This is a genomic window from Pantoea sp. CFCC18179, from assembly GCF_059412405.1.
Genome location: NZ_JBNBPM010000009.1, coordinates 173,014 through 214,320, shown reverse-complemented (window position 1 = coordinate 214,320; position 41,307 = coordinate 173,014). Strand labels below are relative to the sequence as shown.

Genomic DNA, 41,307 nt, shown 5'->3' with positions numbered 1-41,307 from the left:
CACTTTTTTCAGCGTTTTCATCCGGCGGGATGAATTTCTTCACTCCCTGCTGAGCCGTCTGCGTTGCCGCTTTGCCGTCTCAGTGGTGGCGCATTATAGGGAGTTATTCGCGGCTGACAAGAGCAAATTTCAACTTTTTTGCTGTTCGCTTGAAATTTGCGCAAAAGCCCCGTTTTTACCCCTTTTTGATGCGTCCAGGTAGCTCTGCAAGGCTATTTAGTACCCAATCTGCGGCGGACTCACCTTCTGAGGTTACAGGCTTACCGCTGCGCACCAGCACTTTAGTGCCTACTCCAGCGGCTAACGCTGCCTGCATATCTTCTATTTTGTCGCCTACCATATAAGAAGCAGCCATATCGATATCCAAATGTTGCTGCGCAGAGAGCAGCATACCCGGTTGCGGTTTACGACAATCACACTGCTGGCGATAGGCTTCTACTGTTGCATCCGGTAAATGTGGGCAGAAATAGATGCCATCCAGATCGACATCACGATCGGCCAGCGACCAATCCATCCATTCCGTAAGCTGCATAAACTGGTCTTCGGTGAACATGCCACGCGCAATACCCGATTGGTTGGTCACCAGCACCAGCGCATAGCCCATCTTCTTGAGCGCCTGCAACGCTTCGATGGTGCCATCAATAAATTCGAAATTATCGATTTCATGAACATAGCCGTGATCGACATTTAAGGTGCCATCACGATCAAGAAAAATAGCCGGGACTTTGTTCGCCACGTAGAAACTCCTGCTGAAAATGTGTCGCTAAGTATCGCATGATTGCGCATAACGAGAGAATGCCAGATTGAATGACTCTCATTGATTTAGACGTCTGGATGCCTTAACATCCATCCAAATTTCGCTCAGTGCTGCTGAGCGAATCCCGATACACCACGGACAATGCAACACGATAATAAATAAACTAATGATTAAACTCGAAAATATCACCAAAGTGTTCCAGCAAGGTTCACGCACTATCCAGGCGTTATCAAACGTTAGCCTGCATGTGCCTGCTGGACAGATTTATGGCGTCATCGGTTCATCCGGTGCCGGTAAAAGTACACTGATTCGCTGCGTCAATCTGCTGGAGCGCCCTACTTCTGGCCGTGTGCTGGTTGATGGCCAAGAGTTAACCACGCTCTCCTCAGGTCAATTGACGCTGGCACGCCGCCAAATTGGCATGATTTTCCAACATTTTAACCTGATGAACTCCCGCACCGTGTCAGGCAATGTGGCGCTGCCGCTAGAGTTGGGCAATCTGTCGCGCGATCAGATAAAGAAACGCGTAACCGAGCTGCTGGAACTGGTGGGCTTATCGGATAAACACGACAGTTGGCCGGCGAACCTCTCAGGCGGACAAAAACAGCGTGTGGCGATTGCCCGTGCGCTCGCGAGCAATCCCAAAGTGTTGCTGTGTGACGAAGCCACCAGCGCATTGGATCCAGCCACAACACGCTCGATTCTGGAGTTGCTAAAAGACATTAATCGTCGCCTGGGAATCACTATTCTGTTAATCACCCATGAAATGGATGTAGTGAAGCGCATCTGTGATCAGGTTGCAGTAATCAGCAATGGTGAATTAATAGAGAAGGACAGCGTTAGCGAAGTGTTCTCGCATCCGAAGACGCCGTTGGCGCAGCAGTTCATCCAATCAACGCTGCATCTGGATATCCCGGATGATTATCAGCAACGCATGCGCGCGCAAGCCAGCGCGGACAGCGTTCCTTTATTGCGCTTGGAATTCACAGGTAAATCGGTGGATGCCCCGCTGCTGTCGGAATCGGCGCGTCGCTTTAACGTGAATAACAACATTATCAGTGCGCAGATGGATTACGCCGGTGGTGTGAAGTTCGGCATCATGCTGGCTGAAATGGATGGCAGTGAAACAGATACACAAGCCGCGATTGCCTGGCTGAAAGAAAATCATGTGAAAGTAGAGGTGCTGGGTTATGTCTGAAGCGATGATGTGGTTACTGACGCGCGGCGTCTGGGAAACGCTGATGATGACTTTTGTCTCTGGTTTCTTTGGTTTTGTCATCGGCCTGCCAGTTGGCGTGCTGCTGTATGTCACGCGTCCGGGGCAGATTCTGGCAAACAACTCGCTGTATCGCGTGCTCTCTGCGCTGGTAAATATCTTCCGCTCGATTCCCTTCATTATCCTGCTGGTATGGATGATTCCGTTCACCCGCATGATTGTTGGCACGTCAATTGGCTTGCAAGCCGCCATCGTACCGCTGACTGTCGGTGCCGCACCCTTTATTGCGCGCATGGTAGAAAATGCCTTACTGGAATTGCCAACCGGTTTGATCGAAGCCTCTCGCGCCATGGGCGCTACGCCGCTGCAAATCGTGCGTAAAGTGCTGTTGCCGGAAGCGCTGCCGGGTCTGGTGAATGCCGCTACAATTACCCTGATTACGCTGGTCGGCTACTCTGCCATGGGTGGAGCTGTCGGCGCAGGCGGTTTAGGCCAGATTGGCTATCAATACGGTTACATCGGCTATAACGCCACCGTGATGAATACCGTACTGATCCTGCTGGTTGTTCTGGTGTATTTAATCCAATTCTGTGGCGACCGCATTGTGCGTGCTGTGTCCCACAAGTAAGCAAGCAACATCAATAGTCCTCTATTAAGGAAGGGATATGTCTTTTACATTTAAAAAGATTGCCGCTGTGGGTGCGCTGGTTGGCGCGATTGCGTTGGCAGGATGCGATCAAAAAGCCAAAGATCCAAACCACATCAAAGTGGGTGTGATTGTCGGTGCTGAGCAGCAAGTTGCAGAAACCGCGGTGAAAGTGGCTAAAGAGAAATATGGTCTCGATGTTGAGCTGGTGACCTTTAACGATTACGTGCTGCCAAACGAAGCGCTGAGCAAAGGTGATATCGATGCTAACGCCTTCCAGCACAAACCGTACTTGGATCAGCAGATCAAAGATCGCGGCTACAAGCTGACCGCCGTCGCCAATACCTTCGTTTATCCGATTGCTGGCTACTCGAAGAAAATCAAATCACTGGACGAACTGCAAAACGGTTCACAGATCGCGATTCCAAATGATCCAACCAACCTGGGTCGTTCTCTGCTGCTGTTGCAGAAAGTCGGTCTGATTAAATTGAAAGATGGCGTTGGCCTGCTGCCAACCTCGCTGGATATCACCGAGAACCCGAAAAACCTGAAGATTGTTGAACTGGAAGCACCACAGCTGCCACGTTCACTCGACGATCAGCAGATTGCACTGGCGGTCATCAACACCACTTACGCGAGCCAGATTGGTCTGACACCTGCCAAAGATGGCATCTTCGTAGAAGATAAAGATTCACCTTACGTGAACCTGATTGTTACCCGCGAAGATAATAAAGACGCTGAAAACGTGAAGAAATTTGTTGAAGCTTACCAATCAGACGAAGTGTCTGAAGCGGCTAACAAAATCTTCAACGGCGGCGCAGTGAAAGGCTGGTAATTTTAACCATTCATGCCTAACAGGGCGGCTTCGGCCGCCCTTTCTTTTGCCATAAATTGCACCTGACTTGTTATTTATTGTCGTCCTTGTTTCAATAACGCCACTTTTTATGACTAGAGGATGTTGCCATGCGTTTTTTACCGCTCTGCTTGTTGGCATTGATGCTGACCGGGTGTGTGCGTGAATACCACCCGATAAGCAGTGCTCCTTCTCGCCCGCAACAGGCATCCAGTGAGCCAGAACGCAAACCCGCCCCGCGTCCCGCACCGGTGAAAATTTACACCGATGCCACCGATTTGGTGAGCAACCCGTTCCGCGATTTGGGCGAAGTTTCCGCTGAAGATTGCCAAAGCAGCAGTCAGGATTCACCACCGAATATCAATACCGCGCGTAAGCGCTTGCAGATCAAAGCCGCGGGTATGAAAGCCAACGCCGTACTGCTGCATAAGTGTGAAATTGTTAGCAGCACGCCAGGCTGTTATCGCCAGGCAATTTGCCAGGGATCTGCATTGAAAGTTTCCAATCAATGAGTGAATTTGCCTTCGCGCAAATCGGCGTAATCCGTTCGCCGTGGAAAGAGAAGTTTGCCGTCCCGCGCCAGCCAGGTCTGGTGCAGGATGGCGGCGGCGAGTTGCATCTCTTGCCGCCTTACAACCAGCCGGAAGCGGTGCGAGGGCTAGAAACGTTCAGCCATCTTTGGTTGCTGTTTGTTTTCCATCAAACCATGGAAGGCGGTTGGCGTCCGACGGTGCGTCCACCGCGCCTTGGCGGCAATGCGCGTATGGGCGTATTCGCCACTCGCTCGACCTTTCGTCCGAACCCGATCGGTATGTCACTGGTTGAGTTGAAAGGCATTCGCTGTGAGAAACAGCAGGTGATTTTGCAGCTTGGTAGCCTTGATTTGGTTGATGGCACGCCAGTGGTGGATATCAAACCCTACTTGCCTTTTGCCGAAGCGTTACCTGATGCGCGCGCGGGTTTTGCTCAAGCCGCACCTGATGCCAGCATGCCAGTGCGTTTTTCGCCGCTGGCGCAGAGCCAACTGCTTCAGCAGCAAAAAAAGTATCCCCAATTGGCACGGTTTATCACCGAAGTATTGGCACAGGATCCGCGTCCCGCCTACCGTAAAGGTGAGACATTGGATCGTGAATATGCCGCATGGCTGCTCGACTTTAATGTGCGCTGGCGCATTGATGAGGTCGGAACCGAGGTGATTGCCCTCGATCCACGCTAAAACGCGCTTTTGAGTGATTGATCTCACTGGTACACTAGCCGCCACAAAAAATTTTGTCAGTTTCCTTCCGTATAACTGGAATCGTAATCAATGCGTACTACTCAATATCTGCTCTCCACTCTGAAGGAGACACCTTCCGATGCAGAAGTGATCAGCCACCAGCTGATGCTGCGCGCCGGCATGATCCGCAAACTGGCTTCTGGTTTATACACCTGGTTGCCGACCGGTATTCGCGTGCTGCGAAAAGTTGAAAACATCGTGCGTGAAGAGATGAACAACGCCGGTGCGATTGAGATCTCCATGCCGGTGGTTCAGCCTGCCGATTTGTGGGAAGAGAGCGGTCGTTGGGAGCAGTACGGCCCAGAACTGCTGCGTGTTAAAGATCGTCACGATCGTCCTTTCGTGTTGGGCCCTACCCACGAAGAAGTCGTGACTGACCTGATCCGCAACGAGCTGAGCTCGTATAAGCAGCTGCCGTTGAATCTGTATCAGATTCAGACCAAATTCCGTGATGAAGTGCGCCCGCGTTTTGGTGTGATGCGTTCACGTGAGTTCATCATGAAAGATGCCTACTCATTCCACACCTCGCAGGAATCATTGCAGGAAACTTACGACGCGATGTATCGCGCCTACAGCCAGAGCTTCAGCCGTATGGGGCTGGATTTCCGCGCCGTACAGGCGGATACCGGTTCGATCGGTGGTAGCGCATCTCACGAATTCCAGGTGCTGGCGCAGAGCGGCGAAGATGATGTGATCTTCTCTAGCGAATCTGATTACGCGGCCAACATTGAGAAAGCCGAAGCGGTAGCGCCAGCGGGCGAGCGTCCACAAGCGACGCAGGCAATGACGCAGTTTGATACGCCGAATGCCAAAACCATCGCTGAACTGGTAGAGCAACATCAGGTAGCGATTGAGAAAACGGTGAAAACGCTGTTTGTTAAAGCCACCGCAGAGAGCGGCCACACGCTGGTTGCCTTGCTGTTGCGCGGCGATCATCAGCTGAACGAAATCAAAGCCGAGAAGCTGGATATCGTGGCCGAGCCGCTGGAAATGGCCAGCGAAGAAGAGATTCGTGCGCTGCTGGGCGCAGGTCCGGGTTCACTTGGTCCGGTCGGTTTGACCATGCCAGTAATTGCCGATCGTACCGTGGCAAAAACCAGCGATTTCTGCGCGGGCGCTAACATTGATGGCAAACACCTGAGCGGCATTAACTGGGGACGCGATCTGCCAGAACCGCGTGTGGAAGATATCCGTAACGTGGTTGAAGGCGATCCAAGCCCAGACGGCAAAGGGACATTGCAGATCAAACGCGGTATCGAAGTCGGCCACATCTTCCAGCTGGGTACCAAATACTCAGAAGCGATGAAAGCCGCGGTACAAGGCGAAGATGGTCGTAACCAGGTGATGACCATGGGTTGCTACGGCATCGGTATCACGCGCGTGGTGGCGGCAGCGATTGAGCAGAACAACGACGAACGCGGCATCATCTGGCCTGCCGCGCTGGCACCGTTCGAAGTGGCGATTTTGCCAATGAACATGCACAAATCTTTCCGTGTGCAAGAGCTGGCAGAAGAGTTGTACAACACGCTGCGCGCTAAAGGCATTGACGTGATTCTTGACGATCGTAAAGAGCGTCCAGGCGTGATGTTCGCCGATATGGAACTGATTGGTGTGCCACACACCATCGTGATTGGCGATCGTAACCTTGATAATCAAGAGATTGAGTACAAGGCGCGTACCGCCAGCGAGAAGCAGATGATTAAGCAGCATGACATCGTCGACTTCCTGGTGAAAGCCCTGAACAAGTAAGCCTAAAACGCCTCCAATTGGAGGCGTTTTTCATTACGCTTTTACTGCACCTTGCCGCGCATCGCCTTCACATTACTTCGTCGCGATTTCCCTTCCAGCCGCCGTTCTTTCGAACCGCGCGTCGGTTTGGTCGCTCGCCGTACTTTCTCTACCGTGGTTAATTCACGAATCAGATTTATCAAGCGCTGTACGGCCGCTTCGCGGTTCATTTCCTGGCTGCGATGTTCTTGTGCTTTGATGATCACCACACCTTCGGCGGTGATCAAATGATGGCTTGCCGCCAGTAATCGCTCTTTGTAAAACGGCGGCAATGACGAAGCGTGGATATCAAAACGCAAATGAATGGCAGTGGAGGTTTTATTCACATGCTGGCCGCCCGCACCTTGGGCACGGATGGCACTGAGCTCTACTTCATTATCGGCAAGTGCAACTGCACGAGACAGCACAATCATCTGTCACCTTCTGTTTGTTTCGACGTTGCTTCGCGTAATATCCTGTTCATCGACTTAACCTTTTGTGCGCATGGCCGATGCATGAGACCAGCGCTGTGTGTCACTTTTGCCGGTTTCCTTACATCATTCCCGTGATGACCGGGCTGATTTCCATGAAAATCCTGTGATATAGTCGCCTATCATCCAGAGTATCAAGCTCTGCTGAGGAGGTGTATGTGCAAAAGTATTGTGAGTTAGTTCGCCAGAAGTATGCCGAAATTGGTAGCGGCGACCTTGGGTATATGCCAGACGCCATTGGTTGTGCGTTAAAGGCTCTCAATGATATTGCCGCTGATTCTGCGCTAAACTCTTCTCTCAGGGAACAAGCAGCGTATGCCGCTGCAAACTTATTGGTGAGCGACTATGTTGACGAATGAAGCCTACAAACCCATCAACTGCGATGACTACGACAACCTCGAGCTCGCCTGCCAAAAACACTGGACGCTGTCGCTGGAATTAAAAAACGGCGATCAGCTCAAGGCGAAAGCCATGGACATGGTCTCACGTAAAAACGTTGAGTACCTTGCCGTCGATCTCTCCGGCGAGACCCGCGAAGTGCGGCTCGACCACATTGCCAGCTTCACCCATCCGGAGCTGGGCACCGTCATCGTCAGCGAAGACGAGTAAAACCTCTCTCGGGCGGGAATTACATCCCGCCCACCTCGCTTAAGGCTTCAGCGAACTGTAATACGCCGACAAATCTGCCATATCCTGATCGCTCAATCCGGCCACAAACGCTTTCATCACTTCCGCCTGACCGCCGCTGCGCTCGCCCTTTTTATAAGCTTGCAACGAATGCAGCAAATAGGGTTCGTGTTGCCCAGCCAGATTCGGATAAAGCGGTACAGCACTTTTCCCTTCCGCGCCGTGACACGCCATGCAGCTTGCCGCTTTTTGCGCGCCGGTGTTGACATCACCGTCGGCAAAAGCCGGTAGCGCCGCCGCCATGAATGCCGCCGCAATCCAATGTTTCATCATTGCTCTCCATTTTATTGTTGTGCTGACCAGATCGCCTGCCAGCCTTGCTCATCGCTGGCCGCGCCTTCGCGGGTAATAAACAGTCCCGGCGCGCAAATCAACGTCTGGTTAAAATAAATCAACGGAATACGCTCGCGTTGCCACGGCGCAACGCTTAACTCCTGCCACAGCTTCTTCATCTCACGACCACCCGCGCGGCCGAGCAGATGATAGTAACCTTGCGCCTGGAAACGAATCATCACGGTCTCATCCGGCTGTGGATGGCGCAGCTCGGCGATGCCGCCGCTGGCATGCAGCCAGCCCAGATTGTCCGGCAAGTAGAGCGGCTGCGTGCGGTCCTGCCAGGTTAGCAAGTGCTGACTCAGTGATATTTGAGGTCGCAGCCAGAACAGTTGCTGGCGATAACGTCGCAGCTCAAAGTTGCCAAAGCGCAAACACGGTTTGGCATCTTCACGGCTGTTAATCACTTCATCAGTGATGCGCTTGAGGGCTTCGCGCGCCGGCATCGCGCCGCCTTGTTGTGCAATCCAACGCCGTAACAATGCATTACGCCGCGTCTCGCTCATGGTGATCAGCGGCGGGAAATGCAGCGCGCCCTGCGCATCGGTCAGTTGCATCAACTGCTCTGCCAGCAACTCATCCAGTAATTGTTCCTGTTCGCCACACAGTGCGGCACTGCGCGCGCTGGCGGCGCTAAAATGCGGCCAGCGCTGCTGCAACAACGGCAGAATTTGCTGACGTAGAAAATTGCGATCGTAACGGCTATCCGCGTTGCTCTCGTCTTCGATCCAGCGCAATTGATGTTCAGCGGCATAGGCTTCTAATTGCTGGCGGCTTATTTCGAGTAATGGCCGCAAATGCTGATGATCGCCCACCGTACGCTGCTGCGGCATTGCGGCTAAACCGGCAGGCCCGCTACCACGTTTCAATGCCAATAACAGTGTTTCGCATTGATCGTCGAGGTGTTGCGCGGTAAGTAAGTGCTCACCGGGTTGCAGTTGCTGGAACAACGCGTGATAACGCGCCTCGCGGGCGGCCGCTTCAATGCCGCTGCTACGGCCATCAACCTGCACGTACAAAACTTCGCAGGGAATCTGCCACTGCTGGCAAATGTGCTGGCAATGTCGCGCCCAGTTGTCGGCATTGGGGCTCAAACCATGATGGACGTGTAACGCACGCACGCGCAGCTGCGGGTGCTGCTGTTGCCAGCTCACCAGTTGATGCAGCAGCACGGTGGAATCCAGCCCGCCACTGAACGCCAGCACAAGGCGGGCGTCGGGTGTTAGCAGCGAAGCAAGATGAGATAAAGACATGAGCGCGTTCCGTCGAGGCGAACCACCTCATTGCGGTTCGCGGCGGAGGCTAGTTTACGCTTGATACAGCTCCAGCGGCAAACCATCCGGATCGGGAAAGAAAGTGCAGGCTTTGCCGGTCAATGCATCGATACGAATCGGTTCGCAGGTTACGCCCTTCTCTGCCAATGCGGCAATCGACTGTTCAACATCATCAACGCAAAACGCCAAATGGCGCAAACCACAGGCTTCCGGTCCGCTGACGCGCGGCGGTGGCGAAGGGAAAGAGAACAGCTCAATGGTGTAAACGCCATTTAGGCCAAGATCGCCTTTCCATGAATCGCGCTCGGCACGGTAATATTCGCCTAACAATTCAAAGCCCAGCACATCACAGTAAAACGCCTTACTGCGCTGATAATCGGTGGCAATAATGGCAATGTGGTGGATCTGTTTTATATGCAGCATAGCGGCTCCGGTTGTTCAATCAGCCGCTTACCCTACGTGGTGCAAGCGGCGTTGAAAAGAGGCAATTATCTTAAGTTAGTGCTCGACGTCGTCGCGAAGCACGCGTACCAAATAGCGGCCATCCTCAGTCAGCGTTGCGCCATGAATATCGGTTTCGAAGCCGGGATAGTGCCGACCAATGGTGCAGAGCATCAGCAGAAAATCGAGCACCGCGCGACTCTGTTCAGTGATCATCTCGCCCGGCATCACCAATGGCACGCCAGGTGGATACGGCAGAATCATATTGGCCGAAATGCGTCCCACCAGCTCGCGAATGTCGACGGTTTCAATCTGCCCTTTGACCTGACGCTGAAACGCCTGATGCGGCGTCATCTTCATTTCCGGCAGCACATCAAAGGCTTTCAACATCAAGCGCGGCAGATCGTGTTGCAGAATCAGTTGATGAATGCCCTGCGCCAGCGTTTGAATACGCATGTTGCGGTAGAAGTCAGGATCTTCGGCATACAGATCCGGTAGCATGTTTTTCACCCGCAGATTGAGATCGTAAGCACGTTTGAACTCGGTTAATCCACGCAGCACGCTCATCGCTTTGGTTTTATCAATGCCGATACTGAACAGGAATAACAGATTGTACGGCCCGGTTTTCTCCACCACGATGCCACGTTGATCGAGGAATTTGGCCACCAGTGCCGCAGGAATCCCCTCTTCGCTCATCTTGCCGAGTTCACTCATGCCCGGCGTTAAGATGGTGACTTTGATCGGATCGAGATACATATGATCGCGATCGGCGTGGGTAAAACCGTGCCAATCTTCCTCGCCCGGCTGAATCGGCCAACACTCAGCTTCATCCACCTGTTCAGGCTGCCAGATATCAAAGAACCAGCCGTCAGATTCTTCACGTAGGCGTTGAATCTCGCGGCGGAAATGCAGCGCGCGCTCTACTGAGCGATTGATCAGCCGTCTACCCGGATTGCCACGCAGCATCGCTGCCGCTGTTTCAATCGAGGACACAATCGCATAACTCGGCGATGTGGTGGTGTGCATCATATAGGCTTCATTAAAGGTGTCGTGATCGTAATCGCCTTTAATGTGGATCAGCGAAGCCTGCGAGAACGCCGCCAGCAGTTTGTGCGTCGATTGCGTTTCGTAGATCACTTTGCCGGGAATACGATCGCCGCTCATACCACTTTTGCCGACGTAAATCGGGTGGAAATTGGTGTACGGCACCCACGCCGAATCAAAGTGGATCGACGGCACATCCAGCGTTTCTTTGATGTATTGCGTGTTATACAACAAGCCATCGTAAGTGGAGTTAGTGATCACCGCATGCACCGGCCAACTGGCGCGCGGCGTAGCGTTGACCTTGAGCTGGATGCTGTCGCGGGTAAATTCGCGCTGCGGAATGCCACCGAGGATACCTAACGCATTACGAGTTGGCTTAAGCCAAATCGGAATGATGTCACTCATCATTAATAAGTGCGTCAACGATTTGTGGCAGTTGCGATCAATTAACACGGTGCTACCGGCGGGCGCGGCGTACATGCCAACGATTTTATTTGATGTCGAGGTGCCGTTGGTGACCATGTAGCTCTGCTCGGCACCAAAGGTGCGCGCCACGTACTCCTCGGCTTCCAAATGTGGGCCAGTGTGATCAAGCAACGAACCTAATTCAGTCACCGAGATCGACACATCCGCCTTCAGCGTGTTGGAACCAAAGAAGTCATAGAACAAGCTGCCCACTGGACTTTTTTGGAACGCGCTACCGCCCATATGGCCCGGCGTACAGAAGGTATATTTGCCCTCTTTCACATAGGTGAACAACGCTTTGGTTAGCGGCGGCGTGATGTTGTCGATGTACTCATCAGTGTACTGGCGAATGTGCAGCGCAATATCATCGGCGGCGCTCAAGGCATATTCAAAGAAGTGCAACGCCATACGCATCTCGTTGATGCTGACATCCATTTGCGAATGGGTGTTGATGAAGGCATACAGCGGCAGATATTCGTTGAGTTGATTGATGTCGCTACACAGCGCCAGACTGTAATCGTCCCAGTCAAAAATTACCCCGCAGATGCGCGGGTTATGCTCAATCAACTTCAACAGGTCACTGGCATTATTGGGGTAAACGGTTTGGAAGCCTTGCTGCTTCAGCGCCGCATCCAATTCTCGAATCGGCTCATCTTTATAAAAAGCGCCGTGCGGTCCCATGATCGCAATAATATTCAATGCTCACCTCCTGTGGTGTTGTGGCACTGAATAAGGATAGCGAAAAGTTGCGGCGAATGGACCTGGAATGCTCTGCTGTTGCTCAATCGGATAAAGGTCACCATAAATGGCGCCCATACGCAGAGTCGTGCGATTTTGTAGGGTCGCCATTTATGGTGACCACTTACCATTCCCTATTTTGCAGGCATAAAAAAAGCGGACCGAAGTCCGCTTCCTTTTACGTCATGCGCTCATCACGCATAGCCGTAATTCATCAGGCGCTGATAACGACGGTTGAGCAACTCTTCAGTGCTCAGCACATCGAGATCGGCCAGATCGGCCAGCAACTGCTTCTTCAGCGACGCCGCCATATCCACTGGCTGGCGATGTGCGCCGCCCAATGGCTCTGGAATGATCGAATCAATCAGCTTCAGCTCTTTCAGACGATCGGCAGTGATGCCCATCGCTTCCGCAGCCAGCGGGGCTTTGTCTGCGCTTTTCCACAGAATCGATGCACAACCTTCCGGCGAAATCACCGAATAGGTGCTGTATTGCAGCATGTTGACTTTATCGCCCACGCCGATTGCCAGCGCACCACCGGAACCGCCTTCACCGATGACAGTACAAATCACCGGAATTTTAAGGCCCGACATTTCACGCAGGTTACGTGCAATCGCTTCAGACTGACCGCGCTCTTCTGCACCGACGCCAGGATACGCACCCGGCGTGTCGATAAAGGTGATCAGCGGCATCTTGAAGCGTTCAGCCATTTCCATCAGACGCAGCGCTTTACGATAGCCTTCTGGTGCAGGCATACCGAAGTTGCGACGGATTTTCTCTTTGGTTTCGCGACCTTTCTGATGACCAATGATCATCACTGGACGACCATCGAGACGCGCAATGCCGCCGACAATCGCTTTGTCATCGGCGTACGCACGGTCGCCGGCCAGTTCGTCGAATTCATCAAACGCGTTGCGGATATAGTCCAGTGTATAAGGACGCAGCGGATGACGCGCGAGTTGCGCCACTTGCCAGGCGCCTAAATCGGAGAAGATTTTACGGGTCAGCTCGACGCTTTTTTCGCGCAGACGCTGTACTTCTTCATCCAAATTAATATCGTGTTTCTCATCCGAACGGCCAATCGATTTTAACGAGTCGATTTTCGCTTCAAGCTCTGCGATAGGCTGTTCAAAATCCAGGTAATTAAGACTCATAATGTTCCTGTTTTAGTCAAACTCCAGTTCCACCTGCTCCGATCCTACTAACGACCGCAAATCGTTGAGTAAACGATCGCTGGGCGAAATTCGCCACGCTGCACCAAAGCGCAGCTTCGCCCGCGCATCGGCTCTCTGATAGTAGAGATGCACCGGAATGGTCCCGGAGCGATGAGGCTCCAGAGACTGGCGGAGACGGTTTAAAAGCTGGTCATCAATTTGCCTGTCCGTCAGCGAGATAGCAAGTCCGCGCGCGTATTTTTCCCGCGCTTCGTCGATGTCCATAACTTCTCGGGCGGTCATTTTAAGGCCACCGCTGAAGTCATCAAAGCTGACCTGTCCACTGACGATCAGGATACGGTCCTTCTCCAGCAACTGCTGGTATTTATCTAACGCATCGGTAAATAACATCACTTCAAGACGACCAGAACGATCGTCAATCGTACAAATACCAATTCGGTTGCCGCGTTTCGTGACCATCACGCGGGCGGCAATCACCAGCCCCGCCGCGACGGTTACTTTACCACGATCTGTCGGATGCATGTCTTTCAGGCGCATGCCGCCGACGTAACGCTCAATTTCTTTCAAATACTGATTAATCGGATGGCCGGTAAGATACAGCCCAAGCGTCTCTCGCTCGCCATCCAATTGAATTTGTTCCGGCCACGGCGTAATGCTGGCATAGGATTTCTCCACCTGTTCCGGCTCTTCCGCCAGCACACCAAACATATCCGCCTGGCCGATGGCTTCGGCTTTCGCGTGTTGATCGGCGGCTTTGAGCGCATCGCCGAGCGCACTCATCAGGGCAGCTCGATGCGGGCCGAGGCGATCAAACGCGCCGGACATGATCAACTTCTCCATCACGCGACGGTTGATCTTTTTGGTGTCGGTGCGGGCGCAAAGATCGAACAGCTCTTTGAAATAGCCACCTTCGTTACGCGCATCAATGATCGCTTCGATCGGACCTTCTCCGACGCCTTTAATCGCGCCGATGCCGTAAACGATCTCACCTTCATCGTTGACGTGGAACGGGTAGAGTCCTGAATTGATGTCTGGCGGCAATACTTTTAACCCCATGCGCCAGCACTCATCGACCAGGCCAACCACTTTTTCGGTGTTATCCATATCGGCCGTCATTACCGCCGCCATGAACTCAGCTGGATAGTGCGCTTTCAGCCACAGCGTTTGATATGAAACCAGTGCATAAGCCGCCGAGTGCGACTTGTTAAAGCCATATCCGGCGAATTTCTCTACCAGATCGAAGATTTTCATCGACAGTTCGCCGTCAACGCCCATCTTCTCCGCACCGTCCTGGAATACCGAACGCTGCTTTGCCATCTCTTCGGGTTTCTTTTTACCCATCGCACGGCGCAACATGTCCGCACCGCCCAAGGTGTAACCGGACAGCACCTGCGCAATCTGCATCACCTGTTCCTGATACAGGATGATGCCGTAGGTCGGCTCCAGCACCGGCTTCAGGGTTTCGTGCTGCCACTGAATATCCGGATAAGAAATCTCTTCACGCCCGTGCTTACGGTCGATGAAGTTATCTACCATGCCTGATTGCAGCGGCCCCGGACGGAACAGCGCAACCAATGCGATCATATCTTCGAAGCAGTCCGGCTTCAGACGTTTGATCAGATCTTTCATGCCGCGCGATTCCAGCTGGAATACCGCAGTGGTTTCCGAGCGTTGCAGCATGTCGAAACTTTTCTTGTCATCCAGCGGGATGGCAGCGATATCAATCGGCGGTAAACCCTGCTTTTCACGGCGCGGGTTAATCATCTTCAGTGCCCAATCGATAATGGTGAGCGTGCGCAGACCAAGGAAGTCAAACTTCACCAGTCCGGCGTATTCCACGTCATTTTTATCGAATTGCGTCACCGGGAATTGCCCGTTTTCGTCGCAGTACAGCGGCGCGAAATCGGTAATTTTGGTCGGCGAAATCACCACACCACCGGCATGTTTACCGGCGTTACGTGTGACACCTTCCAGCTTACGCGCCATGTCGATCAGCGCTTTAACCTCTTCATCCGCCTCATAAATTTCCGGCAGTTGCGGTTCAGCAAGGAAGGCTTTTTCCAGCGTCATACCTGGATCAGGCGGGATCAGCTTGGAGATGCGATCAACAAAGCCGTACGGATGACCGAGCACGCGCCCAACGTCACGAATAACCGCTTTCGCCGCCATGGTACCGAAGGTGATGATTTGCGATACCGCTTCACGTCCATACATGTCGGCGACGTGATCAATAACCTGATCGCGTTTCTCCATGCAGAAGTCGACGTCGAAATCGGGCATCGAAACACGTTCCGGGTTGAGGAAACGCTCGAACAGCAGGTCAAATTCCAGCGGATCGATATCAGTAATTTTTAACGCGTACGCTACCAGCGAACCGGCACCCGAACCACGGCCCGGCCCCACCGGAATACCGTTGTCTTTCGACCACTGGATAAACTCCATGACGATCAGGAAGTAGCCGGGGAAACCCATCTGGTTGATAACCGTCAGTTCGATTTCCAGACGTTCGTCGTATTCCACGCGCTTCTCGGCGCGGTCGGCAGCATCCGGGAACAGGAATTCAAGACGCTCTTCCAAACCTTCGCGCGACTTCGCCACGAGGAAGTCTTCGGTGCTCATCTCGCCCGTTGGGAACTGCGGTAAGAAGTATTCGCCAAGGCGCACCGTGACGTTACAGCGCTTAGCAATCTCTACGCTATTTTCCAGCGCTTCCGGGATGTCCGAGAACAGCTCGCACATCTCCTCTTCGCTGCGCATATATTGCTGAGGACTGTAATTGCGCGGACGTTTTGGATCGTCCAGCGTGTAGCCGTCATGAATCGCGACGCGAATTTCGTGCGCATCGAAATCTTCTTCATTGAGGAAACACACTTCGTTGGTGGCCACCACCGGCACACCTTCGGCAATCGCCAGATCCACCGCCGCGTGCAGATAGGACTCTTCATCGGCGCGGCCGGTGCGGATCAATTCTAAATAGTAGCGATTCGGGAAATGTTCCTGGTAGAAGCTTAAACACTGCGCCACCATCGCGCTGTTGCCGCGCAGCAGACTACGTCCAACATCGCCACGACGACCGCCCGACAACAGGATCAAACCTTCGCCTAACTCGATCAACCAATCGCGATCGATGATCGGACCGGCAATGCCATAACCGCGCTGATAAGCGCGTGAGATCAGTAATGTCAGATTCTGATAGCCGGTGTTATTAGCTGCTAATACCGTAAGCTGCGTCAGCTCATCGCCCATTAACTCGCTGGCAACGTGGAAATCAGCACCGACAATCGGTTTGATGCCGGCGCCATGGGCGCTGCCGTAAAAACGCACCAGTCCACACAGGTTAATGTAGTCGGTAACGGCAATCGCCGGCATGCCGAGCGCAGCCGCCTTCTTGACCAACGGCCCGGTTTTCGCCAGACCATCGACCATGGAGTAATCGCTGTGGACGCGCAGATGTATAAAACGAGGTTCAGCCATATCAGTTTCCGGTTAAAACAGCGTCAGGCTATTAAAGCGTAGTTGGCTGGCGCGCGGCCAGCACGTCGGCATCAATCAAAGCGTTACGCACCGGCGCAAAGCTGCGGCGATGATGAGGTGTGGCACCGTGCTGCGTCAGCTTTTCCATGTGCAGCGCAGTGGGATAGCCTTTGTGCTGCGCAAAGCCATATTCAGGAAACAGCACATCCAACTCGGCCATTTCACGGTCGCGCGTTACTTTAGCGATGATCGAAGCGGCGCTGATCTCTTTGACCAGGCTATCGCCCTTCACTACCGCCTGCGAAGGCATTGGCAGCGCAGGACAACGGTTACCATCAATCAGCACAAAACCTGGCATGATAGACAAACCCGCCACCGCGCGCTGCATCGCCAACATAGTGGCGTGCAAGATATTCAGTTGATCGATCTCTTCTGGCTCGGCACGACCTAAACTCCAAGCCAATGCCTTCTCTTTGATCTCGTCATACAGCGCCAGACGACGCTTCTCAGACAATTTTTTCGAGTCGGCCAGTCCGGCAATTGGATTGGCGGGATCGAGGATCACCGCAGCAGTAACCACAGCACCAACTAACGGGCCACGTCCGACTTCATCAACGCCAGCAATCAGCAGGGCGTTGGGATAGATAAATTCAGCCATTGATGACCTCCAATACCGCATCTGCCGCTTGTTCATCGGCATTCCAGCGAATCTGTTGGTGCAATTCGGTAAAGGTGTGCAGCAGCGCTTCACGTTCAGGGCCTGCATGCAATAACGGTTCAAGTGCCGCCGCCAGTGCTTCTGGCTGACAGTCGTCTTGCAGCAACTCTTTCACCAGTTCGCGTCCGGCGAGCAAATTGGGCAGCGAAACATACGGCGTTTTCACCAGGCGCTTCGCCAGCCAGAAGGTAAACGGCTTCATGCGATAACCGACCACCATCGGACATTTGGCCAGCATGCATTCCAGCGCGGCAGTGCCGGACGCCAGAATCGCCGCATCACTTGCCAGCATCGCCTGGCGGCCTTTGCCATCCAGCAGATGCATCGGCAACTCTGGTGCAACGTCAGCTTTGATCTGCTCAAACTGTTCGCGGCGTTTGGCGTTGACCAGCGGCACCACAATTTCCAGCGTTGGATAGCGCTGACGCAGCAACTGCGCGGCACGCAAGAAATCCGCGCTGAGCATTTCAACTTCGGCTCCACGACTGCCCGGTAATAAACCGAGGCATATCGCTTCGTCAGCAATGCCCAATTCGCGGCGCGCAGCCAGCTTATCGGGTTGCAGCGGCATCGCATCCGCCATGGTGTGACCGATAAAACGGCACGGCACATTGAAGCGATCGTAAAAGGCTTTTTCAAACGGCAAAAACGCCAACACCAAATGGGTGTTGCGACCGATTTTGAACACGCGTTTTTGTCGCCACGCCCAAACAGATGGACTGACGTAATGAATGGTGCGAATACCGCTGCGTTTGAGATTGCCTTCCAACGTAATGTTGAAATCCGGCGCATCAATGCCGACGAAGACATCGGGTTTGAGTTCGGTAAAACGCTGCGTGAGGTCGCGACGAATGTGCAGTAAACGCCGTAAGCGTCCCAACACTTCGACGATGCCCATCACCGCCAACTCTTCCATCTCATACCAGGCTTCACAGCCTTCGGCCTGCATTAGCGGACCTGCCACGCCAACAAAACGCGCATCAGGATGGCGTGCTTTTAACGCACGAATGAGGCCGGCACCAAGAATATCGCCGGAGGTTTCTCCGGCGACCAGGGCAATCGTAAGGGGGCGCGCTGACATGGATTAACGAATCAATCCACGCGTTGAACGTTCAAAGAAGTCGTAGAAAGGCTGCACTTCGCTGTGTTGTTTCGCCAGCTCTTCAATCTCTGGTTTCACTTCATCCAACGTCTTGCCGCTGCGATACAGCAGTTTGTATGCATTACGAATAGCATGCAGCGCTTCTTTGCTAAAGCCACGACGCTTCAAGCCTTCGATGTTGATACCGAACGGCGTTGCGTGGTTACCCTGCGCAATGACGTACGGCGGCACATCCTGAGCGACGCCTGAACAACCACCAACCATCACGTGTGCGCCAATGGTGCACCACTGATGTACCGCTGTCATGCCGCCAATAATGGCGAAATCATCAACGGTAACGTGACCGCCCAACGTGGCGTTGTTGGCGAAGATGCAGCGATTCCCAATCACACAGTCATGCGCGATATGTGCGTTGACCATCAGCAGGTTATCGCTGCCGACTTTGGTCACATTGCCGCCCTGCGTGGTGCCACGATGAATGGTGACGCTTTCGCGGATGCGGTTGCGATCGCCAATTTCAACGCGAGTCGGCTCGCCTGCATATTTCAGATCCTGATTCACTTCACCTATCGAAGCGAATTGATAGATCTGATTGTCTTTGCCGATACGCGTATGGCCGTTCACCACCACGTGTGATTTGAGCACAGTTCCTTCACCAATCTCGACATTGGCACCGATAAAGCAAAACGGGCCGATGTGAACATTGGCGCCGATTACGGCACCCTCTTCAATGACAGAACTGGGATGGATATTGGCGGTTGAATCAATCACTTATTATGCCTCCCGGCTACGGGCACACATCATGGTCGCTTCACAGACAATTTTGCCATCAACGGTCGCCACGCCTTTAAAGCGCGTCAAGCCACGACGGGTTTTCTCGAAGGTCACTTCCATGATCATCTGATCGCCCGGCACAACCGGACGCTTGAAACGGGCTTCATCGATACCAGCGAAGTAATACAGTTCGCCAGGTTCCAGTTTGCCAACGCTTTTAAACGCCAGAATACCGGTCGCTTGCGCCATCGCTTCCAGGATCAGAACGCCTGGGAAAATCGGCTTACCAGGGAAGTGTCCCTGGAAAAACGGTTCGTTTACAGAAACGTTCTTCACCGCGCGCAGATATTTATGCTCTTCAAACTCCAGCACGCGATCAACCAGCAAGAAAGGATAGCGGTGAGGCAGCAGTTCTAAAATCTCTTCAATTTTCAGAGTATGCGTTTCAGTAGTCAAAATACTCTTCCTGTCCTAAAAAATCTGATGGCAACAATAACACGGCCTGCACCGATCAAAATGATCTTCCGCAGGCCGCAAATCAGTTCGGGGGCGTTTCGCTTCATTGACTGTATCGCCAGCCGTCTCAGGTTGCCCGGAGGTGGAAGGTGATACGCTTCTTTGTTATGAAAGCGAATAGCGTGGGATGCGTTTAGTCGTCTTTGCCGACCTTACGTTCGATGGCTTTTAAGCGTTTGCTTATTTCATCGATATTCATCACCAGCGCTGCTGTTTTACGCCAGGTTTTGTTGGGTTGCAGTGGAATACCCGATGAGTATACCCCAGGCTCTGTGATTGGGCGCATTACCATGCCCATGCCCGTTACGGTCACTTTGTCACAGATTTCCATATGGCCGTTAATGACGCTGGCGCCGCCAATCATACAGTAACGTCCAATCTTCAGACTACCCGCCATGATCACACCACCAGCAACAGCGGTGTTATCACCAATCATAACGTTGTGCGCAATCTGACACTGGTTATCTATGATAACACCATTGCCGATCAGAGTGTTATCCAGCGCGCCGCGATCGATGGTAGTACAGGCACCAATTTCTACCCGATCACCAATCACCACGGTTCCCAGCTGTGGAATTTTCACCCAATTGCCACGGTCGTTAGCATATCCGAAACCATCAGCACCAATTACCGTGCCCGACTGAATCAGACAATCCTGACCAATCTGGATTTCGTGATAGACGGTGACGTTAGCCCACAAACGTGAACCACGACCAATGCGCGTCTGCTTACCAACAAAACAGCCGGCGCCAATTACGACATCGTCACCCAGCTCAACGCCGGATTCGATGACAGCATTAGCACCCACCGAAACATTCTTACCCAGCTTAGCCGTTGGATCGATCACCGCGCTGGGCGCGATATTCTGCGCGGGCTGCGGCGTGGTGTCCAGCAGTTGTGCCATGCGGGCGTAAGTCAGGTAAGGATTTTTTACCACCAGGGCGGCCGTTTTACACCACTCCAGATCCGCTTCCGTCAGCACCACGGCTGAAGCCTGGATGTTAGCGAGCTGCTCGCGGTAGCGGCTGTTTGCAAGAAAAGTGATTTGGCCAGTTGTGGCGGATTGCATAGAAGCAATGCCGGAGATGGCGATATCGCCATCTCCGTGCAATTCTGCATCCAACTGCTGGGCTAAATCAGCCAGTCGAATTGATGACATCAATTATTTAACCTGTTTAACAACGTCAGCAGTGATGTCTTTAGCATCAGAAGAAGAGTACAGCACGGCCTGAGAGTCCAGAACCAGATCGTAACCTTCGCTTTTCGCTACAGACTGAACAGCGGTCTGGATTTTAGCCAGCAGCTTGTTACGTTCTTGCATCTGGCGAGTCTGGTTGTCTTTGTCAAAAGCCTGGGCTTTCTGTTCAAAGGCAGCACGCTCAGTAGAAATCTGCTTCTCTTTCTTGGTGCGGTCGCTGGCTTTCATGGTCGACGCATTACGCTGCAGATCCTGAATTTCTTGCTGGATCTTCTGCTGCTGAGACTGGAGGTCAGAAGCGCGGCTCTGGAATTCACCTTCGAGCTGCTTAGCAACAGCGGCACGCTGCGGAGACTGCTGGAAGACCTGGCTCAGGTTCACGACGGCAACTTTATCAGCCGCTTGGGCACCCGCAGAAGCAGCTAATGCAACACCCAGAGCAGCGGCACAGAACAACTTTTTCACTATAAACTCCTTACCTCAACGTGTGTGTTTGCAGCGCGTCGCATCGTTAAGCGACACGCGTGCAAGACGGTATTTTCACTTCCCTGCTCAGAGCCTTACCAGGTTTTACCAATGTTAAACTGGAATTGCTCTGACTTGTCTCCCTCGACTTTCTTCATCGGCTGGGCGTATGAGAATACCAACGGTCCCAACGGCGACATCCACTGCAGGGCAATACCCGCAGAGACGCGAATGTTGTTTGGATCGCTGTAATCCGGTATGCCCGCCGCACGTGTTTCTGCGGTATTTTGCCATTTGGTATCCCAAACGGTACCGGCATCCATAAATACCGAAGTACGTACGGAGTTTGCATATTTCTCACTCAGGAACGGCGTAGGCGTGATCAGCTCAAGGCTGGCAATCGCCATCGCGTTACCGCCGACCGCATCGTCCGACTTACAGACGCCGTTCGGATCGGTGATATTACAGGTGGATGAGTGATCGTTCAGATACGCGGCTTTAGGACCAATGGTATTGGACTGGAAGCCACGCACGGTGCTCGAACCACCGCCGTAGAAGTTCTCATAGAACGGCATCTCTTTTCCACCGAGTCCGTCACCATATCCAACTCGGCCACGACCTAACACCACCCACGTTCCATCGCGATTCAGCGGAACGTATTGCTGGCTATCCAATGTCGCTTTGTAGAAGGCGTTATCGGAGCCTGGAATCGTCACTTTACCGTTCAGGTTGGTACGGTTACCGCGCGTTGGGAAGAAGCCGCGGTCTAAGGTGTTGTATGTCCAACCGTAGTTGAAGGTGAAGTCATCCGCAGAATAATCACCGTCATTATTGATGCTTTGTGGATGTCCTACCGAATCCAGATAACGCCACATCGCAATTTGTGGGCGCATGTTGGAAAGGTCGTTATGCACATAACCTAAACCAACGCGCAGCGTATTGTTTTCGTTGACCGGGAAGCCCAGCGTACCGTCAAGACCATAACTTTTGTTGGTATAGTCAGACAGATCCGCGTCATCCGCTTTAAAGTCGTTGTAGAACAAACGACCGCCAAGGCTCACACCATCAACCGTAAAGTACGGATCGGTCAGTGAGAATTCAGCATAGGTCTGGTAATCGTTTTTGGTGCCGCTAATGCCTACGGTGTTACCGGTGCCGAGCCAGTTTTCCTGGGTTACACCCACCTGGAAGCTAACACCACTTTCAGTACCGTAGCCAACACCAAAGTTGAAGGTACCGGTGTTACGCTCTTTCACCTTGTAGACCACGTCAACCTGGTCCGGTGCACCCGGAACGCGCTGAGTATCGACATCAACAGTTTCGAAGTAGCCGGTACGGTTCAGGCGCTCTTTACCTTGATCAACCAAGTCGCTGCCTAACCAGGCACCTTCCATCTGGCGCATTTCACGGCGCAGAACAGAATCTTTCGAGGTGTCATTACCTTCAAAGCGCACTTTACGCACGTAGTAACGGTTACCAGCATCAACGTTGATATGCAGTTTGACGGTTTTATCCGTATCGTTGATTTCTGGCTGCGTCACGACACGCGGATAAGCGTAGCCATAACGGCCCAGCAATTTCTTAATGTCATCTTCCATCTGGGTGACTTTGGTGCCGTTATACAGCTCACCTGATGGAATGCGGGTCATCTTTTCGATTTCCGCAGAATGGCCCGCCATGCTGCCATTGACGATCACGCCAGCAATCTTGTACTGATCGCCTTCGTTAACGTTGACGGTGATGTAGATGCCTTTTTTATCTGGCGTCAGGCTCACCTGAGTCGAATCAATGTTGAAGCGCGCATAACCGCGATCCAGATAGAAACTGCGCAGGGTTTCGAGATCCCCAGCCAGTTTTTGCTTCTGGTATTTACGATCACCTACCACGTTCCACCACGGCACTTCGTCACGCAGGGAGAAGCGCGAGATCAGTTCATCGGAGCTAAACGCTTTGTTACCGACGATATTGATCTGCTGAATCTGCGCGGAAACACCTTCCTGGAAGACAAATTTCAGGTCAACACGGTTGCGCGGCAGCGGTGTAGCGATCGCTTTCACGCTGGCGGTGTATTTACCGACGCTGTAATAGAAGTCTTCCAGCCCTTTCTCAATTGAAGAGAGCGTGGTGCGGTCCAGCGCTTCGCCGACGCGCACGCCAGAAGCTTCAAGGTTCTGCTTCAGCTGATCTTCTTTCACCGCTTTGTTGCCGGAGAAAGTGATGTTGGCAATGGTTGGACGCTCTTTCACCTGAACAATCAGGGTGGTGCCGTCACGCAGAACCTGTACATCTTCAAAGTTACCGGTCGCGAACAGTGAGCGAATGGTGTTTCTGACGTCATCGTCATTCACCGTATCACCAACACGTACCGGCATGCTGAGCAGAGCCGCGCCGACGGCGACTCGTTGTAGACCTTCGAAATGAATGTCCTTCACTACGAAATCGTCTGCACCGTAAACGGTGGCGCTGCTAAACAGCAGCGACGCTATGAGCAACTTTTTCATCGCCATCGTTGTTATGCGTTTTCCTAACACATCCCGCGTCTGCATGCGTTCCAGCTATTACAGACGAGAGAAATCATTGAAAAGTGCAAGCCCCATTAACAGCACTAGCAAGATTGAGCCAATGCGATAACTAAAGTCCTGAACTCGCTCGGACACCGGTCCACCTTTGATCTTTTCGATCGCCAGAAAGAGCAGATGACCACCATCTAAAACCGGCAGAGGGAACAGGTTGATGATGCCCAGATTGACGCTGATCAGCGCCAGGAACATCAAATAATAAATCACCCCGTACTCGGCTGATAACCCGGCACCTTGCGCAATCGAAATCGGCCCGCTCAGGTTATTCAGCTTTACATCCCCGGTTATCAACTTGCCCAGCATGGAAACTGTCAGCTTCATCAACTGCCAGGTTTTCACACTGGCTTCGCCGATCGCCGCAAACGGCCCATACTGCCTTACCGTTTTGTATTCATCAGGCAAAGGAATCACGCGTGGTATCACACCCGCAAAGCCTTCTGCATCATTGCCCGGTTTCGCTTCCGGCGTTAACGTCAACGCCACAGGTTCGCCGTTGCGCTCGATATCTAGCGCCATGTTTTTGCCCGGGTTATCCCGCACCTGTGCCGCAAAAGTCTGCCACTGGGTAATTGGCTGACCATCGACTTTAACGATCCTATCGCCTGCTTGCAAACCAGCATTGCTTGCCGGTGAGTTTGCCTGAACTTCAGCTAAGGTCGTTTCAATCTGCGGCCCACGTGGACGAATACCTAAAGCGACCACCGGATCCTGTTTATCGGGCTCAAATTGCCACTCGCGCAAATCTAACTGCTTTTGCTGCGTAGCCTCTTCGCCAAATTGCGACACAGTTAACGTGGCATCGCTATCACCGATTTTACCGATCAGCGCCATACGCACAGCATCCCAATCAGGCGTTTCGATACCGTCTACCGCTTTAAGTTCCATGCCGGAGGTAATTTGCGCTTCAGCGGCCACCGAACCGTTCAGAATTTCACCAACCACCGGACGCACGCCAGGCACGCCATGGATGAAAACCACCCAATAAGCGAAAACGGCAAAAATGAAATTAGCGATGGGACCGGCCGCAATGATCGATGCACGTTGCAGCACGGTTTTGTTATTGAAGGCTTGATGGCGCAGCTCAGCTGGCACGCTCTCAACGCGTTCGTCGAGCATTTTGACGTAGCCGCCAAGCGGGATCAGCGCGATAACGTACTCGGTGCCTTGACGATCGGTTCGACGCCACAGCGCCTTACCAAAGCCGATAGAAAAACGTTCGACTTTAACGCCACAGCGACGGGCCACCCAGAAATGGCCAAATTCGTGCACCGTAATCAGTACGCCAAGCGCCACGATAAAGGCGACAAAACTCCAGAGTATACTCAACATCGTCGGCTATCCTCAGAGGGTGCGGAACACCAACAGCAGCAGGCAAGCAAACACCGGCACCGCAGCAGTTAGGCTATCAATACGATCGAGAATACCACCGTGCCCCGGAATCAAGTTACCGCTGTCTTTAATCCCCGCTTCACGTTTGAACATACTTTCGGTGAGATCGCCTAGCACAGACGCTAATGTCGCAATCACCGCGCAGATGATCAACGTGCCCGGCGCAACTGAAAGAGGTGCTAACAGCGCAAACAACCACGCAATAATCGCGGAGGACAGCAAGCCACCGAAGAATCCTTCCCAGGTTTTGCCCGGCGAGACTTTTGGGGCCAGTTTATGTTTGCCAAACAAACGGCCAAACATATAAGCACCGGAATCAGCGCCCCACACCAGGAACATCACGAACAGCAGCCACCACGCGCCAGCGAAGTGATCGGTATCATAGTGATATTGACGCAGCGCCATCATGCCCCAGAAGAAAGGAATGACGGTAAGGAGGCCAAACAGCAGACGCAGTGAGCGCGATGCGCGCCACCATGCAGCGGAAGTGGGATAGAACAGCACTAAAACCAGTGCGACAATCCACCAACCCAATGCCGCCCAAAGCGAGCCTTCCATTTGGAATTGATGCAGATTGCGTTGATAAGGTTGCAGCGTAAACAGCATCGCTGATAGCAATAGGCCGCATAGCACGGCCAGCCAGATGCGCTGCTGGCGAGATTTCATACCCGCCAGTTGCCCCCATTCCCAGGCAGCAAGCATACAGATGATGATGGTGACTATCGCAAAACTGGACAGCGGTAACCAAAAGAGTGCAGCGATCACCAGCGGAATTAAAATTAACGCGGTAATCAGACGAGACTTCAGCAAAGGTTACCCCCAAATTGCTTAGGCGCCGCCTGGTGCAGTTCCGCCATAGCGTCGCTCCCGCGTAGAGAATGCATTCAGTGCACCTTCAAAAACGTGTTCATCAAAATCAGGCCAAAGAACATCGGTAAACCAAAACTCAGCATAGGCGATTTGCCACAGCAGGAAGTTGCTAATCCGATGCTCTCCCCCGGTCCTTATCACTAAATCCACTGGCGCCAGCTCTTGCATACATAAATGCGGAGCCAGACTTTCTTCGGTAATCTGATCAGGACGCAGTAAACCTTCCTGCACCTGTTCAGCCAGTTTCCTGGCACCCTGGATAATATCCCAACGGCCACCATAGTTGGCAGCAATGTTGAGAGTCAGTCCATTATTTTGCTGAGTCAATTCCTCGGCGCGGCGAATGCGTTCCTGAATACGGTTATTGAAACGACTGATATCACCGATTATGCGCAGACGAACATTGTGCTTGTGCAGGCTTTTGACTTCGCTGTCGAGCGCCCAGACAAACAATTCCATTAATGCTGTGACTTCCTGAACCGGTCGGCTCCAGTTTTCACTGCTGAACGCATACAGCGTGAGCGCTTCCAGTTTATGGCTGACCGCAAAGCTAACCGCGCGGCGTACTGATTTTACCCCGGCTTTGTGGCCTGAAATACGCAGTTTGCCCTGATTTTTTGCCCAGCGACCATTACCATCCATAATGATGGCCACGTGACGTGGCGTGCAGTACGACTCGTCATCGATTGTGTTGTGATTGTTGGACGACATAACGCGTAATAATTCCTTTCATCAGAAATGCTGTGGTTTCTGAATACATTGCGCCAGCAGCAAACTCCGGCAAACACGCCAGATGACATCGAAACAATGTCGGGCTGTGAAACGCGAGCGAGCGACTATACCATTTTCACCCAAGGCGAACAAATAGCGGGAACTATCAACCTGCTAAACAGTAGCGTGGCAACAACGCTTTCGCACGCACACGCGCTAACCGATCGATTTCCATCACCGCGTCAATGCTGTCCGGCTCCTGACAACTCAGGGACGCCAGCACTTCACTGTTGATGGCAGCGATATCGGTAAAGCGAATCTGGTGCTCAAGAAACGCGGCCACTGCCACTTCATTCGCTGCATTCAGCGTCGTCGTGGCCGCCTGGCCTGTTGCACAGGCATCAATCGCGAGTTTCAGGCAGGGATAGCGCTCGTAATCTGGCTCGGCAAACGTCAGCGACTTCATGCGAGTGAAATCGAGCGGCGTTACGCCCGCAGAGATACGTGCTGGCCATGCCATGCTGTGCGCGATTGGCGTTCGCATATCCGGTGAACCTAGTTGCGCCAAGACACTGCCATCGCAATAACGCACCATCGAATGGATAACAGACTGCGGATGCAAGATAACTTCCATCTGCGCGTCAGTCGCATTAAATAGCCAGCGGGCTTCAATGTATTCAAGACCTTTATTCATCATGGTGGCCGAATCAACGGAGATTTTTCGTCCCATTGACCAGTTCGGATGCGCACACGCCTGATCCGGCGACATCGCGGCTAAATCCGCTAGTGGCGTGTCACGAAAAGGACCACCCGATCCCGTAAGGAGAATCGACTCGATGCCGTTCCCCCGTAGATCAGCGTACCCCAACTGATGCTGTATGGAAGCGGGTAAACTCTGAAAAATGGCATTATGCTCGCTGTCGACCGGCAGCAATTGCGCCTGATGATGACGTACCGCCTCCATAAACAGACGGCCGCATGTGACAAGGGATTCTTTATTCGCCAGCAGCACGGTTTTGCCGGCGCGAATAGCCGCTAAAGTGGGCTGTAAACCTGAGGCGCCGACGATCGCCGCCATCACCTGGTCGACTTCATCCAATGCAGCCAATTCGCAAGCGGCTTGAACGCCGGAGAGCACTTCGGTATTAACGTTGAGTGCTTTCAGTCGCTCACGCAGCGCCTTAGCGGAGGCTTCATCAGACATCGCAGCATAGCGTGGTTGGAATTGCAGGCATTGTTCAGCCATCAACGCCACGTTCTGGCCTGCCACCAGCGCAGTGACCTGATAAAGTTCAGGATTCGCCGCAACCACCGCCAGCGTGCTGGTGCCAATTGAGCCGGTTGATCCCAGCAGAGTTAATCGCTTCATCATGCTATCCCTGTGAAGTCGTGGATCGTGCCCGCAACGGCGCCGGGCACAATGTAAAACGCCGCCAGAGTGCATTCATCTAGAACACGTCTCTGTACGGCGTTTTGACAGGCAATTGATGGAATTAGAAATCCATCAGTTCCTTCTCTTTGTCGGCCAATGCAGTATCAACACTCTTGATATGCGCATCAGTCATTTTCTGGATCTCATCCTGCGAGCGACGTTCGTCGTCTTCGCTGATCTCTTTGTCTTTCAACAACGCTTTGATCTTGTCGTTAGCATCACGACGGACGTTACGCACAGAGACACGGCCCTGCTCTGCTTCGCCACGCACGATCTTGATCAGATCTTTACGACGCTCTTCGGTCAGCGCTGGCAGCGGCACACGAATGTCGCTACCGGCTGAGCTTGGGTTCAGACCCAAGTCAGAAGCCATGATGGCTTTCTCAACCGCGGCGCTCAGTGAGCGATCAAACACGTTGATTTTCAGCGTACGCGAATCCTCAACGGTCACGCTAGCCAGCTGACGCAGCGGCGTAGGCGTACCGTAGTAAGGAACAACAATGCCGTCGAGCAGTGAAGGCGAAGCACGACCGGTGCGCACTTTGCTGATGTTGTTTTTGAATGCATCCACACATTTTTCCATGCGCGTGTCAGCATCTTTTTTAATGTCGTTAATCACGTTGAAACCCTTGGATTCGGTTTGACCTGGCCATCTCCGGGCGAACCGGAAGTGGTATCGATAAACATCGATCATCCTAATTGCTGCGCGATGACGGAGCACCGCGGCAAAAGAATATACCTTATTTTAACTTGCGTCGGGTATTAATGCGTAATCAGGGTGCCTTCTTTTTCACCCATCACTACGCGACGCAGTGCGCCAGGTTTGTTCATATTGAAGACGCGGATAGGCAGTTTATGGTCACGCGCCAGCGTAAAGGCCGCAAGATCCATCACTTTAAGTTCTTTATCCAGCACTTCGGCATAGCTCAGCTGGTCATACAGCGTTGCATCCGGATTTTTTACCGGATCTTCAGAGTAGACGCCGTCTACTTTGGTGGCTTTCAGAACCACGTCAGCTTCGATTTCGATGCCGCGCAGGCAGGCTGCAGAGTCAGTGGTAAAGAATGGGTTACCGGTACCGGCCGCGAAAATCACCACGCGGTTGTTGCGCAGCAGGCTTATCGCTTCCGCCCAGCTGTAGTTATCACACACGCCATTCAGCGGAATCGCTGACATCAAACGCGCATTGACATACGCACGGTGCAGCGCATCACGCATTGCCAAACCGTTCATTACCGTGGCCAGCATGCCCATATGGTCGCCGACCACACGGTTCATACCCGCTTGGGCCAGACCTGCGCCGCGGAACAGGTTACCGCCACCAATAACCACACCCACCTGGATGCCCAATTCAACCAGCTCTTTAACCTCTTGCGCCATGCGGTCAAGCACGCTCGCGTCAATACCAAAACCTTCGGCACCTTGCAGTGCTTCGCCACTCAGTTTTAGCAGGATACGTTGATATACAGGTTTTGCGTTGGTCGCCATGGTCAATTCTTCCTGGAAGATATGATGAAAAGGAGAAGTAAAATCTGGTCGATCATCCGCAAAGCGCGCTAAAAAAGCTATTGGGATGAGACTGAAAAGTGCCGTACTAAATTACAGGCAAAAAAGAACCGCCTTGAGGCGGTTCTTTCGGACCATTAAGACTGTTTGGACATTGCAGCAACTTCTGCTGCGAAGTCAGCTTCAACTTTCTCAATGCCTTCGCCCACTTCGAAGCGGATGAAGTTGATGGCTTTAGCGTTTTGCTCTTTCAACGCCTGACCAACGGTTTTGCTTGGGTCGATAACGAAAGCCTGACCGGTCAGAGAAACTTCGCCGGTGAATTTCTTCATACGGCCTTCAACCATTTTCTCAGCGATTTCTTTTGGCTTGCCAGACTGCATGGCGATGTCCAACTGAACCTGGTACTCTTTCTCAACCACGTCAGCAGAAACGTCTTCTGGGGTAACGAATTCTGGCTTGCTTGCTGCGATGTGCATAGCAACATGCTTGCTCAGCTCTTCGCTAGCACCGGCAGTTGAAACCACAACACCGATACGCGCGCCGTGCTGATAGCTGTTCAGCTCAGCACCTTCCAGGATCGCAACACGACGGATGTTGATGTTCTCACCGATTTTAGCAACCAGCGCTACGCGTTCTTCTTCGAACTGCGCTTTCAGAGCTTCCACATCAGTAACTTTGCCTGCAGCTGCAGCATCCAGAACTTTGTCAGCAAACGCCTGGAAACCGGCATCTTTTGCTACGAAGTCAGTCTGGCAGTTTACTTCCAGAATCACTGCGTAACCGTCAGCGATTTTGGTTTTGATCACGCCATCAGCAGCCACGTTGCCTGCTTTCTTAGCGGCTTTGATTGCGCCAGATTTACGCATGTTCTCAATCGCCAGCTCGATGTCGCCGTTTGATTCAGTCAGCGCTTTTTTGCAGTCCATCATGCCTGCGCCAGTACGCTCACGCAGTTCTTTTACCAATGCAGCGGTAATATCAGCCATTCCAGAATCCTCGATTCGTCTCTGTGTGTTCACACACTGTCAGAAACTTGTTGCGGAAAATTTACTCTGCCCCGCTCGCTCAGAGAGAAGCGTGACAGACTTAGATAAAATAAAGGGGCCTGAACGGCCCCCTTAACAGATAACATCTGATGTCTAAGGGCTCTTAGAAAGAGCGAACCTTATTAAGCTTCAGCAGCTTCTTCAGCCTGCTCAGCCAGGTCCTGTGAACGGCCTTCGCGCACGGTAGTGGCAACGGCAGTCAGGTACAGGCTTACAGCACGGATCGCATCGTCGTTACCTGGGATAACGAAGTCAACGCCGTCTGGATCAGAGTTGGTATCAACGATAGCAAATACTGGGATACCCAGGTTGTTTGCTTCTTTGATAGCGATGTGCTCGTGATCAGCGTCAACAACGAACAGTGCATCCGGCAGACCGCCCATGTCTTTGATACCGCCCAGGCTGTTTTCCAGCTTGGCCAGTTCGCGAGTGCGCATCAGCGCTTCTTTCTTGGTCAGTTTGTCGAAAGTACCGTCCTGAGACTGAGACTCAAGATCTTTCAGGCGTTTGATTGACTGACGAACGGTTTTCCAGTTAGTCAGCATGCCACCCAACCAGCGGTGGTTTACGAAGAACTGGTCGCAGCTCAGAGCTGACTCTTTTACCGCTTCGGCAGCAGCGCGCTTAGTACCAACGATCAGGATCTTACCTTTACGGGAAGAGATCTTTTTCAACTCAGCCAGAGCGTCGTTGAACATTGGCACAGTCTGCTCGAGGTTGATGATGTGAACCTTGTTACGTGCGCCGAAGATGAATGGCTTCATTTTCGGGTTCCAGTAACGGGTCTGGTGACCAAAGTGAACACCAGCCTTGAGCATGTCGCGCATTGAAACAGTTGCCATGATTACCTCTAAAGTTTGATTTGGGGTTGGGCCTCCATGTATCCCATACGACCGACCTCTTTCAAGGCACCCCGGCGTATGTGTCGATACATGTGTGTTTTAGTACACATAATGAGTTTTATGCGTTTCCTGCCAGCCAAACGTCGGTGACAGAGAATCGTCGGCGCGCTTTATACCACAATGCGCAGGAATACGCCAATAGTTGTTACCACCTACAGGCGCAGACAATCGCCATTTGGCAGCCCTTTTGCTGGCTGCTAACATGACTGCCACAGAACTCATTATTGTCGAAAATTTCGACGATCGCGGATTAATTTAATGGCTATTTCAATTAAAACCCCTGAAGAAATCGAAAAAATGCGCGTCGCGGGCCGTCTGGCCGCTGAAGTGCTGGAAATGATTGCACCGCATGTTGTGCCGGGCGTCACTACCGGTGAACTTGATCGTTTGTGTCACGCACATATCACCGAGAAGCAGCAGGCCATTTCAGCCTGTCTCGGCTATCACGGTTTCCCGAAATCGGTATGTATTTCAGTTAACGAAGTGGTGTGTCACGGCATTCCTAGCGACGATCGCGTGCTGAAAGATGGCGATGTGGTCAACGTCGATGTCACGGTAATCAAAGATGAATATCACGGCGACACCTCGAAGATGTTCATCGTCGGCAAACCGACCATCCAGGGCGAGCGCCTGTGCCGCGTCACCCAGGAAAGCCTGTATATCGCGCTGCGTCTGGTGAAACCAGGCATTCGTCTGCGTGAACTGGGCCGTGCGATTCAGCAGTATGTTGAAGCGCAGGATTTCTCGGTGGTGCGTGAATATTGCGGTCACGGCATCGGCAAAGGCTTCCATGAAGAGCCGCAGGTGCTGCACTATGATGCCGACGACAGCGGTGTGGTACTGCAAGCGGGCATGACCTTTACCATTGAACCGATGGTCAATGCTGGCGATTATCGCATCCGCACCATGAAGGATGGCTGGACCGTGAAAACCAAAGATCGCAGCTTGTCCGCGCAGTATGAGCATACTATTGTGGTGACTGAAAACGGCTGTGAGATTCTGACGCTGCGTGAAGACGACACCATTCCAGCGGTGCTTGAAAACGTCGCGTAGTCATCTCCCTGACAGTACCAGGCCGGCTTATAGCTGGCCTTTTTTATGTGCGTAATGAAGAGGCATGTTGATGAGTGGTAGCGTGACCGAAGCAGTACACAAAGGCCTGACCGATTCCCCCGCCAGCTGGCCCGACGAAGCCCTGACGCGCGACAAGCTCAAACAGTATCTTGAGCAATTTCAGCAAAATCTTGGCATCGCATTTGATGCTGGCACCGATATCGAATCGCTGATTGATGCGCGCACGCTGTTTATCGATCGCCTGCTACGCCGCCTGTGGCGGTTCTTTGGCTTCGATCAAATGAAAGAAATCGCGCTGGTTGCGGTAGGCGGCTACGGTCGTGGCGAACTGCATCCGCTCTCAGATATTGACGTGTTAATCCTCAGCCGCCAGCCACTGGATGACACCGCCGCGCAGCGCACCAGCGAACTGCTGACCTTGATGTGGGATTTAAAGCTCGAAGTCGGCCACAGCGTGCGCACCCTCGAAGAGTGCCTGCTCGAAGGGTTATCCGATCTCACCGTTGCCACCAACCTGATCGAATCGCGCATGCTGACCGGCGATGTCGCGCTGTTTCTTGAGTTGCAGAAGAACATCTTCAGCGATGGATTCTGGCCATCATCGCGCTTCTTTGCTGCGAAAATTGAAGAGCAGCAAGAACGCCATCAACGCTATCACGGCACCAGCTACAATCTCGAACCCGACATCAAAAGCAGCCCTGGCGGCCTGCGCGACATCCATACCTTGCAGTGGGTGGCGCGTCGCCATTTCGGTGCCACCACCATGGATGAAATGGTCGGTTTTGGCTTTATCACCGAAGCAGAACGCAATGAAATCAATGAGTGTCAGGAATTTCTGTGGCGCATTCGTTTTGCACTGCACTTAACGCTGCCGCGTTACGACAACCGCCTGCTGTTTGATCGCCAGCTCACCGTCGCACAACGCCTCAATTATCTCGGCGAAGTCAACGAGCCGGTTGAACGCATGATGAAGGATTTTTATCGCGTCACGCGTCGCATCGGCGAACTGAATCAAATGCTGCTGCAACTGTTTGATGAGGCAATTCTGGCGCTTTCAACCACAGAAAAGCCGCGCCCCATTGATGATGATTTCCAAATCCGCGGCAACTTAATCGACTTGCGCGATCCCACGCTGTTTGAACGCGAACCGCAGGCGATTCTGCGTATGTTCTACGTGATGGTGCGCAACGAAAATATCAAAGGCATTTACTCCACCACCTTGCGTCAGCTGCGCTATGCGCGCCGTCATCTGAAACAGCCGTTGTGTCAGATTCCTGAAGCGCGACAAATCTTTATGGCGATTTTGCGTCATCCGGGCGCGGTGAAACGCGCGTTGGTGCCGATGCATCGACACAGCGTGTTGTGGGCGTATACGCCGCTGTGGGGCAACATCGTCGGTCAGATGCAGTTCGATCTGTTCCACGCTTATACCGTGGATGAGCACACCATTCGTGTGTTGCAGAAGCTGGAAAGTTTTGCTGATGAAGCCACGCGCCCGATGCATCCGCTGTGCGTAGAGTTGTGGCCGCGCCTGCCGCAGCCAGAATTGTTGTTGATGGCCGCGCTGTTGCACGACATTGCCAAAGGCCGCAATGGCGATCACTCGATTCTCGGTGCACAAGATGCGTTGGATTTTGCCGAGCTGCACGGCCTTAACTCGCGCGAAACGCAACTTGTCGCCTGGCTGGTACGTCATCATCTGTTAATGTCGGTCACCGCCCAGCGCCGTGATATCCAGGATCCAACGGTCATTCAGCAGTTTGCCGAAGTGATGCAGAACGAGAATCGCCTGCGTTATTTGGTATGTCTGACGGTATCCGACATTTGCGCCACCAACGAAAGTCTGTGGAATAGTTGGAAGCAGAGCCTGCTGCGTGAGTTGTTCTTTGCTACTGAAAAACAGCTGCGTCGCGGCATGGAGAACAGCCCGGATCTGCGCGAGCGCGTGCGTCATCATCGTCTGCAAGCGCTGGCGCTGCTGCGCATGGAGAACCTCGACGAAGAGCGTTTACACCATATCTGGAGCCGTTGCCGCGCCGACTATTTCCTGCGCCACACGCCGAACCAACTGGCGTGGCACGCGCGGCATTTGATCCATCATGACCTGAATAAGCCGCTGGTGCTGGTCAGTCCGCAAGCTACACGCGGCGGCACCGAGATCTTTATCTGGAGTCCGGATCGCCCGCATCTGTTTGCTGCGGTGGCTGGCGAGTTGGATCGCCGCAATCTTAGCGTGCACGATGCGCAGATCTTCACCAGCCGCGACGGCATGGCGATGGATACCTTTATCGTGCTCGAGCCCGATGGCAGTCCGCTGGCCGCCGATCGTCATCCGATGATCATTCAGGCGCTGGAACAGGCGATTACGCAAACCGAATGGGTGCCGCCACGCACGCGTCGTCAATCGGCCCGACTTAAACATTTCAGCGTCGATACCGAAGTGAACTTCTTGCCGACACACACCGATCGCCGCAGCTATCTGGAACTGGTGGCACTCGATCAGCCGGGCTTGCTGGCGCGCGTGGGGGAAGTATTTGCAGATTTAGGCGTATCGCTCCACGGCGCGCGCATCAGTACAATCGGTGAGCGGGTTGAGGATCTTTTCATCCTTGCCGATAGCGAGCGTCGCTCGCTTGGCGTTGAAATGCGCAATGTGCTGCAACAGAGGTTGACAGAGGCCCTTAATCCAACCGATAAAGTGTGACCGCAATCGATTAATCGAATTTATTTACCGTGCCAGTGCGATGCTGGCACCCGTTTGACAGACTTAGGAAATCATCATGCAACAGTTACAGAGCGTTATCGAATCTGCCTTTGAGCGCCGCGCCGACATCACGCCAGCCAGCGTAGACAGCGTAACCCGTGAAGCGATCAACCAGGTTATCGGCCTGCTGGACAGCGGTGAACTGCGCGTTTCTGAAAAGATCAACGGTGAGTGGGTAACGCATCAGTGGCTGAAGAAAGCGGTGCTGCTGTCTTTCCGCATCAATGACAACGAAGTGATTGAAGGCGCTGAAACGCGTTTTTATGACAAAGTGCCGATGAAATTTGCCGGTTGGGATGAAGCACGTTTCAAGAGCGCGGGCTTCCGTGTGGTGCCACCTGCGGCGGTGCGCCAGGGTTCATTCATCGCACGCAACACCGTGCTGATGCCTTCTTACGTCAACATCGGTGCTTACGTTGATGAAGGTACCATGGTGGATACCTGGGCGACCGTGGGTTCATGCGCGCAGATCGGTAAAAACGTACACCTGTCTGGCGGTGTCGGCATCGGTGGCGTGCTGGAGCCGCTGCAAGCGAATCCAACCATCATCGAAGACAACTGCTTCATCGGCGCACGTTCTGAAATCGTTGAAGGCGTGATCGTTGAAGAAGGTTCAGTGATCTCCATGGGCGTTTACATCGGTCAGAGCACCAAAATCTTTGACCGCGAAACTGGCGAAGTGCATTACGGCCGCGTACCTGCGGGTTCTGTGGTGGTTTCCGGTAACCTGCCTTCTAAAGATGGCAGCTACAGCCTGTACTGCGCAGTTATCGTGAAGAAAGTTGATGCGAAAACGCTGAGCAAAACCGGTATCAACGAACTGCTGCGCACCATCGACTAAGTTTTTCCCGCCTTAAATTGCTGCCGACGGGTCTGTATTCAGACCCGTAATTATTTGTTTACACAGCCAATCAAATTACCTGTTTCGCGCCGCGAATTAACACGTGCGTTTAATTTTCAAACAGTTCATAATCCGCGCCAAGTTAACTCCGGTCGCGCACTGTTCATCCCGGTTTTTGTGTCTACAGTTGATTAAGTATGCCGTAAGCGTTCCGGTTGCAGCGTTTCTGCCGCATCCCGAATGATGATGATAGTCCTGCGCGCTCACCCACTCTTAGATGGAATATAAACGCTATGTACGACAACCTGAAAAGCTTAGGTATCAGCAACCCCGACGACATCGACCGTTACAGCCTGCGTCAGGAAGCTAACAACGACATTCTGAAAATCTACTTCCGCAAAGACAAAGGTGAATTCTTCGCCAAAAGCGTGAAATTCAAATACCCACGTCAGCGCAAAACCGTTGTCGCCGATCACACCAGCCAGGGTTACAAAGAAGTGCAGGAAATCAGCCCGAACCTGCGTTATGTGATCGATGAGCTGGATCAGATTTGCCAGCGCGACCAGGTTGAAGTGGATCTGAAACGCAAAATCCTCGCCGATCTGCGTCATCTGGAAAGCGTGGTTTCAAACAAGATCGCTGAGATCGAATCAGACCTCGATCAGCTGACACGCAACAAATAATTGTTGGTTGCACATTGAGATGAAGGCCAGCGGATGCTGGCCTTTTTTATGGCTGCTGATAAGGCAGCGAAAGCAGCCAGGTATCGCGCTGCGCCTGCATTACTGCCCCGCCACTCTTCTTATCCGACCATTGCGTTTGCTGAATCCAGTGCTGATAGTGCGGCTGCTGCAAACTGTTATCGGCAATCGAAAGCAGCGGAATTAAGCGCTGACTGACACGATCACGATTCTTCCACGGCCACGCTTTGGTGGCATCGCTATACGGTGCCATCGCGTCGAGCGCGTTCAGCAGCGGGCCATGCCACAAATCACCTAGCCCAGCTTTGCTGGCTAGTTGTGCCAGCGCGGTTAGCGCCTGCAGGTTGAAATAGCTGTAATGGAAGGATCGCGTACGCGCCAATTCAAGCGGTTGCATTCCATCGGCACCAATTTGCCTCGCCATCTTATTACGTGCTAATTGCACCATCGCTTTAACGGTTTCGCGATCGCCCAAATACCAGGCAATGCCCGCCACTTGCGTACAGTACCAGCTGCCATGATTGTTCTTCGCGGCGGCTTCCTGCAACGCTAACGGATCATGGCGCAGCCACTGCAGGTAATCGCTAAACCAACCCTGCATCGCGGTTTCATCGGCTTGCTGCCAGCCGGGCGCGTTACGCAACAAGGTTAACGCATCAACCACGCGCGTAGCGAAGTAGCGCCCATCCAGCACGCCATCATGACGACCCGTGCTGCGCCCGGGAATGCCTTGCGCAAACTTAAGATTTGGATTCATGCGGCTATCAGGAGTGATAAACCAATGGCGCATCATCGCCAGCGCTTTATCGGCATAACGTTGATCGCCGGAAAAGTACCACGCTAACGCCAACGCTTGAAAATCAGCGGTAAAACGCGCCAGACGCACGCCATCACTTTGATCATTCTTACTGGCCGGATTGACTTCGCCATCGCGGCGCTGCCACGGCAATCCCTTAGCTTTGCTGGCATCCGGCCACCAATAAGCACTTAAGCTCAGATAATCATGCTTAGAACCGCTGGGCGGCAACATACCTTTGTCGGTTACGCTGGGATTGGGATGCTTTAAGGCTTTATCAGCCTGTTGCTGTAATTGCTGCCAGGCTTCAAGGGTGGGCGCAGCGGCCTGATGTTCTGCCAACTGCTGCTTCACCCGTTGCAGATCGTTCAAGGACATAAACGCGGGATCGTTAGCAAAACTGAACGCGCTATAAAGCCATAACAACGCAAGCAGTAAGTTTTTCAATGTCATGATTAACTTTGTTCGTCCAGTTGCAGTGCCACGTATAACAGTAGTCGATCATCAAAGTTAGCCAAATCCAATCCGGTCAATTCAGAGATGCGATTAAGACGATATTCCAGCGTGTTGCGATGGATAAACAGCGCGCGCGCCGTGGCGCTGGGCTGCACATTATGGCTAAACCACGCCACCAGCGTGCGGCGCAGCAAACCGTTGTTATCCATGCTTTTAAGCTTGGCTAACGGACGCGCCAGCTCGTTGGCTTGCCAGCCACCGCGTAAGCTATCAAGCAGCACAGGCAGTACGAGATCCTGGTAGAAATAGCTACGCTGTTCCGGCATACGTTGCTTGCCGACCATCATGGTGGTGCGCGCGGTGCGATACGAACGGGCGATGCTGCCGGGACCGGTGAAGAAATTACCCAGCGCGATACGCATCCGCACTTGTCCACTCTCTTTCATGCGTTGCAACAGTTGATCGACTCGACGCCGATGATCGTCTTGATCGTAGCGACCATGCGCGTTGAGCGCCGGTTTCAGTACCACCATTTCAGTGAGCGACACGATAGCAATCAGGTTGTCACGATCCGGCGTGGTAAGCAGCGTTTGCAACTGCTGCAACTCCGACATCGCGCTATCAACGCCCAACTGACCGCTGTCCACTTCCACCACCGCCACCACCCGCGGTTGATTGAGATCGATACCGAGTCGTTGCGCCCATTCGCTCAGCGCAGGCGATAAGGTTTCACTGCGGATCAGATTGAGCACCAACTCTTCGCGCAAACGGCTGTCCTGCGCCAGCATATGCAGTAACCGCGCCTGCTCCAGCATCATTTCCGCCGTCATGCACACCAATTCGCCGTAATGGCGCAGCGCAGCCGGCAAGCCGGTCAAACCGATCACACCGACAATTTCGCCATCAATGCGCAGTGGCAAATTGATGCCAGGACGCACGCCGTGCAGATGTTTTGCCACTGCGTCATCGATATCCACCACGCGGCCCTGCGAGAGCACCAGCAGCGCGCCTTCGTGCAATTCGCCAATACGCTCGCGGTCGCCGCTGCCAATTATGCGGCCGCGCGCATCCATCACGTTGACATTGCTGTCAATAATTTTCATGGTGCGGGCAACGATATCCTGAGCCAGTCGCGCATCGAGATGATAGGTGGCCATCAATCACTCCGGAAATAAAGACGAACAGACAGAATACGCATCGAATAATGTGCTGGCATTGTGCAACTGCACATAGCCGGAGAGAGATTACGGGAATTGCGGTGGGCGTCACATTCAGTACCGGACATTTGCGCAGGCGTAAAAAAGGCGAGCCGCAGCTCGCCTTCATCAACAATCTACAATGTTACTGCATCAGCAGATACAGGCTGCTATCACCGCGCTGTACGTTCAATGCCAGCACCGATGGTTTGGTATCCAGCACTTTACGCAGCTCGCCCAGATTAGCGATCGCTTGCTGGTTCACACCCAGAATCACGTCACCTTTCTTCAGGCCGATACGCGCAGCGGCACTGCCCGGTTTGACGTTATCAACACGTACGCCTTTCTGGCCATTGCTGTCGATATTGCTGAGATCGGCACCTTCGATACCGGTGTAAATGGTGGCGGATTGCACTTTATCCTGCGAGCTCTGCTGCAATTCAACCGTAACGTTGACCGGTTTGCCGTCACGCAGCAAGCCCAACTCCAGCTTGGTGCCAACCGGCAACGAACCGACTTCAGCACGCAACGCGGCAAAACTAGTCAGTGCTTTACCGTTCATCGATACCACTACGTCACCGGCTTTCACGCCAGCCTTAGCCGCAGCGGAGTTCGGCAATACCTGGCTAACAAAGGCGCCGCGCTGTGCATCGACCTTCATCGCTTTCGCCAGTTCAGAATTCAACTCGGTGCCCATAATGCCCAGCTCACCGCGTTTCACTTGGCCATATTCCACCATCTGCGCAGTGAGGTTTTTCACCATCGAACTAGGAATCGCGAAGCCGATACCGATGTTGCCGCCGTCCGGCGCCAGAATCGCGGTGTTAATTCCGATCAGTTCACCGTTAAGGTTAACCAACGCGCCGCCGGAGTTACCGCGGTTAATCGCCGCATCGGTTTGAATGAAGTTTTCATAATTTTCCACGTTCAAGCCGCTGCGGCCCAACGCGGAAACGATGCCGGACGTCACGGTTTCACCCAAGCCGTAGGGGTTACCGATCGCCACGGTGTAATCGCCGACGCGCAGATTGTCGGAATCAGCAATCTTAATCGCGGTGAGGTTTTTCGCGTCCTGCAACTGAATCAGGGCGATATCCGACTGCGGATCTTTACCGATCACTTTGGCGTCATAACGACGGCCATCGCTGAGCTGAACCTGAATTTTGGTGGCGTTATCTACCACGTGGTTATTGGTGACCACGTAGCCTTTATCGGCATTGATCACCACACCAGAACCTAATGCGCGGAAAGGTTGTTTCTGCGCGTTGGCACCGCCATCAGCGCCGCCATCACCGCCGCCGTTTTGGCACATCGGTGAGCTCTGGAACGGTGAACCGTCCTGACAGAAAGGTGAATTATCACCAAAGAATTGCTGGAACTGCTGCGGCATACGCGGCGTTTTCACCGTGGTGCTGCCTTCCACGCTGATACTCACCACCGAAGGCATGACTTTTTCCAGCATCGGTGCCAGGCTTGGCAATTGCTGGGTCGATGAGGAAGCGGTTTCTGCGGCGAACACACTCACAGGGCTCAATGCAGCCGCGCCGAAACTCAGCGCCAACGCCAGCATAATGGAATTTTTTTTCATTTTTCTGTGTCTCTCTAAGAATTGCGGTCAGACCATTGCTGTG

39 protein-coding genes are annotated in these 41,307 nt (G+C 53.0%); 13 read left to right on the top strand and 26 right to left on the bottom strand.

The window, feature by feature from the left end:
- Positions 1–202 (top strand): hypothetical protein (locus tag ACPUC7_RS17705; protein WP_494923885.1); only part of this gene is annotated, 202 nt, incomplete at its 5' end.
- Here ACPUC7_RS17705 and gmhB read toward each other — a convergent pair.
- The gene (gmhB, locus tag ACPUC7_RS17700; RefSeq protein WP_494923884.1) at positions 176–736 is read right to left on the bottom strand and encodes a D-glycero-beta-D-manno-heptose 1,7-bisphosphate 7-phosphatase; all 561 of its coding nucleotides are present in this window, start codon (positions 734–736) and stop codon (positions 176–178) included. The genes ACPUC7_RS17705 and gmhB overlap by 27 nt on opposite strands.
- Positions 737–923: 187 nt before the next feature.
- On the opposite strand from gmhB, the gene metN reads away from it, so the two are divergent.
- The 6 genes from metN (at position 924) to proS (ending at position 6,497) form a co-directional block, all read left to right on the top strand.
- The gene (gene metN, locus ACPUC7_RS17695) at positions 924–1,955 is read left to right on the top strand and encodes a methionine ABC transporter ATP-binding protein MetN (protein ID WP_494923883.1); all 1,032 of its coding nucleotides are present in this window, start codon (positions 924–926) and stop codon (positions 1,953–1,955) included.
- Positions 1,948–2,601 carry a methionine ABC transporter permease MetI gene (locus tag ACPUC7_RS17690; protein ID WP_343554346.1) on the top strand — a complete coding sequence of 218 codons (654 nt, stop codon included), beginning with the start codon at positions 1,948–1,950 and terminating at the stop codon, positions 2,599–2,601. Before metN ends, ACPUC7_RS17690 begins: the two co-directional genes overlap by 8 nt.
- Positions 2,602–2,638: 37 nt before the next feature.
- Complete coding sequence (locus ACPUC7_RS17685; protein WP_494923882.1) at positions 2,639–3,454, top strand: MetQ/NlpA family lipoprotein; 816 nt, start codon at positions 2,639–2,641, stop codon at positions 3,452–3,454.
- A 128-nt stretch (positions 3,455–3,582) separates the two neighbouring features.
- Positions 3,583–3,984: an Rcs stress response system protein RcsF gene (rcsF, locus tag ACPUC7_RS17680; protein ID WP_494923881.1), complete on the top strand. Its 402-nt coding sequence runs from the start codon at positions 3,583–3,585 to the stop codon at positions 3,982–3,984.
- Positions 3,981–4,688 carry a tRNA (N6-threonylcarbamoyladenosine(37)-N6)-methyltransferase TrmO gene (tsaA, locus tag ACPUC7_RS17675; protein ID WP_494923880.1) on the top strand — a complete coding sequence of 236 codons (708 nt, stop codon included), beginning with the start codon at positions 3,981–3,983 and terminating at the stop codon, positions 4,686–4,688. Before rcsF ends, tsaA begins: the two co-directional genes overlap by 4 nt.
- A gap of 90 nt (positions 4,689–4,778) precedes the next feature.
- Entirely contained in the window at positions 4,779–6,497 is a 1,719-nt protein-coding gene (gene proS / locus ACPUC7_RS17670; RefSeq protein ID WP_494923879.1) for a proline--tRNA ligase, read from the top strand.
- 41 nt (positions 6,498–6,538) lie between these two features.
- Here proS and arfB read toward each other — a convergent pair whose 3' ends face one another.
- Entirely contained in the window at positions 6,539–6,949 is a 411-nt protein-coding gene (arfB, locus tag ACPUC7_RS17665; protein WP_494923878.1) for an alternative ribosome rescue aminoacyl-tRNA hydrolase ArfB, read from the bottom strand.
- A gap of 215 nt (positions 6,950–7,164) precedes the next feature.
- On the opposite strand from arfB, the gene ACPUC7_RS17660 reads away from it, so the two are divergent.
- Both ACPUC7_RS17660 and rof read left to right on the top strand, forming a co-directional pair.
- Positions 7,165–7,365 (top strand): YaeP family protein, encoded by a 201-nt coding sequence (locus ACPUC7_RS17660; protein ID WP_494923877.1) that lies wholly within the window; start codon positions 7,165–7,167, stop codon positions 7,363–7,365.
- Positions 7,352–7,615: a Rho-binding antiterminator gene (rof, locus tag ACPUC7_RS17655; protein WP_494923876.1), complete on the top strand. Its 264-nt coding sequence runs from the start codon at positions 7,352–7,354 to the stop codon at positions 7,613–7,615. The genes ACPUC7_RS17660 and rof overlap by 14 nt, the downstream gene beginning before the upstream one ends.
- A gap of 39 nt (positions 7,616–7,654) precedes the next feature.
- Here the strand turns inward: rof and ACPUC7_RS17650 are convergent, their stop codons facing one another.
- The 21 genes from ACPUC7_RS17650 to rpsB all read right to left on the bottom strand — a co-directional run bounded on the left by ACPUC7_RS17650 (position 7,655) and on the right by rpsB (position 31,788).
- On the bottom strand, positions 7,655–7,963 hold the full coding sequence (locus tag ACPUC7_RS17650; RefSeq protein WP_494923894.1) for a c-type cytochrome: 309 nt from the start codon (positions 7,961–7,963) through the stop codon (positions 7,655–7,657).
- A gap of 14 nt (positions 7,964–7,977) precedes the next feature.
- On the bottom strand, positions 7,978–9,279 hold the full coding sequence (gene tilS / locus ACPUC7_RS17645) for a tRNA lysidine(34) synthetase TilS (protein ID WP_494923875.1): 1,302 nt from the start codon (positions 9,277–9,279) through the stop codon (positions 7,978–7,980).
- Positions 9,280–9,333: 54 nt separating this feature from the next.
- Entirely contained in the window at positions 9,334–9,723 is a 390-nt protein-coding gene (locus tag ACPUC7_RS17640; protein WP_494923874.1) for a VOC family protein, read from the bottom strand.
- 75 nt (positions 9,724–9,798) lie between these two features.
- Positions 9,799–11,949 carry a lysine decarboxylase LdcC gene (locus ACPUC7_RS17635; protein WP_494923873.1) on the bottom strand — a complete coding sequence of 717 codons (2,151 nt, stop codon included), beginning with the start codon at positions 11,947–11,949 and terminating at the stop codon, positions 9,799–9,801.
- 233 nt (positions 11,950–12,182) lie between these two features.
- Complete coding sequence (gene accA / locus ACPUC7_RS17630) at positions 12,183–13,142, bottom strand: acetyl-CoA carboxylase carboxyl transferase subunit alpha (protein WP_343554335.1); 960 nt, start codon at positions 13,140–13,142, stop codon at positions 12,183–12,185.
- Between the two features lie 12 nt (positions 13,143–13,154).
- On the bottom strand, positions 13,155–16,637 hold the full coding sequence (gene dnaE / locus ACPUC7_RS17625; protein ID WP_343554334.1) for a DNA polymerase III subunit alpha: 3,483 nt from the start codon (positions 16,635–16,637) through the stop codon (positions 13,155–13,157).
- A gap of 31 nt (positions 16,638–16,668) precedes the next feature.
- Complete coding sequence (gene rnhB, locus ACPUC7_RS17620) at positions 16,669–17,295, bottom strand: ribonuclease HII (RefSeq protein ID WP_494923872.1); 627 nt, start codon at positions 17,293–17,295, stop codon at positions 16,669–16,671.
- The gene (gene lpxB / locus ACPUC7_RS17615) at positions 17,288–18,436 is read right to left on the bottom strand and encodes a lipid-A-disaccharide synthase (RefSeq protein WP_494923871.1); all 1,149 of its coding nucleotides are present in this window, start codon (positions 18,434–18,436) and stop codon (positions 17,288–17,290) included. Before lpxB ends, rnhB begins: the two co-directional genes overlap by 8 nt.
- A 3-nt stretch (positions 18,437–18,439) precedes the next feature.
- Positions 18,440–19,228 carry an acyl-ACP--UDP-N-acetylglucosamine O-acyltransferase gene (lpxA, locus tag ACPUC7_RS17610; protein ID WP_343554331.1) on the bottom strand — a complete coding sequence of 263 codons (789 nt, stop codon included), beginning with the start codon at positions 19,226–19,228 and terminating at the stop codon, positions 18,440–18,442.
- 3 nt (positions 19,229–19,231) lie between these two features.
- Positions 19,232–19,687 carry a 3-hydroxyacyl-ACP dehydratase FabZ gene (gene fabZ, locus ACPUC7_RS17605; protein ID WP_013507953.1) on the bottom strand — a complete coding sequence of 152 codons (456 nt, stop codon included), beginning with the start codon at positions 19,685–19,687 and terminating at the stop codon, positions 19,232–19,234.
- Between the two features lie 193 nt (positions 19,688–19,880).
- Positions 19,881–20,906, bottom strand: a complete 1,026-nt coding sequence (lpxD, locus tag ACPUC7_RS17600; RefSeq protein ID WP_343554330.1) for a UDP-3-O-(3-hydroxymyristoyl)glucosamine N-acyltransferase — start codon at positions 20,904–20,906, stop codon at positions 19,881–19,883.
- Positions 20,907–20,909: 3 nt separating this feature from the next.
- Complete coding sequence (locus ACPUC7_RS17595) at positions 20,910–21,410, bottom strand: OmpH family outer membrane protein (RefSeq protein WP_008108478.1); 501 nt, start codon at positions 21,408–21,410, stop codon at positions 20,910–20,912.
- Positions 21,411–21,505: 95 nt separating this feature from the next.
- On the bottom strand, positions 21,506–23,917 hold the full coding sequence (gene bamA / locus ACPUC7_RS17590; protein ID WP_343554350.1) for an outer membrane protein assembly factor BamA: 2,412 nt from the start codon (positions 23,915–23,917) through the stop codon (positions 21,506–21,508).
- Positions 23,918–23,968: 51 nt separating this feature from the next.
- Complete coding sequence (gene rseP, locus ACPUC7_RS17585) at positions 23,969–25,318, bottom strand: sigma E protease regulator RseP (protein WP_494923870.1); 1,350 nt, start codon at positions 25,316–25,318, stop codon at positions 23,969–23,971.
- 12 nt (positions 25,319–25,330) lie between these two features.
- Complete coding sequence (gene cdsA, locus ACPUC7_RS17580; RefSeq protein WP_494923869.1) at positions 25,331–26,188, bottom strand: phosphatidate cytidylyltransferase; 858 nt, start codon at positions 26,186–26,188, stop codon at positions 25,331–25,333.
- A gap of 18 nt (positions 26,189–26,206) precedes the next feature.
- Entirely contained in the window at positions 26,207–26,959 is a 753-nt protein-coding gene (gene ispU / locus ACPUC7_RS17575) for a (2E,6E)-farnesyl-diphosphate-specific ditrans,polycis-undecaprenyl-diphosphate synthase (protein ID WP_494923868.1), read from the bottom strand.
- A gap of 166 nt (positions 26,960–27,125) precedes the next feature.
- Complete coding sequence (gene ispC, locus ACPUC7_RS17570; RefSeq protein ID WP_494923893.1) at positions 27,126–28,328, bottom strand: 1-deoxy-D-xylulose-5-phosphate reductoisomerase; 1,203 nt, start codon at positions 28,326–28,328, stop codon at positions 27,126–27,128.
- 124 nt (positions 28,329–28,452) lie between these two features.
- The gene (frr, locus tag ACPUC7_RS17565; RefSeq protein WP_494923867.1) at positions 28,453–29,010 is read right to left on the bottom strand and encodes a ribosome recycling factor; all 558 of its coding nucleotides are present in this window, start codon (positions 29,008–29,010) and stop codon (positions 28,453–28,455) included.
- Between the two features lie 143 nt (positions 29,011–29,153).
- Positions 29,154–29,879, bottom strand: coding sequence for a UMP kinase (gene pyrH, locus ACPUC7_RS17560; protein WP_007893903.1), 726 nt, complete (start codon positions 29,877–29,879; stop codon positions 29,154–29,156).
- Between the two features lie 155 nt (positions 29,880–30,034).
- Positions 30,035–30,886 (bottom strand): translation elongation factor Ts, encoded by an 852-nt coding sequence (gene tsf, locus ACPUC7_RS17555; RefSeq protein WP_494923866.1) that lies wholly within the window; start codon positions 30,884–30,886, stop codon positions 30,035–30,037.
- A gap of 182 nt (positions 30,887–31,068) precedes the next feature.
- Complete coding sequence (gene rpsB / locus ACPUC7_RS17550) at positions 31,069–31,788, bottom strand: 30S ribosomal protein S2 (protein ID WP_007893898.1); 720 nt, start codon at positions 31,786–31,788, stop codon at positions 31,069–31,071.
- A 318-nt stretch (positions 31,789–32,106) separates the two neighbouring features.
- On the opposite strand from rpsB, the gene map reads away from it, so the two are divergent.
- The 4 genes from map (at position 32,107) to ACPUC7_RS17530 (ending at position 37,210) form a co-directional block, all read left to right on the top strand.
- Entirely contained in the window at positions 32,107–32,901 is a 795-nt protein-coding gene (gene map / locus ACPUC7_RS17545) for a type I methionyl aminopeptidase (protein ID WP_343553261.1), read from the top strand.
- A gap of 70 nt (positions 32,902–32,971) precedes the next feature.
- Positions 32,972–35,626 carry a bifunctional uridylyltransferase/uridylyl-removing protein GlnD gene (glnD, locus tag ACPUC7_RS17540; RefSeq protein WP_494923892.1) on the top strand — a complete coding sequence of 885 codons (2,655 nt, stop codon included), beginning with the start codon at positions 32,972–32,974 and terminating at the stop codon, positions 35,624–35,626.
- 76 nt (positions 35,627–35,702) lie between these two features.
- The gene (gene dapD, locus ACPUC7_RS17535) at positions 35,703–36,527 is read left to right on the top strand and encodes a 2,3,4,5-tetrahydropyridine-2,6-dicarboxylate N-succinyltransferase (RefSeq protein WP_343553260.1); all 825 of its coding nucleotides are present in this window, start codon (positions 35,703–35,705) and stop codon (positions 36,525–36,527) included.
- Between the two features lie 293 nt (positions 36,528–36,820).
- Entirely contained in the window at positions 36,821–37,210 is a 390-nt protein-coding gene (locus tag ACPUC7_RS17530; RefSeq protein WP_343553259.1) for a DUF3461 family protein, read from the top strand.
- Positions 37,211–37,256: 46 nt separating this feature from the next.
- Here the strand turns inward: ACPUC7_RS17530 and ACPUC7_RS17525 are convergent, their stop codons facing one another.
- From ACPUC7_RS17525 to degP, 3 genes are all read right to left on the bottom strand, one after another.
- Complete coding sequence (locus ACPUC7_RS17525) at positions 37,257–38,477, bottom strand: alginate lyase family protein (RefSeq protein WP_494923865.1); 1,221 nt, start codon at positions 38,475–38,477, stop codon at positions 37,257–37,259.
- 2 nt (positions 38,478–38,479) lie between these two features.
- Positions 38,480–39,637 (bottom strand): CdaR family transcriptional regulator, encoded by a 1,158-nt coding sequence (locus ACPUC7_RS17520; protein WP_494923864.1) that lies wholly within the window; start codon positions 39,635–39,637, stop codon positions 38,480–38,482.
- A gap of 184 nt (positions 39,638–39,821) precedes the next feature.
- A complete protein-coding gene (gene degP, locus ACPUC7_RS17515) occupies positions 39,822–41,264 on the bottom strand; it encodes a serine endoprotease DegP (RefSeq protein WP_494923863.1) in 1,443 nt (480 codons plus the stop codon).
- Positions 41,265–41,307 lie beyond the last annotated feature (43 nt).

Coding starts and splice junctions, on each gene's coding strand:
- metN (WP_494923883.1), top strand. CDS start 924: ATGATTAAACTCGAAAATATCACCAAAGTGTTCCAGCAAGGTTCACGC.
- ACPUC7_RS17690 (WP_343554346.1), top strand. CDS start 1,948: ATGTCTGAAGCGATGATGTGGTTACTGACGCGCGGCGTCTGGGAAACG.
- ACPUC7_RS17685 (WP_494923882.1), top strand. CDS start 2,639: ATGTCTTTTACATTTAAAAAGATTGCCGCTGTGGGTGCGCTGGTTGGC.
- rcsF (WP_494923881.1), top strand. CDS start 3,583: ATGCGTTTTTTACCGCTCTGCTTGTTGGCATTGATGCTGACCGGGTGT.
- tsaA (WP_494923880.1), top strand. CDS start 3,981: ATGAGTGAATTTGCCTTCGCGCAAATCGGCGTAATCCGTTCGCCGTGG.
- proS (WP_494923879.1), top strand. CDS start 4,779: ATGCGTACTACTCAATATCTGCTCTCCACTCTGAAGGAGACACCTTCC.
- arfB (WP_494923878.1), bottom strand. CDS start 6,949: ATGATTGTGCTGTCTCGTGCAGTTGCACTTGCCGATAATGAAGTAGAG.
- rof (WP_494923876.1), top strand. CDS start 7,352: ATGTTGACGAATGAAGCCTACAAACCCATCAACTGCGATGACTACGAC.
- ACPUC7_RS17650 (WP_494923894.1), bottom strand. CDS start 7,963: ATGAAACATTGGATTGCGGCGGCATTCATGGCGGCGGCGCTACCGGCT.
- tilS (WP_494923875.1), bottom strand. CDS start 9,279: ATGTCTTTATCTCATCTTGCTTCGCTGCTAACACCCGACGCCCGCCTT.
- ACPUC7_RS17640 (WP_494923874.1), bottom strand. CDS start 9,723: ATGCTGCATATAAAACAGATCCACCACATTGCCATTATTGCCACCGAT.
- accA (WP_343554335.1), bottom strand. CDS start 13,142: ATGAGTCTTAATTACCTGGATTTTGAACAGCCTATCGCAGAGCTTGAA.
- dnaE (WP_343554334.1), bottom strand. CDS start 16,637: ATGGCTGAACCTCGTTTTATACATCTGCGCGTCCACAGCGATTACTCC.
- rnhB (WP_494923872.1), bottom strand. CDS start 17,295: ATGGCTGAATTTATCTATCCCAACGCCCTGCTGATTGCTGGCGTTGAT.
- lpxB (WP_494923871.1), bottom strand. CDS start 18,436: ATGTCAGCGCGCCCCCTTACGATTGCCCTGGTCGCCGGAGAAACCTCC.
- lpxD (WP_343554330.1), bottom strand. CDS start 20,906: ATGTCATCAATTCGACTGGCTGATTTAGCCCAGCAGTTGGATGCAGAA.
- bamA (WP_343554350.1), bottom strand. CDS start 23,917: ATGGCGATGAAAAAGTTGCTCATAGCGTCGCTGCTGTTTAGCAGCGCC.
- rseP (WP_494923870.1), bottom strand. CDS start 25,318: ATGTTGAGTATACTCTGGAGTTTTGTCGCCTTTATCGTGGCGCTTGGC.
- ispU (WP_494923868.1), bottom strand. CDS start 26,959: ATGTCGTCCAACAATCACAACACAATCGATGACGAGTCGTACTGCACG.
- ispC (WP_494923893.1), bottom strand. CDS start 28,328: ATGAAGCGATTAACTCTGCTGGGATCAACCGGCTCAATTGGCACCAGC.
- pyrH (WP_007893903.1), bottom strand. CDS start 29,879: ATGGCGACCAACGCAAAACCTGTATATCAACGTATCCTGCTAAAACTG.
- tsf (WP_494923866.1), bottom strand. CDS start 30,886: ATGGCTGATATTACCGCTGCATTGGTAAAAGAACTGCGTGAGCGTACT.
- rpsB (WP_007893898.1), bottom strand. CDS start 31,788: ATGGCAACTGTTTCAATGCGCGACATGCTCAAGGCTGGTGTTCACTTT.
- map (WP_343553261.1), top strand. CDS start 32,107: ATGGCTATTTCAATTAAAACCCCTGAAGAAATCGAAAAAATGCGCGTC.
- glnD (WP_494923892.1), top strand. CDS start 32,972: ATGAGTGGTAGCGTGACCGAAGCAGTACACAAAGGCCTGACCGATTCC.
- dapD (WP_343553260.1), top strand. CDS start 35,703: ATGCAACAGTTACAGAGCGTTATCGAATCTGCCTTTGAGCGCCGCGCC.
- ACPUC7_RS17530 (WP_343553259.1), top strand. CDS start 36,821: ATGTACGACAACCTGAAAAGCTTAGGTATCAGCAACCCCGACGACATC.
- ACPUC7_RS17525 (WP_494923865.1), bottom strand. CDS start 38,477: ATGACATTGAAAAACTTACTGCTTGCGTTGTTATGGCTTTATAGCGCG.
- ACPUC7_RS17520 (WP_494923864.1), bottom strand. CDS start 39,637: ATGGCCACCTATCATCTCGATGCGCGACTGGCTCAGGATATCGTTGCC.
- degP (WP_494923863.1), bottom strand. CDS start 41,264: ATGAAAAAAAATTCCATTATGCTGGCGTTGGCGCTGAGTTTCGGCGCG.